The organism is Paraburkholderia aromaticivorans, from assembly GCF_012689525.1.
Lineage (GTDB): Bacteria > Pseudomonadota > Gammaproteobacteria > Burkholderiales > Burkholderiaceae > Paraburkholderia > Paraburkholderia aromaticivorans_A.
The window spans coordinates 800942-858612 of sequence record NZ_CP051515.1; the positions used below are offsets into that span (position 1 = coordinate 800942).

Sequence of the window (57671 nt, forward strand, 5' to 3'; positions counted from 1 at the left end):
CGACCGCGCCGGACTCGTCGCTTACGTCGGCACGTTTTCGAAAACAATCTTTCCGGAGCTGCGAGTGGGCTATGTGGTGCCGCCGGCTTCGCTCTACAGTCCGCTCACCAAGGCGCGCCAGATCGCCGACTGGCACGGCTGCACGCTCACGCAAACGGCGCTCGCGTCGTTCATGCTCAACGGCGAATTCGCCAAGCATCTGCGGCGCATGCACAAGACCTACGCGGCGCGCCGCGCGATGCTGCTCGATCATCTGCACGGCGATCTCGCGCCCTGGTTCGAACCGATCGTGCCGACGGCCGGCATCCACATGGCGGCGCGTCTGAAAGCGCCGCTGACGGAAGAAGCGGTGGTGAGCGCGGCGCGTGAAGCATCGATCGGCTTGTATGGACTCGCGCCGTTTCATGTGCGCGCGAAGGCGCAGCCGGGCCTGATGTTCGGCTACGGCAATATCGCGGTCGAGCATATCGATGCCGCGCTCACGAAGCTCGCCGCCATCCTGCCGCGGCTCGCGCAATAACCCCGCGATCCGCGCGTGCAGATTACTTATGCCTATCTAATTCCATACAAATCAGTGTCATAAACGCACCGTACTCTTGCGCCTCTGTAATCGTTTGTAATGCAAAGCCGGCCCGATGGACCGGCGTGACAACACAACAAACCGGAGGGCGGTAAGGATGCGAGTGACCTTGATGGCAGGCAAGCGGCTGCGCGCGCGTGGCGCGATCGGCGCATTGGGAACCTTGGGTGCGCTGAGCGCGATCGGCATCACGGTGGGTATCACGGCGTGCAGCAGCAGCGTCGACACGCCTGCGCCGCAGGTGGCGAACGGCACGACCGCGACGCTCGCGTTGCTGGAAACGACTGACATCCATACCAATCTGCTGAGCTACGACTACTACAAGCTGGCGGAAGACAAGTCGCTCGGCCTCGAACGCACGGCGACGCTGATCGCGGCGGCGCGCAAGGAATTTCCCAACACCCTGTTGCTCGACGACGGCGACACGATCCAGGGCACCGCGCTCGCCGACTATCAGGCGCAGGTCGCGCCGGTCGATTGCAAGACCACGCTCGGCGTCTACAAGGTCATGAATCTACTGAAGTACGACGCGGGCGCGATCGGCAATCACGAATTCAACTACGGCCTGCCGTTTCTCGCGCAAGTCACCGGCAGCGCGTTCGACGTGCCGAACATGAGTCCGGTCGCGTCGCAGCCGGCCTGCTCGGGGCCGAACTTTCCGCTGGTGCTCTCCAACGTGCTCGGCGCGAAATCGCAGCAGCCGATCTTCAAGCCGTACACGATCCTCGAACGCGCGATCACGGCCACGACGCCCGACGGCAAGACCGTCAGCGCGCCGGTGAAGATCGGCGTGATCGGCTTCACGCCGCCCGCCATCATGGCGTGGGACAAGCGCTGGCTTGACGGCAACGTCTATACGCAGGGGCTCGTGGAGAGCGCATCGAAGTACGTGCCGGAAATGAAGGCGAAGGGCGCGCAGATCATCGTGGCGATGTCGCATGGCGGGCTCGACAACTCGACCTATTCGCCGTCGATGGAAAACGGCAGCTACTACCTCTCCAAAGTGGCCGGCATCGACGCGATGCTGATCGGCCACTCGCATCAGGTTTTCCCCGATAAAAACAGCACCGTCACGCAATTCAACCTGCCGGGCGTCGACAAGGTGAAGGGCACCGTCAACGGCGTGCCGACCGTGATGGCGAATTTCTGGGGCAAGCATCTCGGCGTGATCAAGCTCGCGCTGAACTACACGAACGGCACGTGGACGGTGGACCGCAACGCGAGCAGCGCGGAAGCCCGCTCGATCCGGAACGCGGATAACAGCTACGTGGCAGTCGATCCGGCGATCTCGCAGACCATCGCGGCCGAACACGCCGCGACCATCAACTACGTGAAAACACCGATCGGCACGACCGATTTCCGCATGACCACCTACTTTGCCGATGTGGGCGACGTGTCGGCCATCGAGATCGTGAACCAGGCGCAGGCGGCCTACACGCAGGACTACATCAACGCGAATCTGCCACAATATGCGGGCATTCCGGTGCTGTCGGTGAGCGCGCCGTTCAAGAGCGGCTTCGGCGGCGGTAACGATTTCACCGACGTCGCACAAGGCAACGTGGCGATCAACAACGCCGCCGACCTCTACCTGTATCCGAACACGATCTACGCGGTGAAGGTGACCGGCGCCGATCTGAAGGCCTGGCTCGAAACCGCGGCGAAGCGTTTCAACACGATCGATCCGGCCAACACGGCGGCGCAGGCACTCGTCAGCACCTATCCCGGCTATAACTTCGACATGATCACGTCGAAGGATTTCAGCTATGAAATCGACGTCACGCAGGCCGTCGGCAGCCGGATTCGCAACCTGAAATACCAGGGCGCGGCGATCTCGGATACGCAGTCGTTCATCGTCGCGACCAACAACTATCGCGCGAGCGGCGGCGGAAATTTCCCAGGGCTCGACGGCAGCAAGACGATTTACGCGTCGCCGGATGCGAGCCGCGACGTGCTGATCGCCTACATCAAGAAAGCCCAGGCCATCAAGGCGGCGAGCAGCGGCAGCGATCGTAGCTGGCGCTTCACGAAGGTGTCGACGGCCGGTCTGGTGACTTTCCTGTCGGCGCCGAACCTGGCGACACTCGCGCAGGCCAACGGCATTACCAACGTCGCCCAGATCCGGGCCGACGACGGCACCGGCAAGGGTCTCGCGGTTTACTCCGTGAACCTCGGCCAATGAACGCGCGCGTCGCTTTGACGTTGGCGGCGGCCGTCGCCATCTGCGTCGGAACGTTCGCCACGGTGGCGGCCACGCGCGTGTCCAACGTGCAGATCGACGACTGGCAAATGCAGGGCACGGCGACGCATGCGGCATGGCCGCTGTGGCAGTTGCGGCTGACGTCGGCGTTCGGCAACGCGGCGGCGCGCGAAGCGCTCGCGGACGTGCTGGTGAGTTCGCCACAGATCGACGAGCAACGCGAAGGCGTCGAGCTCTATCGCCGACTTGGGCTCGACGGCGCGCCGCGCGCGCAAGCCACGCTCGGGCACCTGCTGTTGCGCGGGCTGCCCGGCGTCGCGCCGGACTACGTGGAAAGCCGCCGTTGGCTGACGCTGGCGGCATCGCATGATTCACGCGATGCCCAGGCCGCCTACGATCTCGCGACGCTCTATCGCAACGGCTACGGCGTGGCGCGCGACTCCAGCCTGGCGATTCGCTGGCTCGAACAGGCGGCGCAAGCGGGCTTGCCGCTTGCGCAATTCCAGCTCGCCAACGAGTATCGCTTCGGCGCGACACTGCCGCACGACGACGCGTTGGCGTTGCAATGGCTCACGCGCGCGGCCAATGCGGAGTTACCCGAAGCCAACCTCGCGCTGGCGATGGCGTATCGCAACGGCGAACTCGGCATGGCGCGCGATGAAAACGAATATTGGGCTCACGTGAAGGAAAGCGAACACGATCTGAAACACGTCGACCGGCAGTAAAAGTGTTTTGATTCCCGCCCGCGATTTTCTGTCGCAGGGCGAGATTGGCCGCCCCCTGCAGCGTTTATCGCTGCAGGGGGCGTGTTTTTTCCGCCGCATGGAAGGCGACGACGAGCGAGCCGCGACCTGTTTTTTTACGATGATCGAGCGATCCTCCGGTCATCGTCCGCGCAGAAAGTGCCGTTATTCATGCATCGAAATGACCTGTAACGTACGTTACGTGTTCGTGTTGCCGAGCTCGCCGACGCACGTTTACCCGCTAAAACAAGCATCAAAATGTGTTGCGCAGTCTGCGCCGCGCAACAAACCTTCGCTGTTATACATAAAAGAGTCGCGCAAATCGTATTAGCGCTTGTAGAATCCGGCGTTGAAGCGTGCACATACGGTGTGCGCTTCGTGCAATTCACTGACCACAACAGGTAGGAGAAACATGCCGACTTCCGCAAAAAAGGTGGCCAAGAAGGCTGCTGCCCCGGTACCGACCAAGAAGGTTGCTGCAAAGAAAGTTCCTGCGAAGAAGGCCGTCGCAGCTAAGAAGGTCGCCGTGAAGGCTTCCAGCGCTCCGTCGCCGATCAAGGACACCTTCACGAAGGCCTCGCTGGCTGCACACGTCGCTGAACGCGCTGCTGTGGAACCGAAGACCGCCAAGGCTGTTCTGGCCGCGCTCGAAGACACGATCCTCGGCGCCGTGCACAAGAAGGGCGCTGGCGAATTCACGCTGTCGGGTCTTCTGAAGATCGTCGTGCAAGCTGTCCCGGCGAAGAAGAAGCGCTTCGGCAAAGACCCGTTCTCGGGCGAAGAGCGTTGGTTCCCGGCCAAGCCGGCTAGCGTGCGCATCAAGGCACGTCCGCTGAAGAAGCTGAAAGACGCAGCTGCAGGCTGACCGAGCTTCACGCGTTGCCCCTGTTTTAACAGTGGTTGACGCTTGAGACGACCCGAGGGACATTCCCTTGGGACGATCCGCAGTACACGTTGTCTGAATCCCCGTGGGTGTGAATCCACGGGGATTTTTTATGCGCGTTCGTAGCGTATTGCGATTTCGCTGCGCGCCTCACGTGGACTGCTCTGCCGACGCACCGCGGTGCCGCATATGCACCGTACTAGCGCATCATGGGCCGCCGCAGTACGATGGCATCGAAGCCGTGCCGGCCGGGATGCGCTATTCGCGTGCATGCAAGCGGTTTAGTACGCGGAAAGCTCAATGGCATAGCGCTTGCTTGATCGATTGTCGAACACCGAATGCGCAGCGCATTCGCCTTCTATCCGACAACAAGAGCGGGGCGTGACATGCGATGCTATGACGAGATGCGTCATCATGACGATGCCGTGCGGCCACACTACGCGCGCTTTGAGCGGTGGCTGGTGAAGCAGGGCAACGAGGCAATCGCGCGCAAGCGTGCGGAAGCAGACCTGCTGTTTCGCCGGGTCGGCATCACCTTCGCGGTGAACGGCGACCTGTCCGGCACCGAGCGGTTAATCCCATTCGACCTGATTCCGCGCATCATTCCACGCGGTGAATGGCAGACGCTCGAGGCGGGTTTGCGCCAGCGCGTGCAGGCGCTCAATCTGTTCATCCACGACGTCTATCACGACCGCAATATCGTGCGCGCCGGTATCGTGCCGGCCGAGCAGGTCTATACCAACGCGCAATACCGGCCTGAAATGCAGGGCGTGAATGTGCCGCTCGGTGTTTACGCGCATATCGCCGGCGTCGACGTGGTGCGCGCGGGGGACGAGGGCGAGTTCTACGTGCTCGAAGACAACTTGCGGGTGCCGTCGGGCGTCTCCTACATGTTGGAAAACCGCAAGATGATGATGCGGCTTTTCCCCGAGCTGTTCGTGCAGAACCGCATTGCGCCGGTCGCGCATTATCCCGATCTGTTGCTCGATACGCTGCGTTCGGTCGCGCCCGAAGGTGTCGACGATCCGGTCGTGGTGGTGCTCACGCCGGGCATGTACAACTCCGCGTATTTCGAGCACACGTTCCTTGCGCAGCAGATGGGCGTGGAACTGGTAGAAGGCAAGGACCTGTTCGTCGACGACAACTATGTGTTCATGCGCACCACGCAAGGGCCGAAGCGCGTCGACGTGATCTACCGCCGCGTCGACGACGATTTTCTCGATCCGCTTGCCTTCCGTAACGACTCGGCGCTCGGCGTGCCGGGTTTGCTGACCTCGTATCGCGCCGGTCGCGTGGCGCTCGCGAACGCGATGGGCACCGGCATTGCCGACGACAAATCGATCTACCCGTACGTGCCGGAAATGATCGAGTTTTACCTCGGCGAGAAGCCGATCCTCAACAACGTGCCCACGTTCCAGTGCCGCAAACCCGACGATCTGGCGTACACGCTCGCCCATCTGCCGGAACTGGTCGTCAAGGAAGTGCACGGCGCGGGTGGCTACGGCATGCTCGTCGGACCGGCTTCGACGAAAGCCGAAATCGAATCGTTCCGTGAGCGTTTGATCGCGCGTCCGGCGGGGTACATCGCGCAGCCCACGCTCGCGCTCTCCGCATGTCCGACGTTCGTCGAAGCCGGCATCGCGCCGCGCCATATCGACTTGCGTCCGTTCGTGCTGTCCGGCAAGACCGTCACGATGGTTGCCGGCGGACTGACGCGCGTGGCGTTGCAGGAGGGCTCGCTCGTCGTCAATTCGTCGCAGGGAGGCGGGACCAAAGATACGTGGATGGTCGACTGACGCGGTTGCCAATGCGGTCGCACAGTCTTCACGCAACCGCGCCTGCAACCCAACGCGCCGGGCAGCACGTGATACGCAACACGCGCGCCGCCGGCGCACACGGATAACCAGCGCGGGCCTTTTACCTCGACGAGGCCTCGCGTCATCAGATACGGAACGCCGTCATGCTAAGCCGAACCGCCGATCACCTTTTCTGGATGGCCCGCTACATGGAGCGCGCGGAGAACACCGCCCGCATGCTCGATATCAACCTGAAGGCGCTGCTGTTGCCGCAGACGCCTGAGCAGGAGGCGCGCGCGCAACGCTCGGTGCTGCGCATCTCCGAACTCGAAACCGCGTTCGCGCAGCGTTACGACGAACCGACCCGCGAACACGTGCTCGATTTCATGGTGGCCGATGCGACCAATCCGTCGAGTATTCATTCGTGTCTGCAGGCCGCGCGCGAAAACGCCCGCGCTGTGCGCGGCACGTTGACGACCGAGTGGTGGGAAACCATTAACGACACGTGGCTCGAATTCAACGAGCGCGCCTCGGCGGGACAAGCCGCGAGCAATCCGGGCGCGCTGTTCGAATGGGTCAAGTTCCGCTCGCATCTGTCGCGCGGCGTGACGATCGGCACCGCGCTGCAGGACGACGCGTTCTTCTTCACGCAACTCGGCACTTTCCTCGAACGCGCCGACAACACCGCGCGGATTCTCGACGTGCGCTTTGCCGACGTCGAACCGAATTCACGCGACGCCGCGCGCCAGCTCGAAGACTTCTATTACTGGACCTCGATCCTGAGTTCGGTGTCAGCGCTGGAGATTTACCGCAAGGTGTATCGCGACGTCGTCACGCCGGCGCGCGTGGTCGAACTGATGATCCTGAATCAGCAGATGCCGCGTTCGCTGCTGGCGTCGCTCGAAGGCGTCTGCGTGAATCTGGCGATGCTGCGCACCTCGGGCTCGAACCAGTGCGAACGGTTCGCCGGCAAGTTGCGCGCCGAACTCGTGTACTCCGACATCCGGCAGATTTTCGAAGCCGGCCTGCACGCCTATCTGACACAGTTCCTCGCTCGCGTGTTCGAGCTGGGCAATCTGGTTGCGCGTACCTATCTGATGTTGCCAGTCGCCTGACGGAGTTTCTTTATGTACCTGACGATCCGCCACGACACGTCCTATCGCTACGAAGCGACTGTCCATTATTCGATCCAGCAGCTGCGTCTGACGCCGGCGAGCGGTGCCTCGCAAGTGGTGCGGCGCTGGAGCATCGACGCGCCGGGCAAGCTCGACGCGACCTTCGACGCTTACGGCAACGTGCTGCACACGCTGGTCATCAACAAGCCGCATAGCGAGATTCGTCTGCATGTGGCCGGCGAAGTGGACACGATTCCGCTGATCGACGGCCATTTGCCGGACGCCGTCGGCCCGATTCCGCTGGAGCATTTCACCTGCTCGACGCGGCTGACCGAGGCCGATGCGGCGGTCCGTGAACTGGCCGAATCGGTGCCGAGTTTGACCAGCTCGGCGAATCTGATCGCGCTGTCCGAACAGATCGTGCAGTGTGTGAAGTACAACCCGGGCATTACCGAAGTCACCAGCACGGCCGCCCAGGCGCTCGCGCTCGGCAACGGCGTCTGCCAGGACCACGCGCATCTGATGCTCGCGTGCTGCCGCGCGCGCGGCATTCCGGCGCGCTACGTGAGCGGCTATATCGAACCCGGCGAGGTGACGCACGGCGCGAGCCATGCATGGGTGGACGTGTGGGTCGAAGGCAAAGGCTGGATTTCCATCGACGTCACGCACGCCGCATTTGCCAGCGAGCTCTACTGCCGCCTCGCCGTTGCGCGGGACTACGAAGCGGCCGCGCCGGTGCGTGGCCGGCGTATCGGTGGGCTGGAAGAACAGCTGAAAGTGTCCGTTAAGGTCAGCGGGCAACAGTCACAATAGAGACGCAATGAGGGCGGCCCACGGAAAGGGCTCTGGAGACGCCAGCGAGCGCCAGCCCTCCTATCCCCATTCAGAATAGGCCCGCAAAGGCCGATAATCGGCAGATAACGGGATAGCGGCGCATGCGCGCCGCATTACAATAGCGCCGTTCAGTTGTTTTTTGCGGGTACCTTTCCTTATGACTTACTGTGTCGCGATGTCCGTCGACGACGGTCTCGTGTTCCTCTCGGACACGCGCACCAATGCGGGGGTCGATCACATCAGCACCGCGCGCAAGATGTCGGTGTTCGAGCTGCCGGGCGAGCGCATGCTCACGCTGCTGGGCGCCGGCAATCTGTCGCTCACCCAGGCGGTGTTGCACGAGCTGTCCGAGCCCACGGATCCTTCCCTGCCCACGCTCTGGAGCGCGCCGACCATGGCCGACGCGGCCCGTGTGATCGGCCGCGCGGTGCGTTCCGTGCATCAGCGCGAGGCGGAGGCGTTGCAGGAATTCGGCGTCGACTTCAATTGCAGCTTCATTCTCGGTGGGCAGATCGCTGGCAACCGGCCGCGCCTGTTCATGATCTACGCGGCGGGCAATTTCATCGAGGCGTCGGCGGTGAATCCGTATTTCCAGATCGGCGAGGCCAAGTACGGCAAGCCGATCATCGACCGCGTGCTGACACCGTCCACGCCGCTCGACGAAGCCGCCAAATGCGCGCTGATCTCCATGGACTCGACGCTGCGCTCGAATCTGTCGGTCGGCCTGCCGCTCGATCTGCTGGTCTACCAGAAGGACACGCTGCGCGTCACGCGCTTCGTCTCGATCGATCACGACAACGCGTACTTCGAAATGATTCACCGGACGTGGGGCGAGCGGCTGCGCCAGGTGTTCGGCGAGATCCCCGATCCGGACTGGCAGGAATCGCCGAATGTGCCGTTGCTGCAGCGGGAGCGGGCGCTGGTGCTGCATCGCGCGCCGGTGGGCGCTGATGGCATCGAGCATGAACTCGACGCGAAGCCCGCGCAGACGTTGGCGCAGGCGGAGAGAGGCAAGGCGCAGCGGAAGTAAGCCGAGAGATGCGTTCGTTTGCGTCGGGCCGGCATGAGGTGGCTTCGGCGGGAGGGCAGTACAGCAAAGGTCGTCAGGAGCCTGAATCAGGCTTGCTGGCGGCCTTTTTCATTTGGATCGTCCAGAAGAATCAAAGAACTCAGGACGAAAAAAAACCAGCCACAGGCTTTTCACCCGTGGCTGGTCTTCAACTGCGTGCTGCTTCAGCAGTCCGTCAAGTTCGATTAGAACTTGTGGCGGATGCCCAGGCTGACCAGTTCTTGCGAGCTGGAAGCCGAGTCGTAGCCGTACGAACCGATTGCTGCGCCTGCGTCGACGACGGCCGAACCGCCACCAGACAGTGCATGGCGCTGATCGCCGCTCGCGTGCTGGTAGGCACCGACCAGGTAGATGTCCGTGCGCTTCGACAGGTTGTAGTCGCCGCCCAGCGAGACTTGATGGTACGTTGCGCCCGTGTCGCCGCTCGACTTCGTGTAGATGTAGCCCAAGCCCACCAGCATTGCCGGGGTTGCCTGGTAGCCCAGGTAAGCGCCGCCGACGTTGAACTTCTCGGTCGAACCGAAGCCCGATGCTGCGTCCGGCTTGTATTGAGCGTTGCTGTAGCGCAGGTTGGCCGTGAACGGGCCTGTGACGTACTGCACTGCCACCGAAGCGATGCCGATCGACTTCGCCGTCGAGTAGATGCCGCTAACCTGGTTGTCGAACGTGCCGTCCGACGTGCCGCCCCAGCCTGCGCGTGCAACCGGCGAGTTTGCGTTGTCTGCGCGGAAGTAGCCGGCAGCGACGCTGAACGGACCCGTTGCGTACGTTGCAGCGCCCGACCACGTTTGGCCCGAACCCGTCTGGCCAGCCACGCCGCCCAGAGCGTACATGCCTTCGAACTGGAAGCCGCCCCACACCGGCGAGGTGTACTTGACGGCGCTGTTCGTGCGCGAGGAGTTGTCGTTGTTGTCGACGTCGCCCGGCGTGGTGAAGGTCGAACCGAAGTAGTTGTCAGCCGTCAGCGGCTGAACCAGGTCGACCACCGGGTCGTATTGACGACCCAGCGTGACCGTGCCCCACTGATCGCCCGTCAGGCCCACATACGCTTGACGACCGAACATCTTGCCACCTTGGCCCAGCGTGCCGTTGTTCACGTCAAAGCCGTTTTCCAACTGGAAGATTGCCTTCAGGCCACCGCCGAGGTCTTCCGTGCCCTTCAGGCCGAAACGGGGACCTTGCAGGTTGCCGCCGACCAGGCCAACTTGATTCGAGTTGTTGCCGTTCGCGTCTTTCGTGTTGTGAGCGTACTGGATCGATTCGTCGATCAAACCGTACAGAGTCACGCTGCTTTGAGCATGTGCCACGCCAGTGGCGCTGAGGAGCGCCAGCGAGAGGGTAGACAGTGCGATTCGTTTCATCCATTTCTCCACGCAGATGATTAGTTTCTTTGTTGCGGAACGGAGAATAGCTCACCGGGTCATTCGGCAAGAACTGGAAAAAAAAGAGTGTCTCCAAAAACTGACAAACCACGCAAAGCCTTGTATTTAAAGCGCGTTAACGATTATTTCTGTTTCAGCAACATTTATTCGTTGACTCAGCATTATTGTTGTTTTGTTGACAGTGAGTGCTCCAATACGTGTACTTTCGACACTGATTTGAAAGTGAGCTGTAATGAAGTCGTCTAATTTACCGGCTCCTTTTGTAGCGTTTCTATAAAAATCGAGTGAGATCTCGCTTGACGGGGTCGCTAGACAGGTTTTCGGCGTTGTGAGCAGGCGCAACCCACCAGGCTGACAGGTGCAGCCCTCGACGCCTGCCTGGTTGCGACTTGCGGTCTTATCGTTCGCTGTTGTGGGTATTCCGACGCGCGACCATTGCGGCAGCCAACCCGGCAGTCGCCGCGAAGATCACCGAAGGCCACGGATGTCGCCTCACGTAGCGGTCGGCCGCGATAGCTTTGCGGCTCGCCTCGACTAGCGTGACGGCGGCGATACGCGTCGCTTGCGCTTCGGCCAGCACGACCGTACGGCCGACCTTGAGCGCCGTTGCTCGCACCGACGGCCTGTTTCTGGCTTGCGCCCGGAGAGTCGCCGCCGGTGCTGCGCCGTCAAGCGCGCCTGCTTTCGCGGCTCGCATGGCGGGAGTGAGCGCGGCGTCGCCCAACGCGGCGCGTCCGTCCGCTTTCGCATCGGCGTGCGGCACTGCATCCGCGGCAACCGTCGATGCCGCCAGCACCGAGGCGAGCTTGGCGCGGCTACCGGGCGGCGTGTTGTCCTGCATGCCCCAGCTTCCACGCGGATCGTGCATACGCCCGCGCGCCGCCGAAAATTCCGCGCCGAGCAGCAGCACGGCGGCGGAGAAGTACAGCCACATCAGCAGCACGGCGAGCGAACCGGCCGCGCCGAACGAGGTGGCCATGCCGGCGTGCGCGAGATACAGCGCGAACAGCTTCTTGCCCGCCGAAAACAGCACGGCCGCGACAATCCCGCCGACGAACGCATCCCGCCAGCGCACGCGGGCATCCGGCAGAAACTTGAGCAAGCCGGCGAAGGCGAACGCCAGCACCAGCAGGCCGACACCGAGTTGCAGAAGATTGCCGATCATGACATACGGCGAGTCGCCCCACAGCCATTTTCCGACGAAGGTGATGACCGTATCGAGCACCAGCGACACGATCAGCAGGAACGCCACCCCCAGCACCAGCCCAAACGAAATCAGACGCACGCGCACCAGCGCGATCACGCTCGACGAACGCGGCCCGGTATTCGGCCAGACTAGATTGAGTGCGCTATTCAGCGACGAAAAGGTCGCGGAAGCGCCGATCACCAGTGTCGCCAACGAAATGATCGCCGCGATGCCACCGGCGCTGCCGCTGTGATGCGCGTTCTCGACGATCGTCTGGACGCCCGCGGCGGCCTGGTCGCCGAGCAAGCCGTGGATATGGTTGAACAACTCGCCGCGCGCGGCCTCGGCGCCGAAGAACCAGCCGGCCACGGCGATCACCATCACCAGCGTGGGCGCGAGGGAGAACGCGGCATAGAAAGCGATGCTCGCGGCCATGGCCGCGCAGCGGTCGTCGGCGAATTGTTTGAAGGCGTCAATAGCCCAGTTGGCCTGCTTGCGGGCCACCTGTTGGAGGTTCTCGGCGGAAAGCGTGTCGATGTCCATGGTCGTGTTTCCCAATGGGTACTGGCGCTGCGCGGGCAATACGAGGTGGCGGGTGCGGACCGGGGGGGGGCGGACTGGTCGTGCAGCTTCACCGCAGTCTTCGCTTTAAAGCCTTTCGCAAACCTTGTGCCTGTCACTATAACAAGCGCGACCGGCACGCGCCGCCCCCGTGCCGGCACCGGCCGCACACCTCGGGCGAGGTGTGCCGTTAGAATGCGGAGGGATCCTCATACACTTTGCTCACTATGCACTCGCACGAACTCGTACAGCGGCTGGACGTCATTGCAGCGGAACAATTGGGCGCGCATTTGCCTGCGCATGTGGTCGAGCAGTTGCCGGCGCAAGGCGTCACGGTGTTCTCCGTCACCGACGACGCGTCGGATACCGCCGCATTCAGCGCGCGCTACGGCTTCGGCCTGGAAGACTGCGCGAACACGATCGTGATCCGCTACAAGAAAGAGGGCGCCGAGCATTACGCGGCGGTGGTCTCGCTGGGTTCGCTGCGGCTCGACATTAACGGTGCGGTGAAGGCGGCGCTGGGCGCGCAGCGGCTTTCGTTCGCCAAGCGGGAAGCGGCGGTCGAGCACAGCGGCATGGAGTTCGGCGGTATCACGGCCTTCGGCTTGCCGGACGACTGGCGCGTTCTCGTCGATGCCGCCGTCATGGAGCGGACCCAGATCGTCATGGGCGCGGGCGTGCGAGCCGCCAAGTTGTTGCTGGCGCCTGACGTCTTGCGTCAGTGGCCGCGCTGCGAAGTTGCCTCGCTGACGCTGCCGGCGGAATAAATCCTCGCTCGACCCGCGTGCACGAAGTCAGTTTGGGAAGGCGCCGCTTCGTTAACCGCGTCGTGAGCCGCGCCTGCCAGGCCCGCGTCAAGGCCCGGCGCCCGAAGCCGATCGGCAAAGCCTGAAGTTTTCTCCCGTTCCGCCGTTAATCCAGAGAGTGACATGAACCGCCGCGGCGTCCGCCGCGAGCGGCGCGTCGACGACAAAGTACAAGGGATACGGAGATGGAACGGTTTCGCCTGAAGGTGCGGCTTTGGCTCGCGCTAGCAGTGATGTGCATGGGTATTCTGGCAATCGGCCTGTGGGGCGCTTTCAAAACACGCGACACGATGATCGCCGACCGTCAGGCCGAACTGAAGAGCGTGGTCAGCGTCGCGTACAGCGTGCTGGATCGCTATAACGGCCTGGTCGCCGCGGGCACGATGCCGCTCGCCGACGCGCAACGCACCGCAATGGCCGATCTGCGCGCGATGCGCTACGACGGTGCCGGCGGTTATCTCGTGATCGAGGACGCGCACGCCCGCGTACTGATGCACGGCGTGCGGGCCGACCTCGAAGGCAAGGACATGAGCGGCTTCACCGACCCGCAAGGGCGCCATGTGTTCAAGGACGGCTCCGATCTCGCCCAGCGCGAAGGCGAAGGCTTCATCCACTTGCAGTTCCTGAAGCCGGGCTCCAACGAAATGGCGCCGAAGATCAATTACGTGCGGCTGTACAAGCCGTGGGACTGGACGATCGTCACTGGCGTCTTCACCGACGATATCGACGCCGCGTTCTACACGACGCTCATCCAGTATGTGGGCGCCGCGTTGCTGTTGTGCCTGGTGGTGTCGCTCGTGATCGGCGTGATCCTGCGCAGCATCTTGCGGCAACTCGGCGGCGAGCCGGCGTACGCGGCGCAGATCGCCGCGCGTATCGCCGACGGCGAACTCGACGTGATCGTGGAGACCAAGGCCGGCGACGAAACCAGCCTGCTCGCCGCGATGCAGCGCATGCAGCAGCGCCTCGCGCACGCGATCGCACAGATTCGCGGCGGCGCGACGCTGATCTCGACGGTGTCCAACGAAATCGCCGCCGGCAATGCGGACCTGTCGCGCCGCACCGAGCAGCAGGCCACCGCGCTCGGCGAAACCGCGTCGAGCATGGAGCAGATCACCGCGACCGTGAAGCAGAACGCCGACAACGCGAAGCAGGCCAGCCAGCTGGCGCATAACGCATCGGAGACGGCGGCGCGCGGCGGCGAAGTGGTCGGTCAGGTGGTCGAGACGATGCGCGGCATTTCGCAGTCGTCGCATCGGATCGGCGACATCATCGGTGTGATCGAGGGCATCGCGTTTCAGACCAACATTCTTGCTTTGAACGCGGCGGTCGAAGCAGCGCGCGCCGGCGAGGAAGGACGCGGCTTCGCGGTGGTGGCGGGCGAAGTACGCAGCCTCGCGCAGCGCAGCGCGGCGGCCGCGAAGGAGATCAAGACGCTGATCGAAGAGTCCGCGGCGCAGATTGAAGGCGGCTCGCAGTACGTGAGCCGCGCCGGCGAAACCATGCAGGAAGTCGTGCAGGCAGTGCGCCGCGTGACGGACATCATGGGGGAGATCAGTGCGGCGTCGGTGGAGCAAAGCTCGGGCATCGAGCAGGTCAACATCGCGGTGGCGAGCATGGATCAGACGACCCAGCAGAACGCGGCACTGGTGGAAGAAGCGAGCGCGTCAGCGGATGTGCTGAAGGCGCAGACCGGGCAGCTCAGCGCGGCGATTGCGGTGTTCACGTTGCCGGAAGGCCGCTGACCGGCCATTGAGCGGCCGTTAAGCGGCCGCTCAGGCCCGGGCGAAGTGGTTTTCGAGAATATCCGCCACGCGCCATAGCGAACAGGGGCGCCGACAATGGCCGTCGAAACCGGCGTCTTTCAGCAGGCCGATCGGGTCGAGCGGCCAGACGTTGCTCATCGCCAGAATCAGGACGTCGGCGTTGGATCGTTCCGCGCGCGCGGCGCGCGTGAATTCATAGCTGGAAACGGACTCGAGCCGCGTGTCGAGTAAAACCGCGTGCGGCTTCCACCACCTCAGAAAGCTTTGCACCTTGATCAGATCGGCGGCGTAGATCACTTCGTAGCCCTTCAGCGAAAGCGACAGCACCAGCGATTCGCCGATCGCCTTGTCGCGATGTCCTATCAGGATGCGATGCGACTGCCCGGTATCCGCGGCGCTTCTGCGTGTCCAGATGGCAAACTCGGTTTCGTCGAGCGATACGCGCCTTGTCACGGTGGCCTCCGAGGACTGCACGCGGAACGTCTACTGTAGTACGAAAAATCAGCGGTCTCGGGAAATATTACCTTCGATCAGTGTTTGCACCAGGCGCCAATTGACGTTGGGAATCCGTCAGGTTGCGCGCGCAACGTTTCGGCTGTGCGTTGGCCAATCCGTCAAGCTAGCGCAATACCAGCGCGACTCAGCAGACGCTGGTTGCGTTCGGACAAGTTCTTCATACGTAATTCCTTGCCGGCTTTTTGATATCGTTCGACCAGGCCTTGCAATGCCGCCAGTGCCGAATGGTCGGCCAGCAGCAGATCACGGCAGTCGACGGTGACGCGCTCGGGATCTTTGACCGGATCGAAAAGCTCGTGAAAACGGGTGGTCGACGCGAAAAACAGCGTGCCGCGCGGCGCGTAAATCTTGTCGCCGGCGCGATCTTCGACGTGCGCGTGAATTTCACGGGCGTGCTGCCACGCGAAATTGAGCGCGGCGATCACGATGCCGCACAGCACGGCAATCGCCAGATCGGAAAACACGGTGATGATGCTGACCGCCACGATCACCAACGCGTCGTTGCGCGGTACCTTGCCCAGCACCCGCAGCGAGCCCCACGCGAAAGTCTGTTGAGCCACCACGAACATGACGCCGACCAGCGCCGCCAGCGGAATGCGCTCGATCAGCGGCGACAGGAACAGGATGTACATCAGGATCATCACGCCGCTGACGATACCCGACAGGCGCGACCGGCCGCCTGAATTCAGATTGATCATGGTCTGGCCGATCATGGCGCAACCGCCCATGCCGCCGAGCAGACCCGAGGCGATATTCGCGGCGCCGAGCGCGAGGCATTCCCTGTTTGGCTGGCCGCGCGTTTCGGTGATCTCGTCGGTCAGATTGAAGGTGAGCAGCGTTTCCAGCAGACCGACGACCGCCATCAGCACCGCGTAGGGCAGCACCACATGCAGCGTGTCCAGATTCAGCGGGACGCTCGGCATATGCAGACTCGGCAGGCCGCCCGCAATATGCGCCATGTCGCCGAGCGTGCGGGTCGGCACATGCAGCAACTGCGTGAAGAGACCCACGCCGACGATCGCCACCAGCGCGGGCGGCGCCGCGCGCGTGAGTCGCGGCAGCAGATAGACGATCGCCATGGTCAGCGCGACGAGTCCGCACATCATCAGCAGCGCGCTGCCGTGCAGCCATTGTTCGCCTTGCGGCGTGCTCTGTCTGAAGTGCGCGAGCTGCGCCATCGCGATGATGATCGCCAGTCCGTTGACGAAACCGAGCATCACCGGATGCGGGACCATGCGGATCAGTTTGCCGAGCCGCAGCGCGCCGAACACCACCATCAGGATGCCGCTGAGGATCACCGTGGCAAGCAGATATTGCGCACCGTGTTGCACGACGAGCGCCACGATGACCACCGCCATCGAACCGGCGGCTCCGGAAATCATGCCGGGCCGTCCGCCGAACAACGCCGTGATGGCGCAGATGAAGAAGGCGCCATACAGGCCCATCAACGGATTGAGATGGGCGACCAGCGCGAAGGCGATGCATTCCGGCACCAGCGCGAATGAAGAAGTCAGTCCTGCGAGGACATTGCTTTTGATGCCGGGCAGCGTGGCGAGCCAGCCGTGAGTGGGACGAGCGGTGTTCATCTTCAGCGAGGTGGGGAGTCCGGGCTAACGGCGTGCATGCAGGCGAGACGCGCGTCTGCGGACAGATGAGTGTCCCGGCCTGGGGCGCAGCGGTGGCCGGGCAAGATTGCAAAGAGCGTGGATTTTACAGCAGTGCGGTCAGGCTGACCGGGAGGCGGGTAACGCGACGACAACTTCCGCGTCGGGTCAGATAAAAATGCCACGCAGCCGGCGAGGCGGCTGCGTGGCACTGCGCGTGTGCGCTCAGGCTCAGATCATCAGACGCGAGACCTTGGTGCCCTCGAGCGATACGCCGGCCATCAGGCCGCCGTTCGTCAGCACAAAGGCTTCGACCGGGCTGGTCGCGGTCGAGGTGTCGACCGCGCCGTTCGCGCCGATCTTCAGCAAAGCGACGGTGGCGTCCGCACCGGCTGCCCAGCCCTGGCTGCTCGTGAATTTGTCGAGTGCCTCTTGCGTCATGAACAGGAAGATGAGGGCCTTGGATTGCGCGCCGATCTGCAAACCGAACGAGCCCGCGACGGTGCTGTAGTACCCCGCCGTGCGGCCACCCACGCGCAATGCGCCTTCGCCATATTGGCCGCCGACCCAAAAGCCCGCCGAAATGACGTTCGGGAACACCAGAATGCCGCTTGCCTTGGCCACCAGTTCACGCGAGCCGGTGGCGTTCTCGTAGAGACGCGACAGCGTGGAATCGACCCCCGCGTTGATGCTGTCGCGCTTGCCGGCGTTGGCCGAAGGCGATGCGCTCGATGACGGCGACGTCGTCGTGCAGCCGGCAAGGCCGAGCCCCGCAGTGGCGAGCGCGGCGCTGGTGGTCATGATGAATTGTCGTCTGCGCATGATTGTTGTCCTTTCGCGTTATTGGCGCTATTGGCGTTATGAAAGTGGCGTGGTTCGTTTCCATTCAGGCGGTAAGGGCGTGACGCCGACAAGCCCGTACGTCAATTGCTAACCAGCACTTAGTGTGCCCGGTCCCGCCGCGCGCGTGTTCACGGCGGGTCCAGCACGCGTTGGGGGACAACGCGCGGGATGTCGGCGCCCGTTGCCCCGCTTGTCTAGGACTAACTACGCCGACGGCCGGATGTTCTGGTTGTGACGGAACAGGTTGCGTGGATCGTAGCGGTTTTTTACAGCAACCAGGCGTTCGTAGTTCGGCCCGTACGCATCGGCGACACGTCCGCCTTCTTCCTCCGTCATGAAGTTGACGTAGACGCTGCCCAGCGCGAACGGCGCCGCTGCTTCGAAAAATGCGCGGGCCCAGCCGACGCAGCGTTCGTCGTCGCTCGCATCGTCCCAGCGGCCGTGCACGTTCATCGCGTACACCGTGTCACGGCTCGAATAGGCGGTGGCTTCGACTGGAACGCTCTGCGTCTGCTCGCCGATCTGTCCGAAGAATATCTCGCATTGCGGCGACGGCAGGTTGTCGATCGCGTTGAGCAGCGCGTCGATGAGGCCGTCCGGAATCTCGCCGAGATTGTGCGATTTCCAGTAGTTGCGCGCGCCCGGCGTGAGCAGCGGGTCGAACGCCTGTTGCCACATGGCATACGGCATCGGGCCGAGATGTTCACCGACCGGCGTTCCGAAGGTGCGTACGAATTCCACCGTGGACGGACCGCTTTCGACGGCGCCGGTATAGCACATTGCGAAGACGATCACCGGCTTGCCGTGAACTTCGGGTGGCAGAAACGGCAACGGCGGCGCGAGCCGCAGCACCGCCCACACGCTCAGTTCCTTCGGCATGTCGGCTTTCGCCGCGCGGTATTTGAGCAGGGCGTCCCTCGCCTGCTCGATCGGCAGCACCACGAGGCCGCCGTAGACCAGCGGCCCGACCGGATGCAGGGCGAACTCGAATCGCGTGACGACGCCGAAATTGCCGCCGCCGCCGCGAATCGCCCAGAACAGGTCTTCATGCGAATCGGCACTTGCGTGGACCAGTTCGCCTTCGGCGGTGACGACGTCGGCCGAAATTAGATTGTCCACCGTCATGCCATATCGGCGGCTCAGCCAGCCGAAGCCGCCGCCGAGCGTCAGGCCCGCGACGCCGGTGGTCGAGTTGATGCCGAGCGGCGTGGCGAGCCCGAAGGCCTGCGCTTCATGATCGAAATCGTGCAGCGTCGCGCCCGGTTCGACATACGCGCGACGTGCCGTGGGATCGATCCGCACCGATCTCATCTGGGACAGGTCGAGCACGACGCCGTCGTCGCACAATGCGCTGCCGCCGATGTTGTGGCCGCCGCCGCGAATCGCGAGCGGCAGGCCGTTATCGCGCGCGAAGGCCACGCCCTGGCGCACGTCGGCAACGCCCGCGCAACGCAGAATGATCGCCGGATGCCGGTCGATCATCGCGTTCCAGATACTGCGTGCTTCGTCGAAGCTCGCGTCGCCGGGCAACAGAACCTGGCCCCGGATGGCGGTTTTCAATTCGTCGACGGCGCTGCTGGACACATTAACCATGGCTCAATCTCCTGAAATAGTGGACGAGATTCGCAGAACACTATTCAGCTGACCAAAGCAAATTGGAAGTGTCCTGAAGGCTTGTTTTGCGTCCAGTAAACGAGCCTGCCTCCTGAAGTCAAACAGAGGTAAACCCGCGTTTCTTGCCGATTGTGCGCAAGAGCTCGCGCGGCAAGCTTTCGCGGGCCTTGACGGTGGCGATAACCCGCTCCGGCGCCACGGATGGTGGAAATGCTTCGGAAAAAGATACTGCAAAGAAGTGTTGGTTGCGCCGCCGCGTGGTGGGTGCGCAGCGACACTTCCCGGCGTGGCTCGCCCGCGCGTCGGAGGCGCGCGAGTGGTGAGCGAACCGCTTAGCCTTTCACGAGGCCGCCGTCGACGATCAGGTTCTGGCCGGTCACCGCGCGCGACCACGGCGACAGGAAAAACAGGACGGCATCCGCGAATTCCTCTGGTGTCGTGACGCGGCGCACTGGCGTGGAGCTCGCGATCAGGTCGAAAACGAATTCCGGCGTGGCCGCGCTCGCGTCGGTGGTGCGCAGCAGTCCGCCCGACACCATGTTCACCGTGATGCCGTCCGGACCGAGATCGTGGGCAGCGGTGCGCGTGAGCGACAACAGCGCTGCTTTGGCCGCCGTGTAGTCGTGATAGGGAACCACGGGGTTCTGAAACAGATTAGTGCCCACGTTGACGATGCGGCCGAACCCTCGCGAACGCATGCCGGCGACGGCCGCCTGAATCGTATTGAGCGCGCCTTTGAGCGAACCGTCCAGTTGCTGCTGAAAACGCGCCCAGTCGATGGAGTCGATTTTCGGGCGAGCATCACCGTCGAACTGGAAGTCGGCCAGCGCGTTGTTGACTACCGACACGATGGGTTGGCCGGTTTGCGTCCGCGCTTTTTCAAACAGGCGCGTGACGGCGGCTGCGTCCGTGACGTCCGCTCGAAGTGGCAGCACCCGATCGCCGAATTCGTCTTTCAGTGCGAGCGCCGATGTTTCGCTGTTGAGGTAGTTCACGACCACGCTCGCACCTTCACGCACGAGCGCGCGCGTGATCGCGGCGCCGAGTCCGCGAGCGCCGCCCGTGACCAGCACCCATTGTTCGGATAGAAGCATCTGTTTTCCTGTGGTCGATGGAGTTGCGATGCTCGTATTGTCGCCCGAATCAGAATTCGCGCCCGGTCCGTGCGATGGCGCATAGATCGCGAACGAATTCAGAAAGGGAGTGGCAGTGGGTTTGCGCGGCAGTTGGAATGCGATGCGAGCCGCAAGTTTTATACGGCGAGGAGGGCGGCCGATCCGATGACGGAATGCTTTTATTCATTCGACGGTTTTGCGCCTTGCTGAAGTGCGGAGGTGATTATGGCGCAGAGTAAATAGTCCGGGTTTGCGCTGTCTGTGTGATTGCCCGCACTCGTGCACGGGCAAGTTCTCCTTTGTGTTCGGATACGCACGTATGTGAAGCATTCGAACCTATCCGCTTGATTCATCTGATCAAGTGGATCAAGGAAGATGTAAAAAAATAATAGTTTGGAGTGCGTATCTAAAGGCGTGAATTCCCTCCTCTTTATAAAGCCGGTGGTTGACGATCTTTGACAGTTCCGGGTGCGCAATTAATCGTAAAAACCGCGGCGATATCGCATTGCGTGGGGTAGCGCACGGTCACTGAATGGCACTGCGCATAACTTCAACGTCCATCAGGCCCAGCTGTGCCGTTATCAAAACCGGGTTCGCGCACAGCCCGTTGTCTTCTCTCGAATCACGTTGAATCGGACCGGGGTTTTCCGCGCGAGAGATGCTGAAAGTCACGTGGTTTCAGCGTGACGAGAGGCAATGACGACTGGGCGTTGAGGTTTCATTTTTAACAGTGAACAGAGATTCGCTTGTTACCAGGGCCGGTCACTCAAAGCATATAGTTAGGAGAATGAAATGAAAAAGCAAAACGGGGACGCGCTGGCGCTGGGGACGCGCCGGGCGGTATTCGCAGTTGCTGTGAGTCTGTATGCGGCGATGGCGGGTGCGCAAACGAATCCGGCAGCGTCGGCCGCGCCGTCGGTCAGTTCGAACGTGATGATGTTGGCGCAAGCGTTGCCGGGTGATTGTGCGGACGCGCCTGGCTGCATTCGGCCAAGCAGAAGCCTCGTGATGCCTGGTGGAAGTGGATTCGCCACGGGTGGGTTGGGGGCGGTATCGGCTGGGGGCACGCAAAGCGGCGGTAACGGGACTTCGTCGGCAGGGACGGCGACCGCGGGCAATAGCGGCGGGAATGGCGGGACTGGTTCGGGCTCGTCGGGACTGGGTTCCGGGAGTACGGGTAGTGGCAGTGGTAACGGCGGAACCGGCACAGGAGGCGATGGCGGTAACGGTGGCGACGGCGGCGACGGCGGCCATGGTCATGGCCATCATGGGCACCACGGTCACCACGGTCACCATGGCGATGGCGGTCATCATGGTGACGGCGGCGATGGTCACGGCCACGGCCACGGCGGCGACGGCCACGGCGATGGTGGTCATGGGGACGGCGGTCATGGCGATGGTGGCCATGGTCACGGCGATGGTGGTCATGGAGAAGGCGGTCACGGCGACGGCGGTCACGGCGACGGCGGTCACGGTGATGGTGGTCACGGCGATGGCGGCCATGGTGATGGTGGTCACGGTGACGGTGGTCATGGCGATGGCGGCCATGGTGATGGTGGTCACGGTGACGGTGGTCATGGCGATGGCGGCCATGGTGATGGTGGTCACGGTGACGGTGGTCATGGCGATGGCGGCCATGGTGATGGTGGTCATGGCGACGGCGGCCATGGTGATGGTGGCCATGGTGATGGTGGTCACGGAGACGGCGGCCACGGTGATGGTGGTCACGGCGACGGTGGTCACGGCGATGGCGGCAAAGGCGATGGCGGTCACGGTGACGGTGGCCACGGTGACGGTGGTCATGGCGACGGTGGCAAGGGCGATGGCGGTCATGGCGATGGTGGCCATGGAGACGGTGCTCACGGCGACGGCGGTCACGGTGACGGCGGCAAGGGCGATGGCGGCAAGGGCGGAAACGGTCCTGGTGCAGGCAGCTCGGGCAACGGTGGCCATGGAGAAGGTGGTCACGGCGACGGCGGCAAGGGCGGAAGCGGTGCCGGCGCAGGTGGTTCGGGCAATGGCGGTCCTGGCGCAGGCGGCCCGGGCAATGGCGGCTCCGGCAACGGCGGTAACGGCGGCAAGGGCGGAAGCGGTCCCGGCGCGGGTGGCTCAGGCAACGGTGGTCCCGGCGCAGGCGGTTCGGGCAACGGCGGTCCTGGCGCAGGCGGCCCGGGTAATGGTGGCTCCGGCAACGGCGGCAACGGCGGCTCCGGCAACGGCGGCAAGGGCGGCGGCGGTCCTGGCGCAGGTGGCTCGGGCAATAGCGGTCCTGGCGCAGGCGGCCCGGGCAACGGCGGCAACGGCGGCTCCGGCAAGGGCGGCAGCGGTCCCGGCGCAGGTGGCTCGGGCAACGGTGGTCCTGGCGCAGGCGGCCCGGGCAATGGCGGCAACGGCGGCTCTGGCAACGGCGGCAAGGGCGGAAGCGGTCCTGGCGCAGGTGGCTCGGGCAATGGCGGTCCTGGCGCAGGCGGCCCGGGCAATGGCGGCAACGGTGGCTCCGGCAACGGCGGCAAGGGCGGCAGCGGTCCCGGCGCAGGCGGCCCGGGTAATGGCGGCCCCGGCAACGGCGGCAATGGCGGTCCCGGCAACGGCGGCAACGGCGGCCCCGGCGCAGGCGGTCCCGGCAACGGCGGCAACGGCGGTCCCGGTGCAGGCGGCCACGGCAATGGCGGTCACGGTGGCGACGGCGGCAAGGGCGGAAATGGCCCAGGCGCAGGCAACGGAGGCCAAGGCCACGGTGGCGGCTTCGGTGGCGGCTTTGGAGGCCACGGTGGCGGCTACGGCAGCGGCGGCGGAGGTCACGGCGGCGGCAACCACTAACGGAGCGACGCTCCTTCATCGCACGGAGGCCGGGAGACCGGCCTCCCTACCGATGCCAGACGGAGCGAGCGAACGACCACCGTCCGCTCGCTCCCATCTTCAACCTCCACAAGCCAGTCGCTCAAGAAGCCCGTACGAAATCCCTCGTCACACCACTTCAATCACCCTCTCCTGCACCACCAGAAAAACCTTCTCCCCAGCCACACGACCGTCCTCACGCGTCCCTCCAGTAAAGCTCCCAAACGCAGGCAACACGCCGCACGCCGTCCCAAACCGGAAACACGGAACACGTACCGAATCGTTGCGCGTCGCAATCCGATACACCGGATGCACATGCCCCGCGAGCGCATACGCTCCCTCGACTCTCTGCGGGTGATGACACAGCGCCCACGGCCCCACACGCCAAGGCTCCTGCACATACTCGACGTCGAGCGTCACCGGCAGCGCGCCCGCATGCCGGTCGTGATTACCCTCGACCAGCACAACCCGCAGCCCCGCATGCCGGGCGCGCCAGACATGCAACGCGTCGAGCGTCTCGCTGGCGTGCGCCTCGCGCGCATGCAGCAGATCGCCGAGAAACACCAGCATGGTCGGGTCGAACTCGGCGATCAGAATATCCAGGCGCATCAGGTTGTCGGCGGTCGAACCGATCGGCACCGGAATGCCGCGTGCGCGAAACACGGCGTCCTTGCCGAAATGCGCATCGGCGACGAACAGGCAACGCAGCGCCGGATCGAAAATCGCGCGCAAGCTCGACAGCACGAGAGGATGGCCGGCGATCTCCACCGGCAACGAAGCCGGCTTCATGCGCGAGCCGCCTTCTCGAGTTCGGCCAGCATCCGCTCGACGCGATCCGCTAGCTTCTCGGTGCTGACCTTTTCCCGCAGGCGTCCGACGATCAGCGGAAACGCAAACGGCGTCGGCTTTTTTGGCCGCGTGACGACCACGCGGCTCGCGTTCATGCGTTCGAGCGCAATGCGAATGCGGCGGGCGTCGAGTTCCTGCAGCAGCACTTCATCGTCGGCCTGGTTGAGCAACAGATTGCCGCGATCGTGATTGCGAAAGATCTCGTAGAAGAGGCCACTGGACGCCTGCAATTGCCGCGCGCTTTTCTGCTGCCCGGGATGCCCCTGAAACACCAGCCCCGACACGCGCGCAATTTCGCGAAAACGCCGCATCGAGAGTTCTGACGAATTGAGACTGGCGAGAATGTCGTGATCCAGTTCGTTTGGCGAGAGCAATCCGCTTTCAAGTTGCGCGGCCCAATCGAATGGCTGCGCGGACAACAACTCGAAGCCGTAGTCGTTCATCGAAATAGAAAAGGTGCCGGGTTTTTCGCGTGCGATGCGCCATGCGAGCAGTGCGCCCAAACCGATATGCGCCGTGCGCCCGGCAAACGGATAGCAAAAAAAGTGATGCCCTTCGCGCGATTTCACCAACTCCACCACCAGCACGCCCGGCTCGGGCAAGGCCGACCACTTCTGTTGCAATTCGAGCAGCGGCCGCACGGCGCGCATTTCGGGTTCGTCGTAGATGCCACCGGCGGCGCGCGCGAGCATCGTCAGCGTGGCGTCGGCGAGTTCGGACGAAAGCGGCATGCGACTGCCCGCCCATTGCGGCATGGCTCCACGCGACGAGGTCGCGCGCCGCACCCACGCGGTCATATCCTGCACGCGGATCAATTCAAGTGCACGTCCGCCGAAAGTAAAAATATCGCCCGGTTTCAGCCGTGAAATGAACGATTCTTCGATCGCGCCGATTCGACCGCCGGAGAGATAAGCGACATTCAACGTGCCGTTCGCGACGATCGTGCCGATATTGTTGCGATGCCTTCGCACCAGATCCTCGCGCGGCACGTGATACAAGCCGTCGCTTTCGCGCACCACGCGATGGTAGTCAGGATACGCGCGCAACGCCGTGCCGCCACCTTCGACGAAACCGAGCGCCCAGTCGAACTCCGCCTGCGTCAGTTGACGGTAGGCATAGGTGCAGCGAATTTCCCCGTATAGTTCGCGCGCGTCGAAACCGCCGCCGATCGCCACAGTGACGAGATGCTGCACCAGCACGTCGAACGGTTTCTCAGGTGTTTCACGGCCTTCTATCTGACGCTTCTCGACGGCCACGCGCGCGGCGGCGGCCTCGACCAGTTCGAGCGCATGCGTCGGCACGATCGTCACACGCGACGGCCGCCCCGGCGCGTGACCCGAACGGCCCGCGCGCTGCATCAAACGCGCGACGCCCTTGGGCGAGCCGATCTGAAACACGCGCTCCACCGGCAGAAAGTCGACGCCCAGATCGAGGCTCGATGTGCACACAACCACCTTCAACAAGCCGCTCTTGAGGCCACGTTCGACCCATTCGCGCACTTCCTGATCGAGCGAACCGTGATGCAGCGCGATCAGGCCGGCCCATTCGGGCCGCGCTTCGAGCAGCGCCTGATACCAGACTTCGCATTGCGAGCGCGTGTTGGTAAACACGAGCGAGGTCTGAGCCTCGCCGATCGCCTCGGCTACAGCGTCGACCTGGCGCAGGCCCACATGGCCGCCCCACGGAAACCGTTCGATGGTCTCGGGAATCACCGTATCGACGATCAGTGCTTTCGGCAGCGCGCCATGCACGCTCACCCGTGGCGTTTTCACGGGCGCGAGCAGCACATCGGCGGCGAAGGACAGATTGCCGAGCGTCGCCGACAAGCCCCATACCTGCAATTCAGGCCGCCAGTGCGCAAGACGCGCGAGCGCGAGTTGCGTCTGCGTGCCGCGCTTGTTGCCGAGCAACTCATGCCATTCGTCGACGATCACCAGCCGCACATGAGCAAGCACATCGCATGCATCCGGGCGAGTGAGGATGAGTGAGAGGCTTTCCGGCGTCGTGACCAGTGCCGACGGCATGCGCCGGTTCTGCCGCGCGCGCTCGGCCGACGACGTGTCGCCGGTGCGCAAGCCGACGCTCCACGGCACGGCCAGTTCCGCCGCCGAACTTTGCAGCGCGCGTGCGGTGTCCGCGGCGAGCGCGCGCATCGGCGTGATCCATAGCACGGTGAGCGGCTCCGGCTGTGTACGGGGCGTGCGTTTTCGCGCACTTGACGTGGCGGCGAAGGCGGCCAGTGCGCCGAACCAGACGGCCCATGTTTTACCGGCGCCGGTCGTCGCGTGCAGCAAACCGCTCGCGCCACGGGCGATTTCCTGCCAGACCTCGCGCTGAAATTCGAATGGCTGCCAGCGGCGCGCCTCAAACCACTCGCCGAGTTTCACGGCAAAGGGGCGTTGCGCAGCGGTTTCGTCGATGGAAAAAAGCAGCGGCTCGAAGGCCGGTTCGCGCGCGTCGAGTCGCGCCTGCTGCTCGCGGCTGCGCGGAATCCGGCGCGGCCGGGGCGCACGGCGCCGCTCCGGCAAAGCAGAGGGCGCCGGGACTGTGGTCTCGTCGGAGTCAGCCGGCTCGGTCATCGAAAGCGCTCTTTAGCATCGGATTGGCGTGTCGGCGAACAATTCGAAGAAAGGGATTTCCTATGTGGACCGCTAAACCGCTCAGGTGGTTCACCACGCATCGTCGCACTTACGCGCGGCGTGCCGCTCGTGTTTAAATGCCGGGGCTTTGCCTGCCTCGACCCAAGGGTTGAAAGCGCGCGGCATATCGCAACGGTCCTTTCATAACGGAGCGCACGTTGAATCATACACAGGCATTGCTGCCGCAAACCTCATTGCGAATTGCGGCTGCCCAAGCTCAACCGGTGTCCGGCGACGTCGCGGCCAACATCGCCAGAACGGTCGAATTGACCGCTCTGGCCGCCGACGCCGGCGCAAAACTGGTGGTTTTTCCCGAGAAGTTCCTGACCGGCTACGAACCTGATCTGATCGCCGGCGATCCCGCGAAATACGCTTTCGATGCACACGACGCGCGGCTCGAACCGATTCGGGACATCTGCCGGCAGCGTGAAATCGCCGTCATCGTCGGTGCGGCGACGCGCGGCGAGGGCGGCCTGCATATCTCTTCGCTAGTGTTCAGCCGTTCCGGCGCGCAGCTCGATTCGTATCACAAGCAATATCTGTACAGCAGCGAGACAAAGATCTATCGCCCGGGCACGCAAGGCCGCATGCTTGAACTCGACGGATGGCGCCTCGCACTCGGCGTGTGCTACGACTCGGGCTTTGCGGAGCATGCGCGGCTTGCGGCGGTCAACGGCGCGCACGCGTATCTGGTGAGCGCACTCTTCAGCGTGAAGACCGGCTACCACCAGTCGCGCATCTGGTTTCCCGCGCGAGCATTCGACAACACGGTGTACGCGTTGTTGTCGAATCACGTCGGCACGACCGGCGGCTGGGCCACGTGCGGCGCGAGCGCGATCTGGAGCCCGTCTGGCGACGTGGTGGTGGAAGCGAGCCGCGAGCGCGAAGAGGTGATTACCGCGCTACTCGATCCGGCCGTGCTGGCCGACGTCCGCGAACGCGAGACGGTGCTCGCGGACTTCCGCGCGCGCGGCGAGGCAGCCCATGCGATCCGTTACAATGAGGCGCACTACCCATCTGGAGACTCGCTTTGAAATCTATCGTTGCATTGGTCGCAGCAGCTCTTCTGTCTTCGACGGCAATGGCCGCCGCGCCCACCACCGAAAAACTGCCTTCCGGCGTCGTGGTCGAACACCTGACGCAAGGCACAGGCGCCCAACCGGCCGCCGAGGATGTCGTGAAGGTCAACTACCGCGGCACGCTGGCCAACGGTACCGAGTTCGATAGCTCGGCGAAACACGGTGGCCCGGCCACGTTCCCGCTGAATCGCGTGATTCCGTGCTGGACGCAAGGCGTGCAGAAGATGAAGGTGGGCGGCAAGGCCAAACTGACCTGCCCGGCAGCGACCGCTTACGGCGATCGCGGCGTCGGCGTGATTCCGCCGAACAGCGACCTGACCTTCGAGGTCGAACTGGTCGGTATCGTCAAGTAAATCAGCACGACGTGAACTGAGACTGAGCCCCGCTCCGGATATCGCAGCGGGGCTTTTCTTTTTCCGGGCACTGCGTCTGCCCACTGCCAGGTACTCCCGCAATGAAACGCGAAAACAATGCCGTGCAGGTGGCCACCATCGGATTTACCGGCAAGACGGCTCAGGAATTTTTCGATCTGCTGAAAAACGCCCAGGTGCGGACGGTGCTCGACATTCGCCTGAGCAACACGTCGCAACTGGCCGGCTTCGCGAAGAAACAGGATCTGCCTTTCTTTCTCGACAAGTTGTGCGGCGCCGCTTACCAGGAAATGCCCGACCTGGCTCCGGAACCCGACTTGTTCAAGCGCTACAAGGCCAACGAATTGACGTGGGACGATTTCTCCGCGGCTTACGTCGAGCTGATCGCCAGGCGGCGGGTGGAAAGCAATCTGGACGCCGATCTATTCCGCTCGGCTTGCCTGCTTTGCAGTGAACATTTACCTCACCATTGCCACCGGCGGCTGGCGCTCGAGTATCTGAACTCGCGTTGGAATAGCCGCCTGAAAATTACCCACCTGTCGTAACCGCCCGCTCAATGGCGTGGCTTTGGGCAACCGGAGAAGGCCGGATTTCACTCGGACGGCGCAAAAAGCATCGAGATATAAACGATGGTGGAGACGACGGTAATGCCGACCCCGATGAAAACTTTGGTGCGATTGAATTCCAGTCCGCCGTTAATGGCCACGCAGATCCCGACCACGGACGCCAGGGTGCCAATCGTGGCCAGCAAGACGTGAAGCTTGCTGCGTATCAGCTTGCGCCGTTCCGGACTGGCGCCTTCTTTCCAATTGTCGAGTTTCACGGGAATTATCCTTTGCGTTAGCGTGTACTGCCCGAAGGTTTGAACTGGAGAGTCGTGTGGCCGGTTATGCCCTTTCGCATTACGAATGGTTTCCAATGGCACACAGCATAGCTGAGCCGCCGGACTGTGCAAATAATAAAAGCGGAAAGATTGTCACACGTCTATTTAGTGGCGCGGCGCGCGCACCGGACGCGGCATGAAACAGGACGGCGAGCGGTTTTTTAAAGTCCCGGCGCGTTCGGTCGTCTACTATCTACTCACGCGCCGACGCGGCATCCACCTCGCCGCGCAGTCCAGAATCCCCCGTCGTCATTCGTCGCGCTTCAGGAGCGCCAGCCATGAATATCGACTTTCATTATGGTGTCATCTATATTGCCGCCCGCGTTGCCGGGATGCCGGCCGACGACGCGATCACCGTGGCGCACGCCTGCCAATATGTGGACGATGCGACGACCGCGGGCATATTGCGTTTCCAGGGCGGCGAGACGTTCGAACGCTTCGCCACCGCGCACAAGTTGTTCGATTACGCCACCACGGAGGACGACAAGAACCGGCTGGTGTGGACGCCCTTTCATTTTCTGCCGGCGGCCGAGGGCTCGACGTTGCACGAAAAGGCCGTGTGCCGGCCGGATAGCGCGGTCGCGCGCGAGGTGGTGCGGCGCGCGATCCTGCGCCGGGACACCGAGACGGGACTGCATCGGCTGGGCGTGACGCTTCATACCTATGTCGATACATGGGCGCATCAGGGGTTCGCCGGTATCGAAAGTCCGTGGAATCGGGTTCATCTGCTGGAGGCTCAGGACTGCACGCGCAAAGGCTGGTTCGCCAAACTCAGACTCGCCAGCGAGCACCTGATCGAACACATCGAGGAGGATGTGCTGACGGTTGCGCTGCCCGTCGGTCACGGTGCTGCCTTGCACTATCCCGACCAACCGTGGGCGAAATGGCATTACATCGACGGTAGAAACGAGTTCGTCCAGCGACACAATCTGCCGGAATTCGTGCAAGCGGCCGAGATGGCGTGCCGCGCGGTGCGCGCCTATCTGGCGGGGCGGCAAGATTTCGAGAACCTGCCCGGCATGCCGGACGATGTGAGAGGCGTGCTCACGAACCTGCTCAATACGAACCGGCTCGAGGACGACAACGATCGCTTGCGGCATATTTGCCGCGTCGTGAAGGCCGGCGGTATTCCGGGTTTGAAAGAGTCGATTCCGGACTATGTGCCCAAAGGTCCCGGCTCCTGGAAGTACCTGGCCACCGGTTTGAAGTTCGACGACGATACCGGAGACAAGCCCGATTGGACGGACGCTTTTGAGAAAAGCGATTACCGGCTATTTCACGACGCGGTCAAGCAGCACCGCTTCGTGACCACGCAGGAGATTCTGCCGACGCACGGATTGCGAATCGCCTGAACGGGGCGCCGGCGCCCCGAACCCGGGTTATTCCACTCTGGCTTGCTGACGTTGCACGGCCAGTTCTTCCGCATGCTTTTTGGCCATGTGCCGCCCCACCAGACAGCCGCCGACCGCGCCGACCACCGCGTGATGTCCGGCATAGTGTCCCGCCACCCCGCCTACGACTGCTCCCTTCATGCAGCCGGCCGCGTTCGCCGTGCCGACCGCTGCTGAAGTGAGCGCCACCGCCGCGAGGGCGGTTCTGATGTAACGAGCTTTCATCTGAAATGTACCGTGCAATTGAAGAGGGGTTCTAACATGGCGCTATACGGCGTCATTTCAATAGCCACCCCAGTGCCGTTCCCGCCATTCATGTTCGCGCCAATGCTCACGGCGCCATTCGCGTTCCCGCCATTCACGGCGTTCCCGCCATTCGCGCTCGCGCCAGTCGCCGTAACCGCCGTAGACAACCGGCACCGGAGCCGGACCACGCGCGACATAAACGGGCGGCGGCGCTGCAATCACGCCGACTGGAATGCCGACTCCGACGGCCACATCCACGTGTGCCGAGGCTGCCGACGATGCCGCCAGCACTGCCAGACCAAATACCGCGCCGATGATCTTCTTGTTCATTTGCCTTCTCCTTGCATATCGAAGTGCGGTGCTTCCGATTGCCTCAGGTTCACCCTTGCGGGTTTTCCGGAGCTTTGCGTCGAGTTGCGGTTTGGAGTGTAGAAGGGCGGTCCGGACACAGGTGAAACAGCGCTGCGAGATTGGTAACGCGGGGTTACGGAGGTGCCGGCTAGCGCATTGCATCTGGGGAAAGCCGGGATCTCGTGGCTGAAAAAGTGTTTTTATAAGAGCGGGTGGACGCGCAAACGTACTCAAGCAATAAAAAATGTACTGCTGCCCTTTGAATCTTCTAATGCTTGCCTATAGTAGAAGCGGTTCATGCTGCAATGCACGGCGGCTGCCTTTCAGTGTGATGGAATGTCGTCGTCGATCGCCGGCCGGGAATTGCAAAGGCGGCCCAGGAATTGGAAAGACAGAAAAAAGGAAAGGAGGAGTGGCAAAGAAAAAAGACAGAAAAGTGTGGCGACGAAGTAAAGAACCCAAAAAGTTCGTACTCCACCGGATGCATGATCGACTCAGAGTCGTGTTTTTATAGCCACGCCGATCTGCCTTTCTCGCGTCATTCGTGGCATAGTTCGATCGATTACCACATAAGGAGCAATCAAATGCCCACGTTAGAGCAAATCCAAGCAAAGCTTAAAAAGCTTCAGGCGCAAGCTGACGTCCTTCTGGCCAGGAAAGCGCAAGTCGCGGTCGACCAGATTCGTGACCTGATGCTTAAGCATGGTCTGACTACCGCGGATATCGAAGCCAAGGCAAAGGCCCGGCGCGCCGCGAGAGGCTTGAATGGCGGCAGCAAGGCGAAAGCCGTGAGCTCCGGTAAGGCAGTGGCAAAGTACCGCGACCATAAAACCGGCGCGACCTGGACGGGTCATGGCCGCGCGCCGGGTTGGATTGCCGGCGTGAAAGACCGCGCACAGTTCCTGATCGAAGGCGCAAGCGAACTGAAGTCGGCAGCAAAGGCTGCTGTCACCCAGGCGAAAGGCAGCAAAGGTCAGCCGAAAGGCGCGCAACCGCCCAAGTACATCAATCCGAAAACAGGCGCGACCTGGAGCGGCCGCGGCCCGGCGCCGGCATGGCTCGCCACGGTCAAGGACCGCACCAGATTCCTGATCGATAGCGCTTCGGCAACGGTGGCGGATGCGGGTCACAAAGCCGCGAAGAAGGCCGGCAAAGTGAAGTCGGCGGTAACTAGCGGCGTAGTGAGCAAGAAAGCCGCAGCCCGAAAAGCCGTCGCAAAGAAAGCAGGCGCGGCCAAAAAGACGGTTGCAAAGAAAGCCACCGCGGCAACCACGAAAGTAGCGGCAAAGAAAAGCGCCGCAAAGCCGGCGGCGAAGAAGAGCGCCGTGGCCAAAGCAGCCAGGAAAGCACCGGTTCGCAAGGCCGCAGCCAAAAAAGCCGTCGCGACGAGTGCTCCGGCCACGCCGCCAGCCGCGCCGGCGTCAGCCGGCGCATGAGCGCAACCGAGTCGTGAAGTAGATGACCAGTACGCTTGAATCATCCCAGCAGGAAGACCAGGTCGTCCTGCTGGACTCGGTTCCTCATCCGGCAGAAGATGCCGCCGAACCCTTTATCGTCGCGAGTGCCCGCCGGGTCATTCTCTCTTATCCGATTGCGGAGTCCGACTTTGAACGGTTCGGACCATTCGATCCCGACGACGATCCATTTTGCGCGGTGCTATTTCCGGACACGGTGTTTCATCGCCTGGGTCCGCCCGGCGACGGCGATCTGGAGATTCACCCGCTCGCCTCGCAGGGTCTCACCGGCTATTCGGTTCACGAAGTCATGAATTCGTCGCTTGCCGCCGAGCTTGCGGCGGGGGCATCGGCGGGACCTGTGCTGCGCCATTTCGTCATCACGTTTCAGGCGTCCACATTCGAATGCGTGGCGTCGGACTATACGGTGGTCGGTGTCTACGGCGCGGGTGAAATAGCCAGCCGGGAAGCGTTCTCGCTGGTCAGGTAATGACTTTGAGTAGCAAGGTGCGGGCCTGCAATGGGCACGCGCAATGCGTCCTGCGTTCGTCGTAAAAGCCGGGCCGAGGTCCGGAGTGTTCGTCAAACCGCAGGACGCGCATGCGACGCGTCCCGCTGATTCGTATCGAGGCCACGCATGCTGACGATTCCGATTACCGCCTTCGTCACACTCGTCATCATCTTGGTCATTGCCAATTTATCGAGTGGCGAGAAGAAGATCGAGCATAAGATCGATCGCCTCTACGCGAGCGACGATCCGCAATTCCTTCGTTCAATGGGTTTGCTGCTCGGGCCGCCGGTCATATCGGGCAATCGCTTCGAGATGCTGCTGAACGGCGACCGAATTTTTCCTTCGATGCTGGAAGGCATCCGTTCCGCACGTCAAACGATCACGTTTGAAACCTTTATCTATTGGTCCGGAGAGATTGGCGAGCAGATTGCGCAGGCACTCGCGGATAAAGCACGCGAAGGCATCGCGGTGCACGTGCTGCTCGACTGGGTCGGCTCGTCGAAAATGGATAAGCGCTATTTGAATCTGCTTCGCGATGCTGGCGCGGAGGTGATTCAATATCACAAGCCCCATTGGACCGGCCTTGGCCGCATGAACAATCGCACGCACCGCAAGCTGCTGGTGATCGACGGGCATATCGGCTTTACGGGTGGTGTGGGTATCGCGCCGGAGTGGACGGGCCACGCGCAGAATGAAAAGCATTGGCGCGATACGCATTTCCGCGTAGCGGGTCCGGTGGTCGGCCATATGCAGGCCGTATTCATGGACAACTGGGTGAAGGCAACGGGCAATGTGCTGCACGGTCCCGGCTATTTTCCTGATGTCGAACCAATGGGCGACGGCTTGGCGCATATGTTCAGCAGCTCGCCCTCGGGCGGCAGCGACGACATGCAGTTAATGTATCTGATGGCGATCACGGCGGCCACGCACTCCATTCATCTGGCGAGTGCCTATTTCGTTCCCGACAAGCTGACCATCAACGCGATCGTCGAGGCGGCGAAACGCGGTGTGAAAGTGCAGATCATCATGCCCGGAAAACGGATCGACACGCATACCGTGCGGGAAGCATCGCGCGCGTGCTGGGGCGATCTGCTCAAAGCGGGCGTGGAAATGTATGAATATCAGCCGACCATGTTTCACTGCAAATTGCTGGTGGTGGACGAATACCTGGTTTCAGTCGGCTCGACCAATTTCGATAACCGTTCGTTCAAGCTCAACGACGAAGCGAATCTGAACATCTACGACCGTGACTTCGCCAGGCAGCAAACCGCCGTTTTCGCCGACGATATCAAGAAGTCGCAGCAGGTCACGCTCGAAGCATGGATGCATCGGCCCTTTACGGAAAAGCTGATCGAAAAGTTTGTACCGCTGCTGGATACACAGCTCTGACGAATGTTCTGATTACCGATCTGTGCCAGAGAGATAGGCTTCGATAGTTGATAGAGAAGAGGGCGCGCTGCTGTCCGGTCCGATAGCAGGAAGCGGAGTGGCAAGAAGCGCTTTTGCACGTTGATATGCCTGAGCGAATCCGCGCAATTCCTGTGTCACCGGACGATCATCCAGTCGGCGTCGCAAAAGCGCTCGCTCGATACTGCGGTCGATCAGCGCGAGTTGACTGTCGATATAGTCGAGGCACAACTGTCGGCAACGCGCGGAGCCACCCGCCACGGCCAATAGCGCCGGCACGATCGAGATCGTCAGAAAGCCGCCGGGCGGAATGCGCGCCAACGCGGCGGGCGAGTCGAACAGGTCTTTGCGCAGCGATTCGAATACGGCACGGCCCCACACTTCGCGTTCTCTTTCGAGCGCGCTGCGGCGACGCGCGAGCGCGTCTTTGGCATTCGCGTCTTCTATGCGGCTTTCCGCGACTATCAGCGTGGCGTCTGCGCGTTCACCTTCCTGAATGCAATCGGCGCCGAGGTACGAGGCGCTCAGATTGCGTCCGGCTAGCACGAGATGTTGCAGCGTATCCGGCACGAGCGGATCGAGCGGCACGACTTCGCACGTGACCGGCTTGCCGTTCAGATGGATGGCGCAGCGTCCGTCGTCAGCGAGCGCGGGGCAGCGTGCCAGCGAAGGGTAATCGTAGCCCTGCGTCATGATGCTGAAGGTGTCGCCGGAGCGATAGAGCAAGGTATCCGCGATCGAATCGAAGGCGGCGATATCGGCCTCGTCGAGCACGGCTTCGTGCCGGCCGACGCGTACCCGCTCACCGATGCGCCTGCGCGGCACGCGGCCGATCGCCAGGCAGCCGATGAACCGGTCGCGATGCCGGAACAACTCGGGCAACGCCATGGCCGGTGGACTATTACAGCATTTGCCGCACGCCGTGCACGCGAACGAGAAAGCGTTTACCACGGCCGGCGCACCGAGTCCTGATAGCGCGTCAGAATGAAATGCGCGACGTCGCTCGAATGATAAGCGGCCACCAGTTGCGCAACCCAAGGCTGAGTGCGGTCGGAATCTCGCACGGTCAACACGTTGGCGTAGGGCGAGCGGGCATCTTCGAGGCCGAGGCTGTCGCGCGCCGGGTAAAGACCCGCGCGCGCCGCATCGTCGCTATCGATCACGGCGAAGGCCACGCTGTTCAATGTGTCGAATAGCCGCGCGCGCGGCACCTGCCGGATCTGCAGATTCAGCCGGTTGCTCGTGATGTCGGCGAGCGTCGCGTGCAGGCCCGCCGTGTCCCTGAACGTCAGCAGCGTGAAGTTCTGCAGCAGGATCAAGGCGCGCGCGGTGCCTTCAGGGTCGTTGGGGATCGCGATCGTCGCGCCGCGTCGCAACTGGCTGAGGTTCGTCAGTTTGCGCGAGTACAAGGCGATAGGAAACGTCACGGTGGTGGCGACGCTCGTCAGCGCGAGACCGCGCCGTTTGCGCTGTGCGTCGAAGCGTGGCTCGTCTTCGAAACTCGCCGCATCGATCTGCTTCGCGGCGAGCGCGGCGTCGATACGCTCGGACTGATCGAATACGACCACGTCGAGCGTGAGTCCGCGACTGGCTGCGACACGGCGCACTTCGTCCATGATCTCAGCATGCGCGCCCGCACTCACACCCACTTTGATGACTTGCGACGCGGCAGCGTGCACGTGTTGAGCCATTGAAGCGGCGACCAGCAACGCTGCCATCACGAATAGCCGAGCCTTCATGACGCGTCCCTTAACACCGTGCGAAAACCGATATGCGACGCGGGCAAATCCGCCTCCTGCTGTTCGCGCGACGCCGCCCGATAGCGCACGCAATAGTCGCGCGAGCACAGGAACGAGCCACCTTTGATGACCATCGGCGTGTCGTGTTTGCGGCTGAGCGGCGCGACCGCCGCGGTATCGCCGTTGGTGTGGGACTGGTGCGGACCCGTGTAGACATCCTTGGTCCACTCCCACGCATTGCCGATCATGTCGTAGAGCTTGAAGTCGTTGGCGGCATAGCAGCCGACGGGCGCAAGACCGATGTGACCGTCCTCATTCGTGTTGAGCACGGGAAACACGCCTTGCCAGTAATTCGCGCTCGGCTTGCCGTGTCCGTCGCGCGGCGCGGTGTCGAGGTCCGCGCTTTCGCGGCCTGCTTTGCCCGCGTATTCCCACTCGGCCTCGGTGGGCAGATCGCGGCCGAGCCAGCGCGCGTAGGCGAGGGCGTCGGCTTGCGTGACCATCGTCACCGGCTGGTTCAGGCGGCCTTCGAGCGTGCTGCCCGGCCCGGTCGGATGATTCCATGCGGCGCCTTTCACCCATGTCCACCACGCGAGATCGCGTGCATTCATCTCGTCGCGTGTCGGCGTGTGAAACACCACGGCGCCACCCTGACGCTCCGAATCGCTGACATAGCCCGTGGCCTTCACGAACGCCGCGAACTGCGCATTCGTCACATCGGTCTGATCGATCCAGAAACCGCTGACGCGCGTCTTGCCGTCGCCGGCGGGACGCTCGTCTTCGTAACCGAGCTTGCTGCCGAATACGAAGTCGCCGCCATGCAGATGCACCATGCCGGCTTCCGGATCGTCACGCCAGCGCGAGGGCAAGCCGGCATAGCGCTCGCATTGCTGCTCGGAGCCGAGCGCGGCCAGCGGGCGCGACGTGTTGAGCTTGTCGAACGCGCCTTGTTTGCCGCCGCTGAAGACCGCCGAAGCGGCCGTCGCGGCGGTAAAAGCGGCGGCGAACGCGACCGTGGCGATCGCCGCGTACACGCTGTACAGCGCCGCGTTGCTCTTCAACTTGAATCTAACGGTCATCGCGTGCTCAGTAGTAACCGTGCGGACGCAACGGTTCGACGCCGCCGACGCTGCTCATATAGTTGTTCCACTGCTGCACGAGACCATCGATCACTGAGGGATTCTGCGTCGACACGTCCTGCGTTTCGCCACGGTCGGCGCCCATGTCGAACAGTTGCCAGTGACCATCCACGGGGCCGAGCGGCGGTTCCGTCCACAACGCTTTCCAGCGGCCGTCGGCGCTGCGCAGATAGCCGCGGCCGTAGGCTTCGTCGCCGAACGATGCGGAATGTACCGCGCTCGTCGCCTGATCGTTCAACAGCGGCAGCAGCGATTGCCCGGTGACCGGATACACGTAGCGATTGTTATAGACCACCTTGCCCTTGTTCTGATCGACGCCGGTCAGCGTATTGATGAGCGGCGGCGCGGCCTGCGTGGGCGGCGAAATCTGTGCGACGGCGAGGAACGTCGCAGTGTTGTCGGTCACGTGCGTGAAGTCGCGCAGTGTCGGCTTCTGCGTGGTCTCACCCGGCAGATGGACGATCAACGGCGTGGACACGCCACCTTCACCCGAATAGCCCTTGGTCAGACGGAACGGCGTGGCACTCACTTCGGCCCAGCGCAGGCCGTACTGCAGACGTTGCGCGTTCTGCTTGCCATTGTCGGTGCCGAGTGCCGAGTAAACCGGATCGGCGGCGTTGGCGGTGTCGGTCGCGGTCGGGTCGGCGCCGGAGTCGATCGGCCAGCCTTCCGCGCCGTTATCCGACTGGAACATGATGAAGGTGTTGTCGTACTCGCCGATATCCTTTAGATGCTGGATCAGCAAACCGATGTTGTGGTCGAGGTTTTCGACCATGCCCGCGTAGATTTCCATGTAACGCGCCTGGGCTTTCTTCTCGGCGGGCGAGAGGCTTGCCCACGTCTTGTTCACCGTGCCTGGACCATAGTCGGTATAGCCTTGCGCGGCGCTGTGCACGGCGCTCACGTACTTCGCGTTCACCGTGCCGTTGTTCGCCGTGGCCGCGGTAGCGGCGAGCGTTTCCGATGCACCGCCGTACGGCACGAAGTCGTTTGGAATGATGCCGAGCGCTTTTTGCCGCGCAATGCGGGCGTTACGGATCGCGTCGTAACCGGCGTCGTATTTGCCGGCGTAGTTGTGCAGATAAGGATCGGGTACTTGCAGCGGCCAGTGCGGCGACGTGTAGGCCGCGTAGGCGAAGAACGGTTTGCCGTCGCCCTTGTTTGAATCGATGTACGAGATCAGGCGCTGCGTATAAAAGTCGGTCGAATAGAACACTGCCGGGCTACCGCCCGCGCCGCCCGGTTGTCCCGGCTGACCGGGCTGGACGTATTTGCCGTCTTCGGTGTAGTTCTGCGAGTTCGCCAGTTCGTGCGCGAAGTGATTGGTCGCGGCGCCGCCGAGCAAGGCATAGCTGTGTTCGAAGCCCCATTGGTCGGGCGTCTGTCCGCCGCCCGTCGTGCTGCCGACAATGCCCGAGCCAATATGCCATTTGCCGGCCATATACGCGTGATAACCGCCGTCTTTCAGCAACTGCGCAACGGAAAGCGCGCGGTCGTTCAGATAGCCTTCGTAACCCGGCAGTCCTTTGCGCTCATCGGTCGGCACGCCCATGGTGCCTTCGCCGACCAGATGGTGATCGGTGCCGGAGATCAGCATGGAACGCGTGATCGCGCAGACGGTGCCCGTATGATGATTCGTCAGGATGCGGCCCGATTGCACCAGCGCGTCGAGGTTGGGCGTGTTGATTTCGCCGCCGAACGCATGAATGTCGGAATAGCCGAGGTCGTCGGCCATGATGTACAGAATGTTCGGGCGTTTCTGGGCGACTACGGGTGCGGGCGTCGGGCCGGGCAGATTGTCGTCGCCGCACGATGCGAGTGCGACGAGACTGGCGACGGCGGCGCCGATCATGCCAAGACGAAGAGAAGGGCGCTGCGATCGTTGTGTTGTCATTGTTGTGCGGACCGGATATGTCGGGTCGCCGATGGTAGCAATGACGCCAATACGTCCAAAGTTCGATTTCTGCGTTGCTATGTTCGATCGCCGATATAGGCGTTGCAGCGTGATACCGGGTATCACGCGCGCGCTGCTTTCGCGTGTCGGCTGGTGTGGCTAGTTGCCTGGATCGAGCACCGGCTTGTCTGGATTCGCAAGCGTTTTGTAGGGCAGTTGTGCGGCGTGCGGATGGCTGATGGTGTCGTCGATCACACGCTCGACGTCCGCGGTTTTCGCGAGCTCGGCGAGGAAGGTCTGCTTGTCGAAGCCCGGCGCGACGCAGCCTTCCACGTAGATGAAGCGGCGTTGCAGCGTCAGCCAGAGCGTCGACTGTTCGCGCCAGTGCGTGGAGAAATTGATGTTGGTGAGGCGGCGCTGCACGGCCTCGGCAATTTCCACGTCATACAGATAGGCATTCGATAAACGGCAGCGACCTTCCACCCAGCAACTATTGCCGCGTTCGATCCGGTAATGGCTGTCGTCGAGCCATTCTTTCTCAGTTTCGAGCGGCCCTAAAGGCACCGGACAGTCGCCGATCGCTTTGGAAATCTGAAAGAACGGGTCGTGGCCGCGATTGCCTCGCGCCGGCTCAGCGTGTGCGTGAGTGGCGGCGAAACAGATCAGCAGACTCGCTAGCCGCAATGGGATCGAACGTTTCATCCTCATCAGCTCCAGGTGTCGGGCGTTGAGTAGAGTAGATGGAACGACGGCAGTGGTTTGAGCGGATGCAGTGCCGATTATGCGACGATCGCCGATCTGCGTCAGTCAGGTCTTCACCGGTTCGTGCGCCGGTTCTCGACCGCGAACTTGATCAGCTCGGCCTGACCTTCAATATCGAGCTTGCGTTTCAGATTCAGCCGATGCGTTTCCACTGTACGCACGGAGAGATCGTTGCGCTGAGCGATCTGCTTGCTCGACAGGCCTTCCGCGAGCGCATCGAGAATGTCGCGCTCGCGCGGCGTGAGCCGTTCGACGGGCGACTGCATCGCCGAAGCCTGAATCAGACGCGCGCCGAGTCCCGCGCTGAAAAACTGTTTGCCTTCGAGCACCGCGCCGATCGCCTGGATGATTTCGGTGGAGGGCGAGTCTTTCAGCACGTAGCCGCTCGCGCCCGCGCGCACCGCCTGAGTCACGTACTCGAGATTGTCGTGCATCGACAGCATGAGAACGCGAATCGCCGGGAAGCGCTCGTGAAACATGCCGGCCAGCGCGATGCCGTTTATTCCGTTCATGCCGACATCCATCAGCACGAGATGGGGATCCGCGTTCGCGGCGAGGGCGAGCGCTTCCTGTGCATTGCCCGCTTCGCCGACCACTTCGAGGTTGCGCACCGCTTCGAGCCGCGCACGCAAACCGTCGCGCACGAGCGGGTGATCGTCGACGAGAATCAGACGGGCGATAGCGGATGAGGCGTCGTTCATGGTCAGGTTTCCTGCAAGGCCGGCAATGTCGGCTCGGTCGATCCCAACGGCACGCGTGCGGTGACGAGGGTGTGGCCGGCTTGTGAACTGAGCGACAGTGTGCCGCCTAGCGCTTCGAGCCGCTCGCGCATGTTGCGCAGACCCACGCCCGAGCGCCGGCCCACGAACGCATGCGTCACGTCGAAGCCGCGCCCGTTGTCCGCGACGTTAAGCGTGACGGCGTCGTTCGATACTTCCAGCGCGAGCGCCGCGCTCGACGCCTGCGCGTGGCGCACGATATTCATCAGCGCTTCCTGGGCAATTCGGAACAGCACGGTGTTGACCGCGTCCGGCAAAACCGCGGCGTGGGTGTGCGCGATCTGCGTGAAGCCGATCTCGATGCCCGACTGCTCGCTGAGTTCGCGCGAGAGTTGTTCGAGCGCGGCCGCCACGCCGAGATCGTCCAGCATCGACGGGCGCAGCGCGTGGGAAATGCGCCGCACTTCGCGCAAGGTGTCGCCAAGCCGCGTGAGACTGGTGGTGAGCGCGGCCTCTGCCGCGGGCACGCGCACTTCGCTGCGCTCGAAGCGCGCCAGTGCGGATTCGAGCAGCAGCTTCACGGAGACCATCATCTGGCTGATGCCGTCGTGCAGTTCACGCGACAGGCGCGCCCGTTCGTTTTCCTGCGATTCGACCACCTGCTGCGCGAGCCGTTTCAGTTTGGCGTCCGCGCTGCGGTATTCGGTGACGTTGAGCACGAGCGCGCACAGCGCGATCACGGCGAGTCCGGCCACGGCGATCGCGTCGATCCATTTCATCGTACGATCGATGTTGGCGGCCGCGCGTTCGTCGATATGCGCAAGCGTGTTATCCACGTCGTCGAGATAGATGCCAGTGCCGATCATCCAGCCCCAGCGCTCCAGCGGCACCACGTAGCCGAGTTTCGACGCCACTTTGCCCGTCGACGGACGATGCCACAGGTAGCGCACATAGCCGCCGCCACGCGAGGCCGCGGCGAGCAGTTGCTGAATGGTCAGTGTGCCTTGCGGATCGCGCAGTTCCCACAGATCGCGCCCAACGAGGTCGGGTTCGCGCGGATGCATCAACGATCGGCCGTGCATGTCGTAGACGAAGAAGTAGCCGTCCTTGCCGAAGTCCATTTTCTGTAGTACATCGAGCGCGCGTGCGCGCAGCGTCGCATCGTCGCGCGCATTGTCCTGGCCGGCGTCATAGAGCGGCGCGATCGCGGTGGTGGCGAGTTCGACGTAATGCTTGAGCTCGATCTCCTTGCTGGCCATATACGCGGCCTGCGTGGTCGCGTGTTGCGTCTCGGCGAGCGCCGTGGCTTGCCGTTGCACACCAACTTCGATGCTTGCGATGGCGGCCAGAAAGGGCACGATCGCCAGCAAGACAATCTTGGCTTTGAGTTTCATCGTTGAAAAGACGGCTGACCGGCTACGTAGTACTACGTAGCCGGCTTACGTAGTTGCGCGCTTGTGAGGATGCTCACGAAGGCGAATACTACATCCCCACGGCATAGTGCGCCTTGCAGGCGGCTGCGCCCACCGTCGCGCGCGTGGCGCGGCGTAGTGAGCACCCCGGTTTGCCGACTCATACCCGCTAACCGGTTTCCGCGTGCCGGACCACAAGTCGTGGCGCGTGGTGTCAATAATAGACTTAGGAGACGATTGTGGAGACATCCCAACCCGCCGGCCGTTCATGGCTATGGCTGATCCTGCTGCTTCCGTACATCGCATTGCTGTGGCTGCCGTTCTATAACGACACGCGTCCGTCGTTCGCGGGCTTTCCTTTCTTCTACTGGTATCAGTTCTTGTGGGTGCCGTTGACCTCGCTACTGATTTACGTCGTGTACCGAGGTGTCAAATGAGCGATGTCAATCCTGTGAATCCGGTTGCGATGACCGTCTTTATCGCGTTCTTCGTTCTCGTCACCGTGATCGGCTTTTTTGCCGCGCGCTGGAAACGGGGCGACCTGACGCAATTGCACGAGTGGGGCCTGGGCGGCCGCCAGTTCGGTACGGTCATTTCATGGTTCCTCGTGGGCGGCGACTTCTATACCGCCTATACGGTGATCGCGGTGCCCGCGCTGGTCTATTCGGTCGGTGCATATGGCTTCTTTGCATTGCCGTACACGATCATTGTCTATCCGTTCGTGTTCGCGGTGATGCCGAAACTGTGGAACATCGCGAAAGCGAAAAACCACATCACGGCAGCGGACTACGTGCAGGGCGAATACGGCGGCAAGTGGTTCCCGGCTGCCGTCGCGATCACCGGCATTGTCGCGACCATGCCGTATATCGCGCTGCAACTGGTGGGCATGCAAGTCGTGATCAAGGGGCTCGGCGTGACGGGCGAAATGCCGCTGATCGTCGCCTTCGTGATCCTCGCGCTGTACACGTATGCCAGCGGCCTGCGCGCGCCGGCGATGATCGCGTTCGTCAAGGACATCATGATCTACATCGTCGTGATCGCGGCGGTGTGGCTGATTCCGGCCAAGCTCGGCGGCTACGCGCATGTGTTCGACGCGGCCGATACGTATTTCAAGGCGAAGGGCGGCGCGACCGGCATCATTCTGAAGCCGACGCAATTCACCGCTTATGCGTCGCTGGCCTTGGGCTCGGCGCTGGCGGCGTTCATGTATCCGCATACGATGACGGCGGTGCTGTCGTCCTCGTCGGCGAATACGGTGCGCAAGAATGCGATCTTCCTGCCGGCGTACACGCTGCTGCTGGGTCTGATCGCGTTGCTCGGCTATATGGCGATCGCGGCCGGCGTGCATGTGAAGTCGGCCTCGGACATGGTGCCGGCGCTGTTCAACACGCTGTTCCCGTCGTGGTTCGTCGGCTTCGCGGCGGCGGCGATTGCGATCAGCGCGCTGGTGCCCGCGGCGATCATGTCGATCGGCGCGGCCAATCTGTTCACGCGCAATCTGTGGCGTCCGCTCGTTTCGCCGAATATCTCGCCTGAAGCCGAGGCTTCCACTGCGAAGATGGCCTCGCTCGTCGTGAAGTTCGGCGCGCTGCTGTTTATCGTGTTCCTGCCGACGCAGTACGCGATCGACCTGCAATTGTTGGGCGGCGTGTGGATTCTGCAGATTTTCCCGGCGATCGTGTTCTCGTTGTACACCCGTCGTTTGAACACGTCGGGCCTGTTCCTCGGCTGGCTGGTCGGGATCGTGCTCGGAACTGGGCTGGCGATTTCCCAGGGCCTCAAGCCGGTGTTCGCCCTGCATCTCGGCGATGCGGTCTATCCGGTGTATATCGGGCTCATCGCGCTGGCGGCCAATATCATCGTGAGTTTCGTCGTGTCGGTTCTGTCGCCGCGCAGGGTGGCGGCTGCCGCTTGATGAATTGATGTCGATGTGAAAAACGCCGCGGAGCTTTTTGTCCGCGGCGTTTTTTATTGTGGCCCGAAGCGCTAACCGTGCCGTTCGAACCGCTCCACGCTAAACGGCCGCGGGTCCACGAGCGTCGCTTCTCCCGTCATCATTTCAGCGATCAGCCGTCCGGTTATCGGACCCAGCGTCAGCCCGTGATGCGCGTGGCCGAACGCGAACCACAAACCCGTGCACCTTTTCGCGGCCCCGATGATCGGCATCATGTCCGGTGTACAAGGACGTCGGCCCATCCAGGGTTCGTCGTCGAGACGCTTGCCCAAGGGAAACAGCGTGCGGGCGACCGGCTCGACCGCCGCGAGTTGCGTCGGCGTTTTGGGTGCGTCGAGATCCGCGATTTCCGCGCCCGTCGTCAAGCGGATGCCGCGCGCCATCGGCGCCAGCAGGTAGCCGCCCTCTGCGTCGAGCACCGGATGATTCAGACGCGCGGTCCCTAGCGGCGCGTAGTGCATGTGATATCCGCGTTTGACGGCGAGCGGCAAGCGGTAACCCAATCGCGCACTCGCGCGATCCGACCACGGCCCCAACGCCACGACCGCGGATGAAGCCGAGATCGTTCCGGCTTCCGTGTCGACTTGCCAGCCATCGCGCAGCGTGTCCGCATCGCCGATAAAGAACCGTCCGCCGAGCGCTTCGAAATAGCTGGCGTAAGCGGTGACGAGCGCGTTCGGGTCGCTCACGGAATCGGATGCCGGATAGCGCAGACCGCCCAGCAGGGTCTTGTCGAGATCGGGCTCCATCTGCTGCAGGCGGGCGGCGTCGAGCGCTTCGAACTCGACTTCGTATTCGCGATGCCACCGTTCGGCGAGCCGGGTTTCCGCGTCGCGAGCCGCTCCGGTGCGAAACACTTTCATCCAGCCGATTGGGCGTAAAAGCGCGCTTGCGCCGGCGTCGGCGGCGAGCGCGCGGTGCTCGCTCACGCAATGCTCGATCAGCGTCGCGTACGACTTCGCAATGGCGGCGTGCCGCGCCGGATGAGAGTTGCGCCAGTACTGCCACAGGAACGGCGCTGTCTTGAGGATCGCGTCGGCATGATAGCGAACGTCGGGCGACTGGTTGCGCGCATAGCGGAGCAACGTGCCGAGTCCACGAGGAAACGCGTAGGGATAAACGCCTTCGCGCTGGATCAGCCCGGCGTTGCCGAACGAGGTCTCGTTGCCGGGCAGCTTGAGATCGACCAGCGCGACCTGGCGGCCGCGTTTCTGCAAATGCACGGCAACGCACACGCCGACAATGCCCGCCCCGAGCACAACGGTATCGAATTTCATTCTTCTTATAGGCCTCGCTTGAAGTCGCTTTGTTCGAAGAGTTCCGCGATCCAGTCGACAAACGTTCGGGTCGCGCCGCTTGCGTTTCGGCCGTGCGGATAGACAATTGAAACAGGCACAGCCGACGATCGCACAGTGGCGAGCACTTCTTTCAGACGTCCTGATTTCAGATACGGGAGCGCGACGAATTCCGAGAGCTGAATCAGTCCCAATCCTTCGAGGCCGCATTGCAGATAGGCCTCTGTTTCATTCACCGCAAAGCGGCTTGGCATGGTCATCGTGAGATCTTCGCCTTGTACGTGGAAGCGCCAGTCGAGCGGCCTGCCGGTCGCGTTCGAAATGTAATTGATCGCACGGTGCTCGTTGAGCGCGCTCACGCTCTCGGGTTCGCCATATTCTTTCAAATATCGCGGCGATGCGCACGTGATCCAGCTCAGTTCTCCGAGCCGTCGCGCGATCAAGCTCGAATCCGCCAGTTCGCCGGTGCGGATTACGCAATCGATGCCGTCGTAAATCAGGTCCGCGGGCCGGTCGCTCAGACCGAGCACGAGTTCGATGCCGGGAAAGCGCTGCTCGAATTCGCGGAGCCGTGGCAACACCATCGCGCGCCCGATGACTCCCGGCATGTCCGCGCGGACACGTCCACGCGGGGTCGCTGCATCGGCGGATAACTCGCTTTCCACGCGCGCGATCTCCGCGAGAATCGCCCGGCAGGACGCGTAGTACCGCTCGCCCGCATCGGTCAGGCTGAGCGTGCGGGTGCTGCGCCGGAGCAGGGCGGCGCCCAGCTCATGCTCAAGATTCTTGATCATCGTAGTGACCGACGAACGCGGCAGCGAAAGCGTCTCCGCAGCCTTGCTGAAGCTCTGAGCCTCGACGATGCGCACGAAGGTCGTCATCGCTTGAAGTTTGTCCATGAGCGGGGCACCTGTCCAGGTTCGCGCGGCGCCGTCCACAGGCGCGTTGAAGCGGGCGTTCATCTTACATGGAGTTGTTCGCTTTATCCGACTTGAGCTGGCTGGTTCGACGCGGGCGCTTTCTCAATTCCGCGAGGGCGAACAATGCAGGCGACTCGCGCAACTAGACTCCAGATCGTCCGGTTGACGTCTGCCCAATGCCACTACGCAGCAGCGTGTTACCGGTGACACCGGATCGCAAAAGCGAATCTATTTCCGAACTTCGAAGAGGTCACACCATGTCGCACACTCAATCCATTCTCGTCCTCGGCGCCGGTGAACTCGGCATGGCGGTATTGCGCAGTCTTGCGCGGCGGGCCGCCTCGTCGCCGGGCGTCTCGGTTGCCGTTCTGCTGCGCCAGTCGACCTTGCAATCGAGCGATGCCGCCAAACAGAAGGACGTCACCGAACTGCGTTCGCTCGCCATCGAGCTCGTGCCGGGCGATCTGGCCGCGCAGTCCGAAGCCTCGCTCGCCGCGCTGTTCCGGCGCTTCGACACGGTCATCTCCTGCACGGGGTTCGTCGGCGGAAAAGGCGTGCAGATGAAGATCGCTCGTGCCGTGCTCGAGGCCGGCGTCGAGCGTTATTTCCCGTGGCAGTTCGGTGTGGACTACGACGTTATCGGCCGCGGCAGCGCGCAGGATCTGTTCGACGAACAGCTCGACGTGCGCGACCTGTTGCGTGCGCAAGATCGAACCGAATGGGTGATCGTGTCGACCGGCATGTTCACGAGCTTTCTGTTCGAGCCGTCCTTCGGCGTGGTGGATCTGGGGCAGAACACGGTTCACGCGCTCGGCAGTTGGGACAACGCGGTGACTGTCACGACGGCCGAGGACATCGGCAAGCTCACCGTGGAGATCGTGTTCGCCGAACCGCGTATCGTGGACGAGGTCGTGTTCGTCGCCGGCGACACGGTGACTTACCGGCAACTGGCGGATGCGGTCGATGCGGTGCTCGGGCACAAGGCTCGCCGCGTGGAATGGAGCGTGCCGCAATTACAAAGCGAACTGGCTGAGGAGCCCGACAGCGCGGTCAGGAAGTACCGCGTGGTGTTCGCGGAAGGCGCGGGCGTGTCGTGGGACATGGGGCGCACGTTCAACGCGCGGCGCGGCATGGCGGTTTGCAGCATGGAGCAATGGATGCGCGAGAACCTTCTGGCGAGCGAGGGCGTGTCGCTTTTGTAAGCGAACCGCTCAAGTAAAATGCGCCTCGCGCACGGCCCATGGATCGACTTGCAGCCGCCCAGGCGCCGACAGCGTGTAAACTGGCGACTTTTTTGCCTCCGGTGGTATGTTGCAAGCCCCTCAGCGCACCGCCCTCAGCGGCCCGGCGCTCATACGCCTACTGGCACGCCTCGCGGATGTCGATGTTCCCGAATCCAGGCAATCGCTCTCGGACCGGCTCAGCCAATGGCTCGGCTGGACTGACGCCATTGCGCTGTCCTCGGTACTGAACGGCAATCCGCCTGCCGTTGCCGCCGGCGCACGCGTCTTCGGCAGCGCCGAAGAATCGGAGTACGTCCGCGCGCGCAGTTCGCTGGCGAAGACCATCACGGGCGATAGCGTGTTCGCCGCCGACAGGCGGCGCGGGCCCGCACGCGCGTCCGTACACGCGTCGTCGCAGAGTGCGCCCGCGGAGCCGGCGGCCGATTATGCGGTTTTCCGTCAACGCTATCTCTCCATCCAGCAGTCGATGGAAATGGCGATCGGCAATCTGCGCGGCCGCCTGCGTGGCATGCTGGCCACCAGAACGCCCGCGATGGCGCGGCTCGCCGTGGTGGACGCGGTGATGGAGCGCGCGCTGGGCGAGCGCGAGCGCAATCTGCTGGCTGCCATACCCGCGCTGCTGGCCGGGCACTTCGAGCGCTTGCGCGCGGCCGAGCAGGCGGCGCTGGCCGCCGCCGAAGCGTCGGATGAAGCCGCAAGCAGCGCCGCAAGCAACGCAGCGGCGCTCACACCCGGCGCATGGCTGAACGTGTTCCGCAAGGACATGCAAAGCGTGTTGCTTGCCGAACTGGATATTCGTTTACAACCGGTCGAAGGGTTGCTCGCCGCCCTTCGCGCCAGCTAACTGGGACACTATGTCCAGATATCGTATTGATCTCGTTGTGTTTTTGGCAGGTCTGGCCGCTGTGTGCTGGATCGCCGCCGGCTACCTCGGTTCGAACCCGCTGGCACTGGCCGTCACCTTATTGATCGGCGTGTGCTATCTGGCGGGCTCGCTCGAATTGCACCGCTACAACCAGGCCACGGCCACGTTGACGCACGCCGTCGCGGAAATGTCCGGGCCGCCGCCGAGCCTTGGTACGTGGCTCGAGCCCTTGCATCCGAGCCTGCGCAACGCAGCGCGCCTGCGCGTCGAGGGCGAGCGGGTGGCCTTGCCGGGTCCGGCACTGACGCCTTACCTGGTCGGCTTGCTGGTGCTGCTGGGCATGCTCGGCACGCTGCTCGGCATGGTGGTGACCTTGCGCGGCACCGGCATGGCGCTGGAAAGCGCAACCGACCTGCAGGCGATCCGCGCTTCGCTCGCCGCGCCGGTCAAGGGTTTGGGCTTTGCGTTCGGCACCTCGATCGCGGGCGTGGCGACCTCCGCGATGCTGGGGCTGCTGTCCGCGCTGTGCCGGCGCGAGCGCCTGCAAGCCGCGCAGATGCTCGACGTGAAGATCGCGACGACCCTGCGCATCTACTCGCAGAGTCATCAGCGTGAAGAGGCCTTCAGGCTCCTGCAGCGTCAGTCCGAGGTGATGCCCACGCTGGTCGACCGGCTGCAGACGATGATGTCGGCCATCGAGCACCAGAGCCTCGCCTTGAACGAGCGGCAGATCGCCAGCCAGGAGGCCTTCCACGGCAGGGCCGAGGCCGCTTATACGCGCCTCGCGAATTCGGTCGAGCAGTCGTTGAAGGAGAGCGTGGCGGACAGCACGCGCGCCGCCGGCGCGGCGCTGCAGCCGGTCATGGAAGCCACGATGGCCGGCCTCGCGCGCGAGACGACGGCGATGCACGCCACCGTCACGCACGCTGTGCAGCGGCAACTGGACGGCCTGTCGAGCGGCTTCGAGACGACCACCACGACCGTCGCGGATATCTGGAACAAGGCATTGGCGGGACATCAGCGTTCGAGCGAGGAACTGGCGCAGCATCTGCGCGCCTCGCTGGATCGCTTCACCGACACTTTCGAGCAACGCTCGGCGGGTCTGCTGGATGGCGTTTCCGCGCGGCTGGAAAGCACGGCGGGCAACGTCTCGCAGGCTTGGAACGAGGCGCTGTCGCGTCAGGAGAGCGTCGGCGAGAAGCTCGCGGCGAGCAACCAGCAGGCGTTGGCGGCGGCCGCCGCGACTTTCGAGCAGCACGCGGCGTCCTTGCTGAGTGGCGTGGGTCAGTCGCACGCCGACTTGCAGACCGAACTGGCTTCGAAAGATGAACAGCGGCTCGCGGTTTGGACCGAAGCGCTCGGTGCGATGGCGGCGACGTTGAGCAAGGAGTGGGAGCAGTCGGGCGCGCAGACCGCGAGCCGTCAGCAGGAAATCTGCGAGACGCTGGCACAAACCGCACGCGATATTTCAGCCCAAACGCAAGCACACGCCAGCAATACGATCGCGGAGATCGACAGGCTCGTCGAGGCCGCAGCCGAAGCGCCGAAAGCGGCGGCGAATCTGCAGGCCGAATTGGCCTCGCGAGATCAGCAGCGTCTGGCGGCCTGGACCGAGACGCTCGGCGCGATGGCCGCCACGTTGAGCAAGGAATGGGCGCAGTCGGGCGCACAAACCGCGAGTCGTCAGCAGGAAATCTGCGAGACGCTGGCACAAACCGCACGCGATATTTCGGCCCAAACGCAAGCACACGCCAGCAATACGATTGCAGAAATCGACCGGCTCGTGCAGGCCGCGGCGGAAGCGCCGAAGGCCGCGGCAAATCTGCAAGCCGAACTGGCCTCACGCGATCAGCAGCGTCTGGCGGCCTGGACCGAAGCGCTCGGCGCGATGGCTAAGACCTTGAGCGACGAGTGGCAACAAGCGGGCGCACGCACCGCGAGCAGTCAGCAGGAAATCTGCGAAACGTTGGCGCAAACCGCGCGCGACATCTCGGCCCAGACGCAGGCCCACGCCAGCGACACGATCGCCGAGATCGGCCAACTCGTGCAAGCGGCTTCGGAAGCGCCCAAGGCCGCGGCCGAAGTCGTCGCCGAACTGCGTCAGAAGCTCTCCGAGAGCATGGTCCGCGACACCGCGATGCTGCAGGAGCGCAGCCGCTTGCTGGAAACGCTGGAAACCCTGCTGGATGCCGTCAATCACGCGTCCACCGAGCAGCGCACGGCGGTCGACGCGCTCGTCGCCACATCGGCGGATTTGCTGGAGCGCGTGGGCACGCGCTTCACCGACAAGATCGAAGTCGAGACCGGCAAGCTGGGCTCGGTGGCCGCGCAAGTCACCGGCAGCGCCGTCGAAGTGGCGAGTCTCGGCGAAGCGTTCGGCACCGCCGTGCAAGTGTTCGGCGAGTCGAACGACAAACTGGTGACGCACCTGCAACGTATCGAAACCGCGCTCGACAAATCCCTCGCGCGCAGCGACGAACAGCTTGCGTACTACGTGGCGCAGGCGCGGGAAGTCATCGACCTGAGCGTGATGTCGCAGAAGCAGATCGTCGAAGACCTGCAGCAGCTTGCCGGCCGGCGTGCGTCAGTGGGAGCTGAAGCGGCATGAGCGAGGACATCGACGGCGGCGTGGAGCAGATCGCGCCGATCTGGCCGGTTTTCGGCGACCTGATGTCGGTGCTGCTGGGCGCCTTCGTGCTGATCCTCGTGGGCGTGATCGGCGTGCAACTGGAACTGTCGAGCAAGCTGGAGCAGGAGGTCAAGCAGCGTCAACTGGAAACGCAGCGCCGCAAGACGCTTGAGCAGGCGCTGGCGGGCCCGCTCGCGGCGGGGCGCGTGACGCTCGTGAATGGGCGCATCGGCATCAGCGGCAATGTGCTGTTTGCGCTGAACTCCGATCAGTTGCAGCCGCAAGGCCGGGATTTGCTGAAGAGTCTGGCCGGGCCGCTGTCCGCGTATCTCGGCGCCAATGACGAAATCCTGATGGTGAGCGGCTTTACCGACGACCAGCGTTTGCGCGAAGGCAATCGCCGTTTCGCCGACAACTGGGAATTGTCGGCGCAGCGCGCGTTGACGGTGACGCGCGCGCTGATCGACGACGGCGTGCCCGCACCGTCGCTGTTTGCGGCGGCGTTCGGCTCCGGGCAACCTGTGAGTTCGAATACGGACGAGCAGGGACGCGCCAAAAACCGTCGCGTGGAAATAGCGCCGGTCCCGCGGCCGTCGACCTCGACGGTGAAGCCTCGTGAGTAACGGCGGCGATAGCGATCAGACAGGCGTAGCCCGTGCAACGCTCGACGCGTGGCGCGAGCGCGGCGCCGATCGGCTGGATCCTGTCCGCTTCCATTTCATCGACGCGCTCGAACGACGCGCGGCCGGCCACAGCGGCGAAGCGCGGCGGATTCTGGACGAAAGGCTATCCGGTCTGCTGGACGCCTACGCCGGGCATATCGAACGCGCGGCCTCTTCGGCTGACGACGCCGGTGTCCAAGCCACCGACGAGTCCGCGCATGCGACGCTGAAGAGCCTCGTCGACTACATCGCGAGTCAAAATCATGTGCCCGTGGCGATCGGTTTGCCGCGCGCCGCTTCCTATCCCGAACTGCCCGCGCTCGATTACTTCAGGGAAGTCTGGTCGAAGGTCCGCACGGAGAAACAGATGCGGCAGTCGCTGGAACAAGTGCCGGGAAATGCCGGCCCGCTTAACTCGAGCAGCCTCGTGCACCGGGCGCTCTCGCTCATGCGCGAAGTTTCGCCGGGCTACCTCAAGCAGTTTCTGTCCTACGTCGATGCCTTGTCGTGGATGGAGCAGATCAACGGCGGCGCCGCGCCCGTCGGTAAAGACGCACCTCGCGCCGGCAGCACCGGCAAGAGCGCTCGCGGCAAGGCACGCTAGTGCGATAGGCGCCGGAACGTTCCCGGCGCTTTTTCCTTCATGGCTGACGGCGCTCAGTCGAAATCGAATACGTCGAAAAGCGAGCGCTTTTTCTTCTGCGTCTGATAGCCCGATCGATGGTCGTCGTAACCACGGCGGCTATCGTACGAATGATCCCGCTCCCGATGGCTCTCGCGGCTCGCGCGTGGGGCGGCGGACGTGTCGGGACTCGCCGCGTCCTGCGCGATCAGCTTGTCGAGTTCGCCGCGATCGAGCCACACGCCCCGGCAGTCGGGGCAGTAATCGACTTCGATCGAGCGGCGCTCGGTCATCAGCAGGTCGGTGGTCTTGCAAACAGGGCATTTCATGGTGTCGCTCCTCAAGGGTAGAAAGACATCGAATGCTGGACCGGGCGAATTCAAACTGCCCGATCCGGGAAAAACCATCACACGCTATCGATCACTGCCCGGTGCTCAGCACGCGCTTCGATTTAGCGCGACGCACCAGCATGTTCATCGCCTCCACGAACGCGGAGAACGCCATCGCCACGTAGATGTAGGCCTTCGGCACGTGCGAACCGAAACCTTCTGCAATCAGCGTCATACCGATCACGAGCAGAAAACTGAGCGCGAGCGTGACGATGGTCGGATTGCGATCGATAAAGCGTGACAGCGGGCGGGCGGCGAACAGCATTGTCAGCACCGCGCTGATCACCGCGACGAACATGATCGGCATGTGTTCGGTCATGCCGACCGCCGTGATGATGCTGTCGACCGAGAAGACGATATCGAGCACCAGGATCTGGCCGATCGCGGCCGCCACGGTCAACTGGACGGTGCTGCCCGCCTTGTTGCGTTCTTCTTCGGCATGCATCACGTGATGGTGAATCTCACACGTCGCCTTCCAGACGAGGAACAGGCCGCCGCCGAGCAGGATCAGATCGCGCCACGAAAACGCGTGGCCGAACAGCGTGATGGCCGGCGCGGTCAACTGCGCGATCCACGCGACGGTGCCGAGCAGGCCGAGCCGCATGACCAGCGCGAGCATGATGCCGATGCGCTGCGTGCGCGCGCGTTGCGCTTCTGGCAGCTTGTTGCTGAGGATCGAGATGAAGATCAGGTTGTCGATGCCGAGCACGATTTCCATCACGACCAGCGTGAGGAGCGCGGCCCATGCGGCGGGGTCGGCAGCGAGTGTGAGCAGAGTGTCCATGGTGTCCGTAAGCGAATAAATGCGGGTGACGTCGGATTAGCGTCATGATCGCCATCTTCTGGCTTCGGATAAATCAGTGATACTCTGAGCGACGTATCGTTTTTTTCGAAGTGTCACGCCATGCTCAATTACCGTCATCTGTACTATTTCTGGATCGTCGTGAAAGAAGGCGGCTTTGCGCGCGCGGCCGAACGGCTGGACATGGCAGTTCAGACCATCAGCGCGCAGGTGCGGGAGCTGGAGAAATCGATCGGGCGCCAATTGCTGAAACCGGCGGGGCGCGGTGTCACGATGACCGAAGCCGGCGAGACGGCGTTCAATCGCGCGGAGCAGATTTTTCAGCTCGGCGAGGCGCTCCTCGACGAGATGCGCGAGGCTGGCGGGGAAGGCGTGGCGCGGCTCGCCGTCGGTCTTTCCGACGGCATTTCAAAGCTCGCGGCGCACGCGCTGCTGGCGCCGGTGCTTGGCACGCCCTCGCTCAGGCTTTTATGTCACGAGGGCGAGCACGCGGAGCTGATGTCGGAACTCGCGCTGCATCGGCTCGATCTGGTGCTCGCTTGCCAGCCGGCGCCGCACAATGCCGATCTGCGCGTGCTGAGCCAGCGCCTGGCCGGCTCGCCGGTCGACTGGTACGGCCCGACCGAGATCATCCGCAAATCCGCGCGCGCGGGCTTTCCGCAATGCCTGGCGGAGGTGCCCGTGCTTCTGCCGACCCGGCACGCCGCTCTGCGCGCGCGGCTCGACCGTTGGTTCGACGCGCAGGGCATCCGGCCGCGCATCGTCGGCGAATTCGAGGACAGCGCGCTGATGGCGGTATTCGCCGCGCGCGGCCTCGGCGTGTTTCCGCTCGCGGAACTCGGCGCGGAAGATCTGTCGCTGCTGCGGGGCCTGCGCTGGCTCGGCCGCGCGGACGGCGTGATCGAGGAGATTCACGCCATCCGCTCGCGTCGCGGGCAACATCACGGGCTCGCTTCTCAGGTGGTGGCCGGCGCGCGCTGATAACCGCGCATGACGCGCGACGGAAGCCCGTGACGGTTGACGGCCGGCGTCAGGTCGGGTCCCCACGCGTTCAGCACGGCGGCGAGCAGGGCGATTTCGCCGTCCGCCAGATAGTCGTCCGCGACCGCCACGGCGACACACAGGCGAATGACCTTGCGGCGCAACACGGGATCGTCGATCTCGTCGATCAAGATCGTGAGCATGGCCGGATCGAGGCGGCCCACCGGCGGCGCGAACGACAGATGCGCGACCGAGTGGTCCTCGCACAGCGTCTGCACGATCTGCTCGAATTGCGCAGGCGCGAGACCGAGTTCGCCGGCGATATTCAATCTCTGAAGCACGCGCTCTTCCGAACTGCACACGTGGCCGTCCGAAATGAGGGCCAGCGCGACGATGCGTGCTGCGGCTTGCGGGCTGTTACGCGGATAGGTTCGCATGATTTTTTCCTTACGTGGACGATGTCCGTAGTGAAGATGAACTCCAGTCTGCGGTAGGTTCAGGATCGGATAAACCTGCTAATTGCGGAGCGAAGGTTCGGAAAAGACGAAGCTTGGCGGAATGATCCGTGCGAGCGTGTTTGTTGCCTGCATGTCTGTCACCGCACGTCCCAAGTCCACTCCCGACGTTTGCAGTGTTTGACTACATCGTGACGGCTTTCTATGTTGAAAGCTGCTCATAACGTCGGCCCGAGCGGATGCGCGAAGTTTCTTTCTCCTTTCCTCCGACAAATCACGGCCTCTCCAGCCTACAACTCCATTGCGCGCGTCATGTCCGCTAGTCCGCCCAGTCTCCGGCAGCAGATACGTTTCTGTACCAGCAGCGACGACGTGCGCATTGCCTATGCGAGTTCGGGCAGCGGTCCGGTGATCGTCAAGGCCGCAAACTGGCTGAGCCATCTCGAACTCGATCTCAAGAGTCCTGTGTGGAGTCATCTGGTCGAGGAACTGAGCCGCAAGCACACGCTCGTGCGTTACGACCAGCGCGGCTGCGGGCTGTCTGATCGCGACGTCGCGGATATTTCGTTCGAAGCCTGGCTGCATGACCTCGAGGCCGTGATCGACGCGAGCGGCGTCGAACGCTTCACATTGCTCGGCATCTCGCAGGGCGCGTCGATTTCCATCGCTTACGCGGTTGCGCATCCGGAGCGCGTGAAGCGGTTGGTACTCTACGGCGGCTATGCGCGCGGCAAGCTCAAGCGGCACGGCGGCGACGCGATGCGCGACGAGGCCGAAACGCTCGTCAAGCTCGCCGAACTCGGCTGGGGTCAGCAGAACCCGGCCTTCCGGCAATTCTTCACGACGCAGTTCATCCCCGGCGGCACGCCCGAGCAGCACCGCTGGTTCAACGAACTCGAACGCATGACCACCACGCCGCGCAACGCCGCGCGAATCATGCGGGTCTTCAACGAGATCGATGTCGTCGATCTGCTCGAACAGGTCACGTGCCCGACGCTCGTGTTGCACGCAAGCGGCGATGCCCGCGTGCCCTTCGAAGAAAGCCGCCTGCTAGCGGGGCAGATTCCGGATGCGCGTTTTGTGCCGCTCGAAAGCGAGAATCATATGCTGCTCGATACGGAGCCCGCATGGCTGCGCTGGCGCGAAGAAATCAGAAACTTTCTCTCGACCGACGTCGCCCTCGATCCCGTGTTCGCCACGCTGACGCCGCGTGAGCGCGACATCGTCGAACTGATTGCGGGTGGACGGGATAACGCGCAGATTGCCGCGCGGCTCGCGCTCAGCGAAAAGACCGTACGCAATCACATCACGAGCATCTTTGCGAAGCTCGAAGTGGAGAACCGTTCGCAGGCCATCGTGCTAGCTCGCAAGGCCGGTTTCGATTCGCCGGCGGCCTGACAGTATCGAGCCCGCGTGGCCATCCGGGACACAGGTCCCCCTGCATCGCACGAATCCACGCTATTCCGGCTGCTTGCCGGGACTACCGCCTCATGCGCATTCCCACTCCGGCACGGAGAATTCGATTCAGACGGTGGCCCATGCGAAGTCTCGCCGCGCCGCTCGAATCCCCTTTTCCATCGAGGAGTAGTGCCATGAATGCCATCCCGGCTGAGTCGCCGTCGCAGCGTTACGCCAAATGTATTGAAGTGTCCCGGCGTATCCGCTGGGATATCGACCGCGACGTGATTCGCGGACGCCGCTTCGATCTCGCGCACAAGTTCCTGCCCGACGGTCTCACGGAAGTCGACCAGTTGCCGTTCCTGAACGCGGGCGAACGCCGTCTGATGTCGCAGGTGCAGGGACGCACTTACGCGAACATGTTCCGGCTGGTCGAGCGTTTCGTCGGCGCGAAGATGCTCGAAGTCGGCCGCGATCACGCGCTGGGCGATCAGATCGCGCTCGAAGCTGTGATGCGCTTCACCGAAGAAGAATTGAAGCATCAGGAACTGTTCCGCCGCCTCGAACTGCTGGCCGGTGAAGACATGCCGGCGGGTTACCGCTTCATGCCGTCGACCGACGACGTCGCGAACTTCGTTCTCAGCAAATCGACGTGGGCCATTCTCGCGTTGATCTGCTGCATCGAGATCGTGACGCAAGTGCATTATCGCCAGAGCATGGAAGTCGACGACAGTCTGTCGCCGCTCTTCAAAGACGTGTTCCTGTTTCACTGGAAGGAAGAGTCGCAGCACGCGATCATCGACGAACTCGAATGGGTGCGCGACGATGCGAAGCTCGATGCCACGGCGCGCGATGCGGCGGTTGGCGACCTGATCGAATTGATCGGCGCGGTGGACGGTTTGCTGCAACTGCAAGCCGAGGCGGATGCGGAGTACTTTCTCGCCAATGCCGGGCGCACTTTCACCGATCACGAACAGGCGCGCGTGAAAGCCGGGATGCTGGATGCGTATCGATGGCAGTACATCGTGTCGGGTGTCGAAGAGCCGCGTTTCTCCAAACTCTTGACGAGCCTGATCGACGAACGTCAGGGCGAGCGGCTGGGCGCGTCGCTCGCGCCGATCGTGCGGCGTAAGTTGAGTACTTTGATCTTGACTCAGATGT

53 protein-coding genes (2 of these 53 running past the window's edge) are annotated in these 57671 nt (G+C 63.0%); 27 read left to right on the top strand and 26 right to left on the bottom strand.

Going from position 1 to position 57671, the window contains the following annotated elements:
- The 8 genes from HF916_RS15430 to HF916_RS15465 form a co-directional block, all read left to right on the top strand.
- Nucleotides 1-520, top strand: partial view of a PLP-dependent aminotransferase family protein gene (locus HF916_RS15430; protein ID WP_168789774.1) — the end only. It extends 953 nt beyond the left edge of the window; the window shows 520 of its 1473 coding nt (coding positions 954-1473); the start codon falls outside the window, past its left edge; it ends in the stop codon at nt 518-520.
- Nucleotides 521-677: 157 nt separating this feature from the next.
- Nucleotides 678-2759: a bifunctional 2',3'-cyclic-nucleotide 2'-phosphodiesterase/3'-nucleotidase gene (locus HF916_RS15435; protein WP_168789775.1), complete on the top strand. Its 2082-nt coding sequence runs from the start codon at nt 678-680 to the stop codon at nt 2757-2759.
- The gene (locus HF916_RS15440; RefSeq protein ID WP_168789776.1) at nt 2756-3502 is read left to right on the top strand and encodes a tetratricopeptide repeat protein; all 747 of its coding nucleotides are present in this window, start codon (nt 2756-2758) and stop codon (nt 3500-3502) included. The genes HF916_RS15435 and HF916_RS15440 overlap by 4 nt, the downstream gene beginning before the upstream one ends.
- Before the next feature lie 430 nt (nt 3503-3932).
- On the top strand, nt 3933-4385 hold the full coding sequence (locus HF916_RS15445; RefSeq protein WP_007177969.1) for an HU family DNA-binding protein: 453 nt from the start codon (nt 3933-3935) through the stop codon (nt 4383-4385).
- Nucleotides 4386-4789: 404 nt separating this feature from the next.
- Nucleotides 4790-6199: a circularly permuted type 2 ATP-grasp protein gene (locus HF916_RS15450; protein WP_168789777.1), complete on the top strand. Its 1410-nt coding sequence runs from the start codon at nt 4790-4792 to the stop codon at nt 6197-6199.
- A 164-nt stretch (nt 6200-6363) separates the two neighbouring features.
- Nucleotides 6364-7314 carry an alpha-E domain-containing protein gene (locus tag HF916_RS15455; RefSeq protein WP_168789778.1) on the top strand — a complete coding sequence of 317 codons (951 nt, stop codon included), beginning with the start codon at nt 6364-6366 and terminating at the stop codon, nt 7312-7314.
- 12 nt (nt 7315-7326) lie between these two features.
- Complete coding sequence (locus HF916_RS15460; RefSeq protein WP_168789779.1) at nt 7327-8127, top strand: transglutaminase family protein; 801 nt, start codon at nt 7327-7329, stop codon at nt 8125-8127.
- A 178-nt stretch (nt 8128-8305) separates the two neighbouring features.
- Nucleotides 8306-9178, top strand: coding sequence for a proteasome-type protease (locus tag HF916_RS15465; RefSeq protein WP_168789780.1), 873 nt, complete (start codon nt 8306-8308; stop codon nt 9176-9178).
- A 224-nt stretch (nt 9179-9402) separates the two neighbouring features.
- On the opposite strand, the gene HF916_RS15470 is transcribed toward HF916_RS15465, so the two are convergent.
- Complete coding sequence (locus tag HF916_RS15470; protein ID WP_168789781.1) at nt 9403-10578, bottom strand: porin; 1176 nt, start codon at nt 10576-10578, stop codon at nt 9403-9405.
- Nucleotides 10579-10996: 418 nt separating this feature from the next.
- The gene (locus tag HF916_RS15475) at nt 10997-12328 is read right to left on the bottom strand and encodes a YihY/virulence factor BrkB family protein (RefSeq protein WP_168789782.1); all 1332 of its coding nucleotides are present in this window, start codon (nt 12326-12328) and stop codon (nt 10997-10999) included.
- A 245-nt stretch (nt 12329-12573) separates the two neighbouring features.
- Here HF916_RS15475 and HF916_RS15480 point away from each other — a divergent pair, with 245 nt between their 5' ends.
- Together HF916_RS15480 and HF916_RS15485 are read left to right on the top strand one after the other, a co-directional pair.
- Nucleotides 12574-13113 (top strand): YbaK/EbsC family protein, encoded by a 540-nt coding sequence (locus HF916_RS15480; protein WP_168792029.1) that lies wholly within the window; start codon nt 12574-12576, stop codon nt 13111-13113.
- A 224-nt stretch (nt 13114-13337) separates the two neighbouring features.
- Complete coding sequence (locus tag HF916_RS15485) at nt 13338-14897, top strand: methyl-accepting chemotaxis protein (RefSeq protein WP_168789783.1); 1560 nt, start codon at nt 13338-13340, stop codon at nt 14895-14897.
- A gap of 30 nt (nt 14898-14927) precedes the next feature.
- Here the strand turns inward: HF916_RS15485 and HF916_RS15490 are convergent, their stop codons facing one another.
- The 9 genes from HF916_RS15490 to HF916_RS15530 all read right to left on the bottom strand — a co-directional run bounded on the left by HF916_RS15490 (nt 14928) and on the right by HF916_RS15530 (nt 26876).
- On the bottom strand, nt 14928-15371 hold the full coding sequence (locus HF916_RS15490) for a histidine kinase (protein ID WP_168789784.1): 444 nt from the start codon (nt 15369-15371) through the stop codon (nt 14928-14930).
- A gap of 161 nt (nt 15372-15532) precedes the next feature.
- Entirely contained in the window at nt 15533-17020 is a 1488-nt protein-coding gene (locus tag HF916_RS15495; RefSeq protein WP_168789785.1) for a SulP family inorganic anion transporter, read from the bottom strand.
- A gap of 249 nt (nt 17021-17269) precedes the next feature.
- The gene (locus HF916_RS15500) at nt 17270-17860 is read right to left on the bottom strand and encodes a BPSL1445 family SYLF domain-containing lipoprotein (protein ID WP_168789786.1); all 591 of its coding nucleotides are present in this window, start codon (nt 17858-17860) and stop codon (nt 17270-17272) included.
- Nucleotides 17861-18085: 225 nt separating this feature from the next.
- On the bottom strand, nt 18086-19474 hold the full coding sequence (locus tag HF916_RS15505; protein WP_168789787.1) for an FAD-binding oxidoreductase: 1389 nt from the start codon (nt 19472-19474) through the stop codon (nt 18086-18088).
- A gap of 353 nt (nt 19475-19827) precedes the next feature.
- Nucleotides 19828-20589 carry a 3-oxoacyl-ACP reductase gene (locus HF916_RS15510; RefSeq protein WP_168789788.1) on the bottom strand — a complete coding sequence of 254 codons (762 nt, stop codon included), beginning with the start codon at nt 20587-20589 and terminating at the stop codon, nt 19828-19830.
- A gap of 783 nt (nt 20590-21372) precedes the next feature.
- Complete coding sequence (locus HF916_RS51500) at nt 21373-22578, bottom strand: hypothetical protein (protein ID WP_168789789.1); 1206 nt, start codon at nt 22576-22578, stop codon at nt 21373-21375.
- A gap of 141 nt (nt 22579-22719) precedes the next feature.
- A complete protein-coding gene (locus HF916_RS15520) occupies nt 22720-23427 on the bottom strand; it encodes a hypothetical protein (protein WP_206001894.1) in 708 nt (235 codons plus the stop codon).
- Between the two features lie 150 nt (nt 23428-23577).
- Nucleotides 23578-24237, bottom strand: a complete 660-nt coding sequence (pdeM, locus tag HF916_RS15525) for a ligase-associated DNA damage response endonuclease PdeM (protein WP_168789791.1) — start codon at nt 24235-24237, stop codon at nt 23578-23580.
- Nucleotides 24234-26876 (bottom strand): ligase-associated DNA damage response DEXH box helicase, encoded by a 2643-nt coding sequence (locus tag HF916_RS15530; protein WP_168789792.1) that lies wholly within the window; start codon nt 26874-26876, stop codon nt 24234-24236. Before HF916_RS15530 ends, pdeM begins: the two co-directional genes overlap by 4 nt.
- Nucleotides 26877-27094: 218 nt before the next feature.
- Between HF916_RS15530 and HF916_RS15535 the strand changes: the two genes are divergently transcribed.
- The 3 genes from HF916_RS15535 (at nt 27095) to HF916_RS15545 (ending at nt 28931) form a co-directional block, all read left to right on the top strand.
- A complete protein-coding gene (locus HF916_RS15535) occupies nt 27095-27970 on the top strand; it encodes a carbon-nitrogen hydrolase family protein (RefSeq protein WP_168789793.1) in 876 nt (291 codons plus the stop codon).
- Complete coding sequence (locus HF916_RS15540; RefSeq protein WP_041759096.1) at nt 27967-28368, top strand: FKBP-type peptidyl-prolyl cis-trans isomerase; 402 nt, start codon at nt 27967-27969, stop codon at nt 28366-28368. Before HF916_RS15535 ends, HF916_RS15540 begins: the two co-directional genes overlap by 4 nt.
- 101 nt (nt 28369-28469) lie before the next feature.
- The gene (locus tag HF916_RS15545; protein ID WP_168789794.1) at nt 28470-28931 is read left to right on the top strand and encodes a DUF488 domain-containing protein; all 462 of its coding nucleotides are present in this window, start codon (nt 28470-28472) and stop codon (nt 28929-28931) included.
- A gap of 47 nt (nt 28932-28978) precedes the next feature.
- Here the strand turns inward: HF916_RS15545 and HF916_RS15550 are convergent, their stop codons facing one another.
- Complete coding sequence (locus HF916_RS15550; RefSeq protein ID WP_168789795.1) at nt 28979-29209, bottom strand: DUF2964 family protein; 231 nt, start codon at nt 29207-29209, stop codon at nt 28979-28981.
- 338 nt (nt 29210-29547) lie between these two features.
- On the opposite strand from HF916_RS15550, the gene HF916_RS15555 reads away from it, so the two are divergent.
- On the top strand, nt 29548-30621 hold the full coding sequence (locus tag HF916_RS15555) for a DUF6765 family protein (RefSeq protein ID WP_168789796.1): 1074 nt from the start codon (nt 29548-29550) through the stop codon (nt 30619-30621).
- 27 nt (nt 30622-30648) lie between these two features.
- Here the strand turns inward: HF916_RS15555 and HF916_RS15560 are convergent, their stop codons facing one another.
- Both HF916_RS15560 and HF916_RS15565 read right to left on the bottom strand, forming a co-directional pair.
- A complete protein-coding gene (locus HF916_RS15560; protein WP_168789797.1) occupies nt 30649-30885 on the bottom strand; it encodes a hypothetical protein in 237 nt (78 codons plus the stop codon).
- Between the two features lie 57 nt (nt 30886-30942).
- Nucleotides 30943-31236 (bottom strand): hypothetical protein, encoded by a 294-nt coding sequence (locus HF916_RS15565; RefSeq protein WP_168789798.1) that lies wholly within the window; start codon nt 31234-31236, stop codon nt 30943-30945.
- Nucleotides 31237-31841: 605 nt separating this feature from the next.
- Between HF916_RS15565 and HF916_RS15570 the strand changes: the two genes are divergently transcribed.
- The 3 genes from HF916_RS15570 (at nt 31842) to cls (ending at nt 34611) form a co-directional block, all read left to right on the top strand.
- The gene (locus HF916_RS15570) at nt 31842-32693 is read left to right on the top strand and encodes an H-NS family nucleoid-associated regulatory protein (protein WP_168789799.1); all 852 of its coding nucleotides are present in this window, start codon (nt 31842-31844) and stop codon (nt 32691-32693) included.
- A gap of 22 nt (nt 32694-32715) precedes the next feature.
- Nucleotides 32716-33201: a hypothetical protein gene (locus tag HF916_RS15575; RefSeq protein WP_168789800.1), complete on the top strand. Its 486-nt coding sequence runs from the start codon at nt 32716-32718 to the stop codon at nt 33199-33201.
- 147 nt (nt 33202-33348) lie between these two features.
- The gene (gene cls, locus HF916_RS15580) at nt 33349-34611 is read left to right on the top strand and encodes a cardiolipin synthase (RefSeq protein ID WP_168789801.1); all 1263 of its coding nucleotides are present in this window, start codon (nt 33349-33351) and stop codon (nt 34609-34611) included.
- A gap of 12 nt (nt 34612-34623) precedes the next feature.
- On the opposite strand, the gene HF916_RS15585 is transcribed toward cls, so the two are convergent.
- The 7 genes from HF916_RS15585 to HF916_RS15615 form a co-directional block, all read right to left on the bottom strand.
- On the bottom strand, nt 34624-35580 hold the full coding sequence (locus HF916_RS15585; protein ID WP_168789802.1) for a hypothetical protein: 957 nt from the start codon (nt 35578-35580) through the stop codon (nt 34624-34626).
- Entirely contained in the window at nt 35574-36368 is a 795-nt protein-coding gene (locus HF916_RS15590; RefSeq protein ID WP_168789803.1) for a MetQ/NlpA family lipoprotein, read from the bottom strand. Before HF916_RS15590 ends, HF916_RS15585 begins: the two co-directional genes overlap by 7 nt.
- A complete protein-coding gene (locus HF916_RS15595) occupies nt 36365-37447 on the bottom strand; it encodes a formylglycine-generating enzyme family protein (protein ID WP_168789804.1) in 1083 nt (360 codons plus the stop codon). The genes HF916_RS15590 and HF916_RS15595 overlap by 4 nt, the downstream gene beginning before the upstream one ends.
- A gap of 7 nt (nt 37448-37454) precedes the next feature.
- Nucleotides 37455-39401: an arylsulfatase gene (locus HF916_RS15600; protein WP_168789805.1), complete on the bottom strand. Its 1947-nt coding sequence runs from the start codon at nt 39399-39401 to the stop codon at nt 37455-37457.
- Between the two features lie 159 nt (nt 39402-39560).
- Complete coding sequence (locus HF916_RS15605) at nt 39561-40103, bottom strand: hypothetical protein (protein ID WP_168789806.1); 543 nt, start codon at nt 40101-40103, stop codon at nt 39561-39563.
- A gap of 113 nt (nt 40104-40216) precedes the next feature.
- Nucleotides 40217-40864: a response regulator gene (locus HF916_RS15610; protein WP_168789807.1), complete on the bottom strand. Its 648-nt coding sequence runs from the start codon at nt 40862-40864 to the stop codon at nt 40217-40219.
- A 2-nt stretch (nt 40865-40866) separates the two neighbouring features.
- The gene (locus HF916_RS15615) at nt 40867-42276 is read right to left on the bottom strand and encodes a cache domain-containing protein (protein WP_168789808.1); all 1410 of its coding nucleotides are present in this window, start codon (nt 42274-42276) and stop codon (nt 40867-40869) included.
- A 257-nt stretch (nt 42277-42533) separates the two neighbouring features.
- Here HF916_RS15615 and HF916_RS15620 point away from each other — a divergent pair, with 257 nt between their 5' ends.
- Nucleotides 42534-42731, top strand: coding sequence for a DUF3311 domain-containing protein (locus tag HF916_RS15620; protein ID WP_114200617.1), 198 nt, complete (start codon nt 42534-42536; stop codon nt 42729-42731).
- Entirely contained in the window at nt 42728-44209 is a 1482-nt protein-coding gene (gene mctP / locus HF916_RS15625) for a monocarboxylate uptake permease MctP (RefSeq protein ID WP_168789809.1), read from the top strand. Before HF916_RS15620 ends, mctP begins: the two co-directional genes overlap by 4 nt.
- Nucleotides 44210-44280: 71 nt before the next feature.
- On the opposite strand, the gene HF916_RS15630 is transcribed toward mctP, so the two are convergent.
- Together HF916_RS15630 and HF916_RS15635 are read right to left on the bottom strand one after the other, a co-directional pair.
- Entirely contained in the window at nt 44281-45525 is a 1245-nt protein-coding gene (locus HF916_RS15630) for an NAD(P)/FAD-dependent oxidoreductase (protein ID WP_168789810.1), read from the bottom strand.
- 5 nt (nt 45526-45530) lie between these two features.
- On the bottom strand, nt 45531-46442 hold the full coding sequence (locus HF916_RS15635) for a LysR family transcriptional regulator (RefSeq protein ID WP_168789811.1): 912 nt from the start codon (nt 46440-46442) through the stop codon (nt 45531-45533).
- Nucleotides 46443-46720: 278 nt separating this feature from the next.
- On the opposite strand from HF916_RS15635, the gene HF916_RS15640 reads away from it, so the two are divergent.
- From HF916_RS15640 to HF916_RS15660, 5 genes are all read left to right on the top strand, one after another.
- Nucleotides 46721-47665: an aromatic alcohol reductase gene (locus HF916_RS15640; RefSeq protein ID WP_168789812.1), complete on the top strand. Its 945-nt coding sequence runs from the start codon at nt 46721-46723 to the stop codon at nt 47663-47665.
- 106 nt (nt 47666-47771) lie between these two features.
- A complete protein-coding gene (locus HF916_RS15645; protein ID WP_168789813.1) occupies nt 47772-48551 on the top strand; it encodes a DUF3348 domain-containing protein in 780 nt (259 codons plus the stop codon).
- A gap of 10 nt (nt 48552-48561) precedes the next feature.
- Nucleotides 48562-51180: a DUF802 domain-containing protein gene (locus tag HF916_RS15650; protein WP_168789814.1), complete on the top strand. Its 2619-nt coding sequence runs from the start codon at nt 48562-48564 to the stop codon at nt 51178-51180.
- On the top strand, nt 51177-51824 hold the full coding sequence (locus HF916_RS15655) for an OmpA family protein (RefSeq protein WP_168789815.1): 648 nt from the start codon (nt 51177-51179) through the stop codon (nt 51822-51824). Before HF916_RS15650 ends, HF916_RS15655 begins: the two co-directional genes overlap by 4 nt.
- Nucleotides 51817-52467, top strand: coding sequence for a DUF2894 domain-containing protein (locus HF916_RS15660; protein WP_168789816.1), 651 nt, complete (start codon nt 51817-51819; stop codon nt 52465-52467). Before HF916_RS15655 ends, HF916_RS15660 begins: the two co-directional genes overlap by 8 nt.
- 53 nt (nt 52468-52520) lie before the next feature.
- On the opposite strand, the gene HF916_RS15665 is transcribed toward HF916_RS15660, so the two are convergent.
- Nucleotides 52521-52814: a zf-TFIIB domain-containing protein gene (locus tag HF916_RS15665; protein ID WP_168789817.1), complete on the bottom strand. Its 294-nt coding sequence runs from the start codon at nt 52812-52814 to the stop codon at nt 52521-52523.
- A gap of 91 nt (nt 52815-52905) precedes the next feature.
- Nucleotides 52906-53658 carry a TerC family protein gene (locus HF916_RS15670; protein ID WP_168789818.1) on the bottom strand — a complete coding sequence of 251 codons (753 nt, stop codon included), beginning with the start codon at nt 53656-53658 and terminating at the stop codon, nt 52906-52908.
- A gap of 120 nt (nt 53659-53778) precedes the next feature.
- On the opposite strand from HF916_RS15670, the gene HF916_RS15675 reads away from it, so the two are divergent.
- Entirely contained in the window at nt 53779-54657 is an 879-nt protein-coding gene (locus HF916_RS15675) for a LysR family transcriptional regulator (protein ID WP_168789819.1), read from the top strand.
- Here the strand turns inward: HF916_RS15675 and HF916_RS15680 are convergent.
- A complete protein-coding gene (locus tag HF916_RS15680) occupies nt 54633-55094 on the bottom strand; it encodes a TerB family tellurite resistance protein (RefSeq protein ID WP_168789820.1) in 462 nt (153 codons plus the stop codon). The two genes, HF916_RS15675 and HF916_RS15680, sit on opposite strands and share 25 nt — an antisense overlap.
- A gap of 330 nt (nt 55095-55424) precedes the next feature.
- On the opposite strand from HF916_RS15680, the gene HF916_RS15685 reads away from it, so the two are divergent.
- Nucleotides 55425-56510, top strand: coding sequence for an alpha/beta fold hydrolase (locus HF916_RS15685; protein WP_168789821.1), 1086 nt, complete (start codon nt 55425-55427; stop codon nt 56508-56510).
- Between the two features lie 194 nt (nt 56511-56704).
- A protein-coding gene (locus HF916_RS15690; protein ID WP_168789822.1) for a hypothetical protein crosses the window boundary here: on the top strand, nt 56705-57671 show its 5' portion. It continues 2 nt past the right edge of the window; only the first 967 of its 969 coding nucleotides appear in the window; the start codon lies at nt 56705-56707; only part of the stop codon is in view: it crosses the right edge, with 1 base visible at nt 57671.

What these genes read in the sequence shown, in the direction of transcription:
- HF916_RS15440 (WP_168789776.1), top strand. Translation starts at nt 2,756, where the DNA reads ATGAACGCGCGCGTCGCTTTGACGTTGGCGGCGGCCGTCGCCATCTGC.
- HF916_RS15555 (WP_168789796.1), top strand. Translation starts at nt 29,548, where the DNA reads ATGAATATCGACTTTCATTATGGTGTCATCTATATTGCCGCCCGCGTT.
- HF916_RS15505 (WP_168789787.1), bottom strand. Translation starts at nt 19,474, where the DNA reads ATGGTTAATGTGTCCAGCAGCGCCGTCGACGAATTGAAAACCGCCATC.
- HF916_RS15645 (WP_168789813.1), top strand. Translation starts at nt 47,772, where the DNA reads ATGTTGCAAGCCCCTCAGCGCACCGCCCTCAGCGGCCCGGCGCTCATA.
- HF916_RS15500 (WP_168789786.1), bottom strand. Translation starts at nt 17,860, where the DNA reads ATGCGCAGACGACAATTCATCATGACCACCAGCGCCGCGCTCGCCACT.
- HF916_RS15665 (WP_168789817.1), bottom strand. Translation starts at nt 52,814, where the DNA reads ATGAAATGCCCTGTTTGCAAGACCACCGACCTGCTGATGACCGAGCGC.
- HF916_RS15590 (WP_168789803.1), bottom strand. Translation starts at nt 36,368, where the DNA reads ATGAAGGCTCGGCTATTCGTGATGGCAGCGTTGCTGGTCGCCGCTTCA.
- cls (WP_168789801.1), top strand. Translation starts at nt 33,349, where the DNA reads ATGCTGACGATTCCGATTACCGCCTTCGTCACACTCGTCATCATCTTG.
- mctP (WP_168789809.1), top strand. Translation starts at nt 42,728, where the DNA reads ATGAGCGATGTCAATCCTGTGAATCCGGTTGCGATGACCGTCTTTATC.
- HF916_RS15475 (WP_168789782.1), bottom strand. Translation starts at nt 12,328, where the DNA reads ATGGACATCGACACGCTTTCCGCCGAGAACCTCCAACAGGTGGCCCGC.
- pdeM (WP_168789791.1), bottom strand. Translation starts at nt 24,237, where the DNA reads ATGAAGCCGGCTTCGTTGCCGGTGGAGATCGCCGGCCATCCTCTCGTG.
- HF916_RS15615 (WP_168789808.1), bottom strand. Translation starts at nt 42,276, where the DNA reads ATGAAACTCAAAGCCAAGATTGTCTTGCTGGCGATCGTGCCCTTTCTG.
- HF916_RS15445 (WP_007177969.1), top strand. Translation starts at nt 3,933, where the DNA reads ATGCCGACTTCCGCAAAAAAGGTGGCCAAGAAGGCTGCTGCCCCGGTA.
- HF916_RS15655 (WP_168789815.1), top strand. Translation starts at nt 51,177, where the DNA reads ATGAGCGAGGACATCGACGGCGGCGTGGAGCAGATCGCGCCGATCTGG.
- HF916_RS15685 (WP_168789821.1), top strand. Translation starts at nt 55,425, where the DNA reads ATGTCCGCTAGTCCGCCCAGTCTCCGGCAGCAGATACGTTTCTGTACC.
- HF916_RS15650 (WP_168789814.1), top strand. Translation starts at nt 48,562, where the DNA reads ATGTCCAGATATCGTATTGATCTCGTTGTGTTTTTGGCAGGTCTGGCC.
- HF916_RS15635 (WP_168789811.1), bottom strand. Translation starts at nt 46,442, where the DNA reads ATGGACAAACTTCAAGCGATGACGACCTTCGTGCGCATCGTCGAGGCT.
- HF916_RS15480 (WP_168792029.1), top strand. Translation starts at nt 12,574, where the DNA reads ATGCACTCGCACGAACTCGTACAGCGGCTGGACGTCATTGCAGCGGAA.
- HF916_RS15545 (WP_168789794.1), top strand. Translation starts at nt 28,470, where the DNA reads ATGAAACGCGAAAACAATGCCGTGCAGGTGGCCACCATCGGATTTACC.
- HF916_RS15510 (WP_168789788.1), bottom strand. Translation starts at nt 20,589, where the DNA reads ATGCTTCTATCCGAACAATGGGTGCTGGTCACGGGCGGCGCTCGCGGA.
- HF916_RS15485 (WP_168789783.1), top strand. Translation starts at nt 13,338, where the DNA reads ATGGAACGGTTTCGCCTGAAGGTGCGGCTTTGGCTCGCGCTAGCAGTG.
- HF916_RS15600 (WP_168789805.1), bottom strand. Translation starts at nt 39,401, where the DNA reads ATGACAACACAACGATCGCAGCGCCCTTCTCTTCGTCTTGGCATGATC.
- HF916_RS15605 (WP_168789806.1), bottom strand. Translation starts at nt 40,103, where the DNA reads ATGAAACGTTCGATCCCATTGCGGCTAGCGAGTCTGCTGATCTGTTTC.
- HF916_RS15575 (WP_168789800.1), top strand. Translation starts at nt 32,716, where the DNA reads ATGACCAGTACGCTTGAATCATCCCAGCAGGAAGACCAGGTCGTCCTG.
- HF916_RS15630 (WP_168789810.1), bottom strand. Translation starts at nt 45,525, where the DNA reads ATGAAATTCGATACCGTTGTGCTCGGGGCGGGCATTGTCGGCGTGTGC.
- HF916_RS15565 (WP_168789798.1), bottom strand. Translation starts at nt 31,236, where the DNA reads ATGAACAAGAAGATCATCGGCGCGGTATTTGGTCTGGCAGTGCTGGCG.
- HF916_RS15670 (WP_168789818.1), bottom strand. Translation starts at nt 53,658, where the DNA reads ATGGACACTCTGCTCACACTCGCTGCCGACCCCGCCGCATGGGCCGCG.
- HF916_RS15530 (WP_168789792.1), bottom strand. Translation starts at nt 26,876, where the DNA reads ATGACCGAGCCGGCTGACTCCGACGAGACCACAGTCCCGGCGCCCTCT.
- HF916_RS15465 (WP_168789780.1), top strand. Translation starts at nt 8,306, where the DNA reads ATGACTTACTGTGTCGCGATGTCCGTCGACGACGGTCTCGTGTTCCTC.
- HF916_RS15680 (WP_168789820.1), bottom strand. Translation starts at nt 55,094, where the DNA reads ATGCGAACCTATCCGCGTAACAGCCCGCAAGCCGCAGCACGCATCGTC.
- HF916_RS15495 (WP_168789785.1), bottom strand. Translation starts at nt 17,020, where the DNA reads ATGAACACCGCTCGTCCCACTCACGGCTGGCTCGCCACGCTGCCCGGC.
- HF916_RS15455 (WP_168789778.1), top strand. Translation starts at nt 6,364, where the DNA reads ATGCTAAGCCGAACCGCCGATCACCTTTTCTGGATGGCCCGCTACATG.
- HF916_RS15470 (WP_168789781.1), bottom strand. Translation starts at nt 10,578, where the DNA reads ATGAAACGAATCGCACTGTCTACCCTCTCGCTGGCGCTCCTCAGCGCC.
- HF916_RS15460 (WP_168789779.1), top strand. Translation starts at nt 7,327, where the DNA reads ATGTACCTGACGATCCGCCACGACACGTCCTATCGCTACGAAGCGACT.
- HF916_RS15450 (WP_168789777.1), top strand. Translation starts at nt 4,790, where the DNA reads ATGCGATGCTATGACGAGATGCGTCATCATGACGATGCCGTGCGGCCA.
- HF916_RS15675 (WP_168789819.1), top strand. Translation starts at nt 53,779, where the DNA reads ATGCTCAATTACCGTCATCTGTACTATTTCTGGATCGTCGTGAAAGAA.
- HF916_RS15435 (WP_168789775.1), top strand. Translation starts at nt 678, where the DNA reads ATGCGAGTGACCTTGATGGCAGGCAAGCGGCTGCGCGCGCGTGGCGCG.
- HF916_RS15640 (WP_168789812.1), top strand. Translation starts at nt 46,721, where the DNA reads ATGTCGCACACTCAATCCATTCTCGTCCTCGGCGCCGGTGAACTCGGC.
- HF916_RS15570 (WP_168789799.1), top strand. Translation starts at nt 31,842, where the DNA reads ATGCCCACGTTAGAGCAAATCCAAGCAAAGCTTAAAAAGCTTCAGGCG.
- HF916_RS15560 (WP_168789797.1), bottom strand. Translation starts at nt 30,885, where the DNA reads ATGAAAGCTCGTTACATCAGAACCGCCCTCGCGGCGGTGGCGCTCACT.
- HF916_RS15610 (WP_168789807.1), bottom strand. Translation starts at nt 40,864, where the DNA reads ATGAACGACGCCTCATCCGCTATCGCCCGTCTGATTCTCGTCGACGAT.
- HF916_RS15595 (WP_168789804.1), bottom strand. Translation starts at nt 37,447, where the DNA reads ATGACCGTTAGATTCAAGTTGAAGAGCAACGCGGCGCTGTACAGCGTG.